The sequence below is a fragment of the Bifidobacterium santillanense genome (genome assembly GCF_018555385.1).
GTDB lineage: Bacteria > Actinomycetota > Actinomycetes > Actinomycetales > Bifidobacteriaceae > Bifidobacterium > Bifidobacterium santillanense.
Genome location: NZ_JAFEJS010000005.1, coordinates 57,672 through 115,342, shown reverse-complemented (window position 1 = coordinate 115,342; position 57,671 = coordinate 57,672). Strand labels below are relative to the sequence as shown.

49 protein-coding genes (2 of these 49 cut by a window edge) are annotated in these 57,671 nt (G+C 68.6%); 5 read left to right on the top strand and 44 right to left on the bottom strand.

All coding sequences use genetic code 11. The features are described 5' to 3' along the window. From mfd to JS528_RS06165, 4 genes are all read right to left on the bottom strand, one after another. A protein-coding gene (mfd, locus tag JS528_RS06180) for a transcription-repair coupling factor (protein WP_420838203.1) crosses the window boundary here: on the bottom strand, window positions 1-2,771 show its 5' portion. It extends 802 nt beyond the left edge of the window; only the first 2,771 of its 3,573 coding nucleotides appear in the window; it begins with the start codon at window positions 2,769-2,771; its stop codon lies beyond the left edge, outside the window. Between the two features lie 25 nt (window positions 2,772-2,796). Next, a complete protein-coding gene (gene pth / locus JS528_RS06175) occupies window positions 2,797-3,396 on the bottom strand; it encodes an aminoacyl-tRNA hydrolase (RefSeq protein ID WP_214358216.1) in 600 nt (199 codons plus the stop codon). A 66-nt stretch (window positions 3,397-3,462) separates the two neighbouring features. Further along, on the bottom strand, window positions 3,463-3,987 hold the full coding sequence (locus JS528_RS06170) for a GNAT family N-acetyltransferase (protein ID WP_214358215.1): 525 nt from the start codon (window positions 3,985-3,987) through the stop codon (window positions 3,463-3,465). A gap of 188 nt (window positions 3,988-4,175) precedes the next feature. Continuing rightward, window positions 4,176-7,463, bottom strand: a complete 3,288-nt coding sequence (locus tag JS528_RS06165; protein WP_214358214.1) for a UPF0182 family membrane protein — start codon at window positions 7,461-7,463, stop codon at window positions 4,176-4,178. A 179-nt stretch (window positions 7,464-7,642) separates the two neighbouring features. Here JS528_RS06165 and JS528_RS06160 point away from each other — a divergent pair, with 179 nt between their 5' ends. Beyond that, on the top strand, window positions 7,643-8,983 hold the full coding sequence (locus JS528_RS06160; RefSeq protein WP_214358213.1) for a glycoside hydrolase family 3 N-terminal domain-containing protein: 1,341 nt from the start codon (window positions 7,643-7,645) through the stop codon (window positions 8,981-8,983). A 244-nt stretch (window positions 8,984-9,227) separates the two neighbouring features. Here the strand turns inward: JS528_RS06160 and nadD are convergent, their stop codons facing one another. The 4 genes from nadD to glyA all read right to left on the bottom strand — a co-directional run bounded on the left by nadD (window position 9,228) and on the right by glyA (window position 13,341). Then, window positions 9,228-9,953, bottom strand: a complete 726-nt coding sequence (nadD, locus tag JS528_RS06155; protein WP_240541377.1) for a nicotinate-nucleotide adenylyltransferase — start codon at window positions 9,951-9,953, stop codon at window positions 9,228-9,230. Window positions 9,954-9,967: 14 nt separating this feature from the next. Further along, window positions 9,968-10,534, bottom strand: a complete 567-nt coding sequence (locus tag JS528_RS06150) for a phosphoribosylglycinamide synthetase (RefSeq protein ID WP_214358291.1) — start codon at window positions 10,532-10,534, stop codon at window positions 9,968-9,970. Between the two features lie 56 nt (window positions 10,535-10,590). Further along, a complete protein-coding gene (locus JS528_RS06145) occupies window positions 10,591-11,907 on the bottom strand; it encodes a glutamate-5-semialdehyde dehydrogenase (RefSeq protein ID WP_214358211.1) in 1,317 nt (438 codons plus the stop codon). A gap of 126 nt (window positions 11,908-12,033) precedes the next feature. After that, window positions 12,034-13,341, bottom strand: a complete 1,308-nt coding sequence (gene glyA / locus JS528_RS06140; RefSeq protein WP_214358210.1) for a serine hydroxymethyltransferase — start codon at window positions 13,339-13,341, stop codon at window positions 12,034-12,036. Between the two features lie 343 nt (window positions 13,342-13,684). On the opposite strand from glyA, the gene thrC reads away from it, so the two are divergent. Next, on the top strand, window positions 13,685-15,175 hold the full coding sequence (gene thrC, locus JS528_RS06135) for a threonine synthase (protein ID WP_214358209.1): 1,491 nt from the start codon (window positions 13,685-13,687) through the stop codon (window positions 15,173-15,175). 289 nt (window positions 15,176-15,464) lie between these two features. On the opposite strand, the gene JS528_RS06130 is transcribed toward thrC, so the two are convergent. The 5 genes from JS528_RS06130 to JS528_RS06110 all read right to left on the bottom strand — a co-directional run bounded on the left by JS528_RS06130 (window position 15,465) and on the right by JS528_RS06110 (window position 20,173). After that, window positions 15,465-16,598, bottom strand: coding sequence for a DUF1648 domain-containing protein (locus JS528_RS06130; RefSeq protein WP_214358208.1), 1,134 nt, complete (start codon window positions 16,596-16,598; stop codon window positions 15,465-15,467). 76 nt (window positions 16,599-16,674) lie between these two features. After that, the gene (locus JS528_RS06125) at window positions 16,675-17,214 is read right to left on the bottom strand and encodes a GntR family transcriptional regulator (RefSeq protein ID WP_240541363.1); all 540 of its coding nucleotides are present in this window, start codon (window positions 17,212-17,214) and stop codon (window positions 16,675-16,677) included. 600 nt (window positions 17,215-17,814) lie between these two features. Next, a complete protein-coding gene (locus JS528_RS06120) occupies window positions 17,815-18,609 on the bottom strand; it encodes an ABC-2 transporter permease (RefSeq protein WP_214358207.1) in 795 nt (264 codons plus the stop codon). Beyond that, window positions 18,606-19,643 (bottom strand): ABC transporter ATP-binding protein, encoded by a 1,038-nt coding sequence (locus tag JS528_RS06115; RefSeq protein WP_214358289.1) that lies wholly within the window; start codon window positions 19,641-19,643, stop codon window positions 18,606-18,608. Before JS528_RS06115 ends, JS528_RS06120 begins: the two co-directional genes overlap by 4 nt. A 152-nt stretch (window positions 19,644-19,795) precedes the next feature. Next, the gene (locus tag JS528_RS06110) at window positions 19,796-20,173 is read right to left on the bottom strand and encodes a GntR family transcriptional regulator (RefSeq protein ID WP_214358206.1); all 378 of its coding nucleotides are present in this window, start codon (window positions 20,171-20,173) and stop codon (window positions 19,796-19,798) included. 394 nt (window positions 20,174-20,567) lie between these two features. Between JS528_RS06110 and JS528_RS06105 the strand changes: the two genes are divergently transcribed. Further along, entirely contained in the window at window positions 20,568-21,188 is a 621-nt protein-coding gene (locus JS528_RS06105; RefSeq protein ID WP_214358205.1) for a GNAT family N-acetyltransferase, read from the top strand. 117 nt (window positions 21,189-21,305) lie between these two features. Here JS528_RS06105 and yidC read toward each other — a convergent pair whose 3' ends face one another. The 5 genes from yidC to JS528_RS06080 all read right to left on the bottom strand — a co-directional run bounded on the left by yidC (window position 21,306) and on the right by JS528_RS06080 (window position 26,573). Beyond that, window positions 21,306-22,391 (bottom strand): membrane protein insertase YidC, encoded by a 1,086-nt coding sequence (gene yidC, locus JS528_RS06100; RefSeq protein WP_240541362.1) that lies wholly within the window; start codon window positions 22,389-22,391, stop codon window positions 21,306-21,308. Window positions 22,392-22,631: 240 nt separating this feature from the next. After that, window positions 22,632-23,123: a hypothetical protein gene (locus JS528_RS06095; protein WP_214358203.1), complete on the bottom strand. Its 492-nt coding sequence runs from the start codon at window positions 23,121-23,123 to the stop codon at window positions 22,632-22,634. 101 nt (window positions 23,124-23,224) lie between these two features. Next, window positions 23,225-23,872, bottom strand: a complete 648-nt coding sequence (locus JS528_RS06090; RefSeq protein ID WP_214358202.1) for an HAD family hydrolase — start codon at window positions 23,870-23,872, stop codon at window positions 23,225-23,227. Beyond that, window positions 23,869-25,650 (bottom strand): DNA repair protein RecN, encoded by a 1,782-nt coding sequence (gene recN / locus JS528_RS06085; protein WP_214358201.1) that lies wholly within the window; start codon window positions 25,648-25,650, stop codon window positions 23,869-23,871. Before recN ends, JS528_RS06090 begins: the two co-directional genes overlap by 4 nt. Beyond that, window positions 25,650-26,573, bottom strand: a complete 924-nt coding sequence (locus JS528_RS06080; protein WP_214358200.1) for an NAD kinase — start codon at window positions 26,571-26,573, stop codon at window positions 25,650-25,652. The genes recN and JS528_RS06080 overlap by 1 nt, the downstream gene beginning before the upstream one ends. A gap of 192 nt (window positions 26,574-26,765) precedes the next feature. On the opposite strand from JS528_RS06080, the gene JS528_RS06075 reads away from it, so the two are divergent. Continuing rightward, entirely contained in the window at window positions 26,766-28,229 is a 1,464-nt protein-coding gene (locus tag JS528_RS06075; protein ID WP_214358199.1) for a TrkH family potassium uptake protein, read from the top strand. A 122-nt stretch (window positions 28,230-28,351) separates the two neighbouring features. Continuing rightward, a complete protein-coding gene (locus JS528_RS06070; protein WP_214358198.1) occupies window positions 28,352-29,011 on the top strand; it encodes a potassium channel family protein in 660 nt (219 codons plus the stop codon). A gap of 140 nt (window positions 29,012-29,151) precedes the next feature. On the opposite strand, the gene JS528_RS06065 is transcribed toward JS528_RS06070, so the two are convergent. The 26 genes from JS528_RS06065 to JS528_RS05940 form a co-directional block, all read right to left on the bottom strand. Next, window positions 29,152-29,940, bottom strand: coding sequence for a TlyA family RNA methyltransferase (locus tag JS528_RS06065; protein WP_420838199.1), 789 nt, complete (start codon window positions 29,938-29,940; stop codon window positions 29,152-29,154). 7 nt (window positions 29,941-29,947) lie between these two features. After that, window positions 29,948-30,100: a hypothetical protein gene (locus JS528_RS06060; RefSeq protein WP_214358302.1), complete on the bottom strand. Its 153-nt coding sequence runs from the start codon at window positions 30,098-30,100 to the stop codon at window positions 29,948-29,950. A 99-nt stretch (window positions 30,101-30,199) separates the two neighbouring features. Then, the gene (locus JS528_RS06055; protein ID WP_214358197.1) at window positions 30,200-31,240 is read right to left on the bottom strand and encodes an HAD-IIA family hydrolase; all 1,041 of its coding nucleotides are present in this window, start codon (window positions 31,238-31,240) and stop codon (window positions 30,200-30,202) included. Between the two features lie 8 nt (window positions 31,241-31,248). Further along, window positions 31,249-33,150, bottom strand: coding sequence for a helicase (locus tag JS528_RS06050; protein WP_214358196.1), 1,902 nt, complete (start codon window positions 33,148-33,150; stop codon window positions 31,249-31,251). 129 nt (window positions 33,151-33,279) lie between these two features. Then, complete coding sequence (tyrS, locus tag JS528_RS06045) at window positions 33,280-34,602, bottom strand: tyrosine--tRNA ligase (protein ID WP_214358195.1); 1,323 nt, start codon at window positions 34,600-34,602, stop codon at window positions 33,280-33,282. 70 nt (window positions 34,603-34,672) lie between these two features. Continuing rightward, window positions 34,673-35,569, bottom strand: coding sequence for a putative ABC transporter permease (locus JS528_RS06040; RefSeq protein WP_214358194.1), 897 nt, complete (start codon window positions 35,567-35,569; stop codon window positions 34,673-34,675). A 15-nt stretch (window positions 35,570-35,584) separates the two neighbouring features. Beyond that, window positions 35,585-36,109, bottom strand: a complete 525-nt coding sequence (locus JS528_RS06035) for an HD domain-containing protein (RefSeq protein ID WP_214358193.1) — start codon at window positions 36,107-36,109, stop codon at window positions 35,585-35,587. 105 nt (window positions 36,110-36,214) lie between these two features. Continuing rightward, window positions 36,215-36,589 carry a rhodanese-like domain-containing protein gene (locus tag JS528_RS06030; RefSeq protein ID WP_214358192.1) on the bottom strand — a complete coding sequence of 125 codons (375 nt, stop codon included), beginning with the start codon at window positions 36,587-36,589 and terminating at the stop codon, window positions 36,215-36,217. Between the two features lie 78 nt (window positions 36,590-36,667). Further along, window positions 36,668-37,480: a thiazole biosynthesis adenylyltransferase ThiF gene (thiF, locus tag JS528_RS06025; RefSeq protein ID WP_214358191.1), complete on the bottom strand. Its 813-nt coding sequence runs from the start codon at window positions 37,478-37,480 to the stop codon at window positions 36,668-36,670. Next, window positions 37,480-38,349 carry a thiazole synthase gene (locus JS528_RS06020; RefSeq protein WP_214358190.1) on the bottom strand — a complete coding sequence of 290 codons (870 nt, stop codon included), beginning with the start codon at window positions 38,347-38,349 and terminating at the stop codon, window positions 37,480-37,482. The genes thiF and JS528_RS06020 overlap by 1 nt, the downstream gene beginning before the upstream one ends. A 125-nt stretch (window positions 38,350-38,474) precedes the next feature. After that, window positions 38,475-38,669 (bottom strand): sulfur carrier protein ThiS, encoded by a 195-nt coding sequence (gene thiS, locus JS528_RS06015; protein WP_214358189.1) that lies wholly within the window; start codon window positions 38,667-38,669, stop codon window positions 38,475-38,477. A 487-nt stretch (window positions 38,670-39,156) separates the two neighbouring features. After that, window positions 39,157-40,629: an argininosuccinate lyase gene (argH, locus tag JS528_RS06010; protein ID WP_214358188.1), complete on the bottom strand. Its 1,473-nt coding sequence runs from the start codon at window positions 40,627-40,629 to the stop codon at window positions 39,157-39,159. A 204-nt stretch (window positions 40,630-40,833) separates the two neighbouring features. Further along, on the bottom strand, window positions 40,834-42,072 hold the full coding sequence (locus tag JS528_RS06005; RefSeq protein WP_214358187.1) for an argininosuccinate synthase: 1,239 nt from the start codon (window positions 42,070-42,072) through the stop codon (window positions 40,834-40,836). A gap of 108 nt (window positions 42,073-42,180) precedes the next feature. Next, window positions 42,181-42,687, bottom strand: a complete 507-nt coding sequence (gene argR, locus JS528_RS06000; RefSeq protein WP_214358186.1) for an arginine repressor — start codon at window positions 42,685-42,687, stop codon at window positions 42,181-42,183. After that, window positions 42,684-43,649 carry an ornithine carbamoyltransferase gene (gene argF / locus JS528_RS05995; protein WP_214358185.1) on the bottom strand — a complete coding sequence of 322 codons (966 nt, stop codon included), beginning with the start codon at window positions 43,647-43,649 and terminating at the stop codon, window positions 42,684-42,686. Before argF ends, argR begins: the two co-directional genes overlap by 4 nt. A 39-nt stretch (window positions 43,650-43,688) precedes the next feature. After that, entirely contained in the window at window positions 43,689-44,987 is a 1,299-nt protein-coding gene (locus tag JS528_RS05990; protein ID WP_214358184.1) for an acetylornithine transaminase, read from the bottom strand. Continuing rightward, window positions 44,977-45,933: an acetylglutamate kinase gene (argB, locus tag JS528_RS05985; protein ID WP_214358183.1), complete on the bottom strand. Its 957-nt coding sequence runs from the start codon at window positions 45,931-45,933 to the stop codon at window positions 44,977-44,979. Before argB ends, JS528_RS05990 begins: the two co-directional genes overlap by 11 nt. Window positions 45,934-45,942: 9 nt before the next feature. Further along, window positions 45,943-47,115 (bottom strand): bifunctional glutamate N-acetyltransferase/amino-acid acetyltransferase ArgJ, encoded by a 1,173-nt coding sequence (argJ, locus tag JS528_RS05980; protein ID WP_214358182.1) that lies wholly within the window; start codon window positions 47,113-47,115, stop codon window positions 45,943-45,945. Further along, window positions 47,112-48,206 (bottom strand): N-acetyl-gamma-glutamyl-phosphate reductase, encoded by a 1,095-nt coding sequence (argC, locus tag JS528_RS05975; RefSeq protein ID WP_214358181.1) that lies wholly within the window; start codon window positions 48,204-48,206, stop codon window positions 47,112-47,114. Before argC ends, argJ begins: the two co-directional genes overlap by 4 nt. Before the next feature lie 93 nt (window positions 48,207-48,299). Continuing rightward, window positions 48,300-48,944 (bottom strand): DUF4190 domain-containing protein, encoded by a 645-nt coding sequence (locus JS528_RS05970; protein WP_214358287.1) that lies wholly within the window; start codon window positions 48,942-48,944, stop codon window positions 48,300-48,302. 360 nt (window positions 48,945-49,304) lie between these two features. Next, on the bottom strand, window positions 49,305-51,914 hold the full coding sequence (gene pheT, locus JS528_RS05965; RefSeq protein ID WP_214358180.1) for a phenylalanine--tRNA ligase subunit beta: 2,610 nt from the start codon (window positions 51,912-51,914) through the stop codon (window positions 49,305-49,307). A 6-nt stretch (window positions 51,915-51,920) separates the two neighbouring features. Beyond that, the gene (gene pheS, locus JS528_RS05960; RefSeq protein WP_420838198.1) at window positions 51,921-52,985 is read right to left on the bottom strand and encodes a phenylalanine--tRNA ligase subunit alpha; all 1,065 of its coding nucleotides are present in this window, start codon (window positions 52,983-52,985) and stop codon (window positions 51,921-51,923) included. A gap of 204 nt (window positions 52,986-53,189) precedes the next feature. Next, window positions 53,190-54,068 carry a TrmH family RNA methyltransferase gene (locus JS528_RS05955; RefSeq protein WP_214358178.1) on the bottom strand — a complete coding sequence of 293 codons (879 nt, stop codon included), beginning with the start codon at window positions 54,066-54,068 and terminating at the stop codon, window positions 53,190-53,192. A 135-nt stretch (window positions 54,069-54,203) separates the two neighbouring features. Continuing rightward, window positions 54,204-55,238, bottom strand: coding sequence for a LacI family DNA-binding transcriptional regulator (locus tag JS528_RS05950; RefSeq protein WP_214358177.1), 1,035 nt, complete (start codon window positions 55,236-55,238; stop codon window positions 54,204-54,206). Between the two features lie 227 nt (window positions 55,239-55,465). Then, entirely contained in the window at window positions 55,466-56,779 is a 1,314-nt protein-coding gene (locus JS528_RS05945) for an ABC transporter substrate-binding protein (protein ID WP_214358176.1), read from the bottom strand. Between the two features lie 125 nt (window positions 56,780-56,904). Continuing rightward, window positions 56,905-57,671, bottom strand: the 3' end of a protein-coding gene (locus JS528_RS05940; protein ID WP_214358175.1) for an alpha-L-rhamnosidase. The gene runs 1,873 nt beyond the window's last position; 767 of the gene's 2,640 nt are visible here — the last part of the coding sequence; its start codon lies off the right edge, out of view — the gene reads right to left on this strand; it ends in the stop codon at window positions 56,905-56,907.

The window sequence follows — 57,671 nt, the reverse complement described above, 5'->3', positions numbered from 1 at the left end:
CGGTCGGCGTGGTCGACGATCAGCGTGTTCGCGTTGGAGATGTCGAGTCCGGTCTCGATGATCGTCGTGCACACGAGCACGTCGATGTCGCGGTGCCAGAAGTCGCGGATGATCTGGTCGAGCTGCTTCTCGCCCATCTTGCCGTGCGCGATGCCGACCTTCGCCTCCGGCACGAGCGTGTGGATTTTCTCGGCGACGCGCGCGATGTCCTCGACGCGGTTGTGCACGTAGAACACCTGTCCGCCGCGCAGCAGCTCGCGGCGCACGGCCGCGGTCACCTGCGCGTCCTCGTACGCGCCCACGTACGTCAGGACCGGCAGACGGTCCTCCGGGGGCGTGGCGAGCGTGGACATCTCGCGGATGCCGGTGACCGCCATCTCGAGCGTGCGCGGGATCGGCGTCGCGGACAGCGAGAGCACGTCGACGTTGGTGCGCAGGGCCTTGAGCGTCTCCTTGTGTTCGACGCCGAAGCGCTGCTCCTCGTCGATGATGACGAGGCCCAGATCCTTGAACTTGATCTTCGGGTTCAGAAGCTTGTGCGTGCCGATGACCACGTCGACGCCGCCGGATTCCAGGCCCTCGATGGTCTCCTTGATCTCCTTGGGCTTCTGGAAGCGGCTCATCGCCTTGACGGTGACGGGGAATCCCTCGTAGCGTTCGGTGAACGTCTCGTAGTGCTGCTGGACGAGCAGCGTGGTGGGCACGAGCACGGCCACCTGCTTGCCGTCCTGGATGGCCTTGAACGCGGCGCGCACCGCGATCTCGGTCTTGCCGAAGCCGACGTCGCCGCAGATGAGGCGGTCCATCGGGCGCGGCTGCTCCATGTCGTGCTTGACCTCGTCGATGGTGGTGAGCTGGTCGGGCGTCTCCTGGTACGGGAACGCGTCCTCCAGCTCCTTCTGCCACGGCGTGTCCGGGCTGAACGCGAAGCCGGGCGTGCGCTGGCGGGCCGAGTACAGCCTGACCAGGTCGTCGGCGATCTCCTTGACGTGCTTGCGCGCCTTCGCCTTGGTCGCGGCCCAGTCGGAGCCGCCGAGCTTGTTGAGCTTCGGGGCCTCGGCGCCGATGTACTTGCTGACCTGGTCGAGCTGGTCGGTGGGGATGAACAGCTTGTCCGGCGGGGCGCCGCGCTTGCTCGGCGCGTATTCGATGACGAGGTACTCGCGCGTCGTCCGGTTCGCGCCGGTGCCGATCGTGCGCTGGCGCATCTCGACGAACCGGCCGATGCCGTGCTGCTCGTGCACGACGTAGTCGCCGGCCTTGAGCTCCATCAGATCGATGGCCTTGCGCCGGCGCTTCGGCGTCTTGGCCACGCCGACGGCCGACGTGCGGCCGGTCAGGTCGCGTTCGGTGAGCAGGGCGACGTTCGCGGCCGTGTCGACGAAGCCGTCGACGGCCTGCGAGCGGATCGTCTCGAAGCGGGTGATGCCGGTCTCGTTGATGGCGCGCTTGAGCCTGGCGAGCGTGCCCTTCGCGCCGGCGGTGACGACGACCTCGAAGCCGGCGTCGATGAGCCCATCGATGCCGGCGGCGGCCTTCGACTCGTCGCCGCGGTACTCGGCCGGGTTCTGCGCGTGCGTCTGCACGTGGCCGGGGCGGGTGTCGTCGACGGTGAAGCTGGTCAGGTCGATGACGTCGTGGCCGGTCACGCCGAACGCGCGCACGGTCTCCTCGAAGTCGAGGAAGCTCGCCTGGTCGAAGCTGATCGGGGCGCCGGCGCCGTGGCCGGACGCGGCGACGTGCCAGCTGGCGGCGAGGAACTCGTTCGCGGTCTTCGTCAGGTCGTCGGCGGCGCGACGCAGCTTCTCCGGGTCGGACAGGAGGATGACGGCGCGCTTGTCGATCATCGAGGAGACCGGCTCCATGTCGTCGATCAGGGCCGGCATCAGCGATTCCATGCCCTCGACGGGGATGGCGTCGGCGATGGACTCGAGCATGTCCTCGGCGTTCGGGATCGAGCCGATGAGCGCCTTGGCGCGCTTGCGCACCTTGTCGGTCAGCTGCAGCTCGCGGCAGGGCGTGGCCCAGATGGTCCTCATGCCGTCGCCGTACGTGCGCTGGTCCGAGGCGTGGAACTCCTTGATCTGGTCGATCTCGTCGCCGAAGAACTCGATGCGCACCGGATGCGGCGCGGTCGGCGGGAACACGTCGAGGATGCCGCCGCGCACGGCGAACTCGCCGCGGTCCATGACGAGGTCGACGCGCGTGTACGCGTTCTCGATCAGACGCCTCGATGCCTGATCGAGCGGCAGCTCCTCACCTTGCGTGAAGACGAGCGGCTCGACGTCGGCGAGGCCGGCGACGACGGGCTGGATGAGCGAGCGCACCGGCATGACGAGGATGCGGACGGGCCCGAACATCGGGTCCGTCTCGCTCGGGTGCTTGAGGCGCCGGAAGACGGCCATGCGGCTGGCGACGGTGTCGGCGCGCGGGCTCAGTCGCTCGTGCGGCAGGGTCTCCCACGCCTCGAGCTGGGCGATGTCGTTCGGGTCGCCGTCGTACCAGGAGCGCAGGGCGCCGACGGTCTCCTCGGCCTCGCGTCCGGAGGCGACGACGAGGACGACCGGCTTGGGCGAGGCGCCGCCGAGGCCGCGCGCGATGGCGGCGGCGAGGGCGGGACGCAGGCCGGCGGGCGCGCCGACGACGATCGAGCCGTCGACGTCGTCGGTCTCCTCGATGCCGCCGGCGACGACCTCGGCGAAGACCGGGTCACGGCCGAGGGATTCGAGGACGCCGGCGAGCGCGCCGTCGATCGGCATGTTCCCGGTCATGGGCGTCTGGCCGGTGGTGCCGGACTCAGCGGCCATTGAACTTCTCCTGGGTCTTGGCGAGTCCGTGGAAGATGATCTCCTCGGCGGCGTCGGCGCCGTCGGCGAGGAATTCGGGCAGCTGCTTGCGCTGGTCGGGGCCGAAGCCGCCGAGCACCCAGTTGACGGTGTTGTCGTGCGCGTTGGCGCCGCGCCTGGCGTGGCCGACGCCCATGCGCACGCGCGCGTACTTCGGCGTGCCGAGGGAGCGGTCGATGGACTTGATGCCGTTGTGGCCTCCCGCGGAGCCGCCGGCCTTGACCTTGATGCGGCCGAACTCGAGGTCCATGTCGTCGTGGATGACGACGATGTGGTCGGGTTCGATCTGGTAGTAGGAGGCGATCGAGGAGACCGCGTTGCCGGACTCGTTCATGTAGGTCAGGGGCTTGGCGAGGAAGAACTTGACGGCGCGCCCGTCGAGGTTCATGACGGAGCGGCCGAGGAGCGCGAGCCCCTTGTGGTCGGCGAAGTTGACCGACCAGCGTTCGGCCAGCACGTCGGCGGTCATGAACCCCATGTTGTGGCGGGTGCCCTCATACTTCTTGCCGGGGTTGCCCAGTCCCGCGATCAGCCAGAAATCCGATGCCATGTCACTCCTTCGATTCGTTGAAAACCCTAAGGATTGTACCCGCACCGGCGGAACCGCCCCGTGGGCTCACAGGTCGAGGTACCAGTAGGACATGTCGAGCATGACGCCGGTCGCGTCCCTCGCGGCGGCGGGCAGCGTGCCGAAGCGGGTGAAGCCGAAGCGGCGCATCAGGGCGATGGATCCGGCGTTGTCGGCGAAGATGACGCCGATGGCCTTGCGCATGCCGCGTCCGCGGGCCTCGGTCAGCAGGTGGTCCAGCAGGAAGGCGCCCACTCCCCTGCGCCGCCATGCGGGGGCGATGTAGTAGGCGAGGTCGGTGACGCCGTCGTATCCGGCGCGGTCATAGAAGACCGACAAGGCGCCGAAGGCGACGACCTCGCCGCTCTCGTCGTCCTCGACGACGAAGACGCCGTACGGGGGCCTGTGGGATTCGACCCATGCGCGGCGCTGGTCCGCGGTGCGCGGGGTCAGGTCGGCGGTCGAGCCGCCCTCGACGACGGCCGCGTTGTAGATGTCGGTGATGGCCCGCAGGTCGGCCGGATCGGACGCGTCGGCCGGACGGAAACAGTAGGACGTGGATGGCGTGGTCATGGTCCATGACGATAGCATCGGCCGTCGGACCGGTATGCCCCGCGTCCCGCCCCGGATATGCGGATCCCCGCGTCGTATGCCTCGACGCGGGGATTCACGGGGATGGCGGGATATCCGTCGGGGGGGTCTCAGGCGCCGGTCGGTCCGTCGCGGATGACCGCGGGCCCGACGGCCGACGCCCGTCCACGTCACTGGTCCAGTTCGATGGCCTTGTTGAGGGCCTCCTCGAGGCGCTTCTGGGCCTCGCCGTAGGAGCTCCAGTCGCCGTCCTTCATGGCGGCCTGGCCGTCCTGCATCGCCTGGGCGGCGTCCTTGAGGGCCTGCTGGAGTTCGGGGCTGGAGGCGGCCGACGAGCCGGACGAGTCAGTCTTGCCGTCGCTCTTCGACTGATCATCGGACTGATCCGATTGGTCGGATTGGTCGCCGGGCTCCGTCGCGTCGGACTTGCCGGACGAGCCGGACGCGTTCTCGGCGTCGCCCGCGGACGCGCCGGAGTCGCCGCCGAAGACCTGATCGAGCGCGCCGTCGAGCGTGTCGTCGAAGCCGACCTGGTCGCCGAACGCGACGAGCACCTTCTTCAGCAGCGGGAACGACGTGGCGCCGGAGGACTTGACGTACACGGGCTGCACGTACACCAGACCGCCGCCGAGCGGCAGCGTGAGCAGGTTGCCGCGCACGACCTGGGTCGAGCCGGACTGCAGGAGGTTGAGCTCCTTGGACACGTCGGCGTCGGCGTTGAAGTTGTTCTGCGCCTGTCCGGGGCCGGGCACGTTGGAGTCCTTCGGCAGCTCCTGCAGTCTCAGCGTGCCGTAGTTGGGTCCGATCCTGCCCTTGGTCGAGCCGGCGTCGGAGTCGACCGACAGGAAGCCGGTGAGGATCTCGCGCGTGGACGTGCCGGCGGGGATGTACGAGGAGGTCAGCGAGAACACCGGCTCCTTGGTGCCTCCGGTCTGGAGGGTCAGGTAGTAGGGCGGCTGGAGGATGTCGCGGTCCTGCTGCGTCTGCGACTCGGTGGGGTCGACCGGCGTCTGCCAGAAGTCCTCGCCCGAGTAGTACTGGCTGGCGGAGGTGACGTGGTACTTGGAGAGCAACTCGCGCTGCACCTTGAACAGGTTCTCCGGGTAGCGCATGTGGCTCATGAGATCGCCGGAGATCTCGCTCAGCTGGTGGTACTGGCCGGGGAAGACCTGCTCCCACGCCTTGATGACCGGGTCGCTCGTGTCCCACACGTACAGGTCGACCGAGCCGTCGTACGCGTCGACGGTGGCCTTGACGGAGTTGCGGATGTAGTTGGCCTGCTGCGAGCCCAGTCCGGTGACCGTGTCCGAGGAGACGGTCGTGGAGTCCTGGGTGGCCGAGCCGAGGTCGGTCATCTGCGAGTACGGGTAGGCGTCGGACGTGGTGTAGCCGTCGACGATCCACTTGACGCGGCCGTCGACCACCGCCGGGTAGACGCGACCGTCGAGCGTGAGGTACGGGGCGACCTTGGCGACGCGCTCGCGCGGGGAGCGGTCGTAGAGGATCTGCGACGCGCTCGTTACGCGGTCGGAGAACAGGATCTGGTCGGAGCCGAAGCGGATCGCGTACAGGAGCCTCGAGAACAGGTTGCCGACGGACGGTCCGCCGTCGCCGGAGAACGTGTTGGTCGCGCCCTTGGATCCGGTCGGATAGTCGAACTCCCACGCGGCGGTGCCCTTCGGCGCGCCGACGATCGAGTACTCCTTCATGTTGGGTGAGAAGTAGATGCGCGGCTCGTACTTCTCGGATTCGGTGAGCTTGCCCTGGGTGGGGATGCCGGATTCGAAGAACTGCGGCTGGCCGTCGGCGGTCACCTTGTTGCCGTACGCGGCGACGACGCCATAGCCGTGCGTGTACACGGTGTGGTCGTTGACCCAGTTGCGGTTGTCGTTGCCGTCGAGGTCGAGCTCGCGCGCGGCGATGACCGTGTCCTGGCTCTTGCCGTCGATCTCGTACTTGTCGACGGCGAGCGTGTCGGCGAAGGTGTAGTACTGCTTGGACTGCTGCAGCTGCTTGAACGTCGGGGAGACGACCTGCGGGTCGAGCAGTCGGATCTGCGCGGTGGTCTCGCCCTCGGCGCTCAGCGCGCCGGACTCGCCCTTGGTGACGGCCTTGTAGTTCTCGGTCTTGAGCTTGTCGAGACCGTAGGCGGCGCGCGTGGCGTCGATGTTGCGCTGGATGTAGGTCGACTCCATCTCCTGCGCGTTCGGGTTGACGCGGAAGCGCTGCAGGAGGGCCGGCCAGACGACGGTCAGGGCCATCGAGACGACGACCACGACCGCGATGGCGACGAGCGGGGTGCGCCACGCCTTCAGGGCGGCGGAGGCGCGCACGCCGATCGGGGCGCTGCCCTCGAGCGCGTGCGAGCGCATCAGCCACACGCCGAGCACGACGCCGAGGATCGCCACGAGGGCGGCCATGACGAAGGTGACGGGGATGGTGGCGTGGACCGTGGTGTAGGTGGCGCCGGTGATGCGGCCGCCCTGCTCGGTCAGGCTGGAGAACACGCCGATGACCATCTGGGCGGCGAGGCCGAACATGTTGAGCATCAGCCAGATCGCGATCTGGCGGCGGGCGCGCCTGGTGATGGCGAACAGGCCGCGGCCCTTGACCGGCATGGTCAGACGGATGCCGCCCATCATCACGTGGGTGACGATCGAGAAGACGATGCCGATGAGCAGCAGCATCGACACGGCGGACATCACGAGCCTCAGACCCGGCAGCACGAACACGTAGAAGCCGTTGTCGAGGCCGAACTGCGGGTCCCTGACGCCGAAGCTCTGCGCGTTGAACATGAGCAGCACGTCGGCCCAGTTCGCGTTGAACTGCGCGCCGAACACGACGCCGACGATCGCGGAGACCGCGACGGCGATGCGGCGGGCGGTCTTCGAGCTGACCGTTTTGTTCACCTCGACGACGTCGCCGTCGATGCGCACGCTCATGCCGTCGGGGTCGTCCGGGCGAGCGCGGATCGCGAGCCAGGCCGACACGAAGCCGACGATCGCCATGACGAGGGCGTAGGCGGCCCACAGGCCGACCTTCACCCCCAGCTGCGTCCACACGACCGACTGGAAGCCGAGCTGGCCGTACCACATGAGATCGGTGATGAACTGCGACAGGCCGAAGAAGAGGCCCACGAGCACGGCGAGCGCGAGGACGACGCCGATGAGGATCTTGGTGCCGCGGTTCGCGCCGGGATTGCGCGAGCGATCGGGCCTGCGCGTCAGCCGCGGGAACTCGGGGCCGCGGGGCGGGCGTCCGCCGTTGCCGGTGTTGCCGCCGTTGCCGGCGCCGGAGGGACGCGCGTCGTCGCCGTCCGTCTCCACGTCGATGATGATGGGGTCGTCGTCGGCTCCGCCCGATCGGCCGGACCGTCCGTCACCGCGGCCGGCGCCGCCATGAGGCTTGCGAGGGTCGAAACCGGGGTCGAACATACCGAGGAAATCTGAGAAAGACATGAGTCCAGCCTACAAAGAGGTAGGGAATGTCAACTTTCCCGTTCGCTTCGGGATGAGCGCCGCCGGCTCCCGCCGGGCCCGGCTCACGCGGACGGTGGTCGGCCGTGATCGCGGAAGGTCCCGCGAGTATTGTCGTGTCCGAATGATCGGAGAGGCCGACGACACGGACGGGAGCGGATATGGCGGGATTCGGACGACGCGGCGACGGATACGACGATGGCCGGCCGGAGGCCCCGAACCGCGGCGGTGCGGCACCGGGTGACGGTGCGCCGCGACGCGCGGATCGGGGAGCCCTCGCCGCGACCGCGCTGACGATCGTCGCCGCCCTCGTCGCGGTCGCGTTGGTGTTCGCGTTCCTGTGCCTGCCGAACATCCGCCGCACGGCCGAACGCGCCGCGACGGCCACGTCGGGCGCGGACGCGGCCACGGACGGTGCGACGGACGGTGACGTGTCGCGCGGTGCGGCGCCCTCCCCCGTCGACCCGGCCCTGACGAAGGCTCGGCGTCTGGTCGCCGGCATGAGCCTCGAGGAGCGGGTCGGACAGCTGGTGATGGCGCCCCTGTTCGCCGGATCCAACGCCTCGGCGCTGAAGTCGGCGATCGCGGACCGTCACGTCGGTTCGGTGCTCGTCATCGGCAACTGGCGCACGGGCGTCGCGGGCGTGCGGAAGGTCACCGACGCGCTGCAGTCGTACGCGCCCGAGGGCAACCGGCTCATCGTGACCACCGACCAGGAGGGCGGTCAGGTCCAACACCTCAAGGGCGCCGGCTTCGACACGATGCCGAGCGCCGTCGAGCAGGGCCGGCTTTCGGCCGACGCGCTGCGACGCTCCGCCGCGACGTGGGGCGCGCAGCTCAAGGCCGCCGGCATCAACGTGGACCTCGCGCCGGTGCTCGGCACCGTGACCATCGACCGGGCGTCGAACGCCCCGATCGGCGCATTGGACCGTGATTTCGGCCTCGACGCGTCCGGCAACGCCGAGCACGGCACGGCGTTCGTCGAGGGACTGCGCGACGCGGGCGTCGCCTCGTCCGTCAAGCACTACCCGGGCCTCGGCGCCGTCCGGGGCAACACCGACTTCACCGCGGACGGCATCGTCGACTCGACGACGACCGCCGACGGCGATCAGATCGGCGCCTTCCACACGGTCATCGACGAGGCGAAGCCCGCGATGGTGATGATGTCGCTGGCCACCTACCAGCGGATCGACCCGGACAACCCGGCCGCGTTCTCGTCCGTCATCCTCGACGGTCTGCTGCGCGGCACGCACGGCTACGACGGCGTCGTCACGTCGGACTCGCTGTCCGCCGAGGCCGTCGCCCACGTCGCCACGGACCAGCTGGGCGTACGTTTCGTCGAGGCCGGCGGCGACCTCGCCTGCGTCGGTCAGGTCGCCGACATCGTCCCCATCCTCGACGGCCTCAACAAGAGGGCGAAGGAGGACGAGGCGTTCGCCCGGAAGGTCACGACCGCCGCCACAAGAGTCATACGACTCAAAGTCCAGATGGGACTGGCATGACGACTTCCCTCAGCAGAGGATGTACCCGAACCAAACGCAACAAACCAACGAAACGGAGCAGGGGCCGGCATATTCCTTGTTGAGACCGTAAAGACTCGGCCAGAGCGGCCCGGAGCGTGTCGCAATAAGGAATATGCCGGCCCCTGCGGTCACGTACGGACCCTACGGTCACGTACGGACCCTACGGTCACGTACGCAACCCGCACTCACGTACGAACCCCACGGCCACGTACGAAACCGAAATTCACGACCGATACAACCCGTGCTTGCCGATGTACTGGACGACGCCGTCGGGTACGAGGTACCACACCGGCTCGTCGTGCTCCGCGCGCCGACGCACGTCGGTGGAGCTGATCGCCAGCGCCGGGATCTCGAGCGTGTCGACCTTGCCCTCGGGCAGTTTCACACCCTCCGGCGACGAGTACCCCGGACGCGTGACCGCGACGAAGTGCGCGAGATCCCACATCTTCTCCGCGTCCTTCCACTGCATGATCTCCGCGACCGCGTCCGCGCCGGTGATGAAGAACAGGTCGGCGTCGGGGTGCTGCGCGCGGATGTCGCGCAGCGTGTCGATCGTGTAGGTCACGCCGGGGCGGTCGATGTCGACGCGGCTGACGGTGAACTTCGGGTTGGAGGCGGTGGCGATGACCGTCATCAGGTAGCGGTCCTCGGCGTTGGTGACGTGCTTGTCGAGCTTGAACACGGGCCGGCCGGTGGGCACGAAGATGACCTCGTCGAGGTCGTACACCCACGCCACCTCGGAGGCGGCGACCAGGTGCCCGTTGTGGATCGGGTCGAAGGTGCCGCCCATGATGCCGATGCGCGGGGTGGCGTGCCAGTTGCCGCGCGCGGAGCGGCGGCCGGCGTGCCCCTGCCCGATGCGTAGCGGTTCGGTGCCGCCGGTGCCGGGCACGCCGGCGTTGGACACGTTGGCGGAGGCGGACACGGAGTCGACGGACAGGTCGGCCATGCGTCGTTCGTCGCTCACGCGCGCTCCCCCTTGTCCTCGGCCGCGGCGTCGTCACGCTCCTCCCGCTCGGTGCGCTCGGTCTCCTGCTCGATCTGCTCGGCCGTGGGATCGTCGCCCTGCGGATCGATCTTGCCCATGTCCTCGTCCCACTCGTCCTGCACGACGCGGCGGATCTCCGCGAAGGTCGGCAGCGGGAAGTCGGGCTGGTAGAGGCGGCGCACCTCGGCGACGCGTTCGGTGACGCGGATGAGCGTGTCGGTCATGCCGTCGACGTCGCCGTCGCGTTCGAGCGCGGCGAAGCGGGAGATGTACTCCTCCATCATCGCCATGTGCGCGCGCACGGACTTCAGCTGCGCCTCGTCGAGGTCGACGACGTCGGGCGCGTGCTCGTCTGGCCAGCCGATGAGCACGGCGTCGGCGTATTCGAGCGACGCGCGCTGGGAGGCGGAGGCGATGCCGTCCTCGATCTGCACGAGGAAGACGTAGCGTACGATGCTCAGACGCTCGGCGGCGATCTTGAGCCCGCAGCGCGGATCGTCGAGGTCGAGGTCGGTGCGCAGCTCGGTGATCGGCACGCTCATGCCGTCGTTGACCTCGTCCGCGCCGTTCACGGTGTTGGTGTTCTCGTCGTTGCCGCTCATGCGCGCACCTGCCCCCTGCCGTAGCCGATCCATTTCGTGGTGGTCATCTCCTGCAATCCCATCGGCCCCCGCGCATGCATCTTCTGTGTGGAGATGCCGAGCTCGGCGCCGAAGCCGAAGACCCCGCCGTCGGTGAAGCGCGTGGATGCGTTGACCATGACGACGGCCGAGTCGATGCGCGCGGTGAACTCCTCGATGGCGGAGTAGTCCTCGGCGATGATCGATTCGGTGTGTCCGGTGGAGTGCGTGTTGATGTGTTCGATGGCCTCGTCGAGCGAGTCGACGACCCTGACGCCGATCCTGAGCGCGAGGTATTCGGTGTCCCAGTCCTCGTCGGTGGCGTGGACGAGCAGGTCGGGGTGCGCGGCGCCGGTCTCGGAGCCGGCGATGATCGCGTACGCGCGCTCGTCGGCGCGGATCTCGACGCCGTGCTCGAACAGCGCGGCTGCCGCGACCGGCAGGAGGAGATCGGCGACGTCGGCGTGGACGAGGAGCTTCTCGGCCGCGTTGCACACGCCGATGCGCTGCGTCTTGGCGTTGATGAGGATCGGGATGGCCTTGGCCGGGTCGCCGGAGGAGTCGACGTAGATGTGGACGTTGCCGGCGCCGGTCTCGATGACCGGGACCTTGGAGTTGGCGACGACGGCCTGGATGAGGCCCTTGCCGCCGCGCGGGACGAGCAGGTCGATGTGGCCGCGCGCCTCCATCATCGCGGTGGCGCCGTCGCGGCCGAAGTCGTCGACGGTGGCGACGAGCGCCGGGTCGAAGCCGCGCTCGCGCAGGGCGTCGCCGATGACGGCGAGCGTGGCGGCGTTGGTGCGTTCGGCCGCGTGACCGCCGCGCAGGATCGCGGCGTTGCCGGATTTGAGGCACAGCGACGCGACGTCGACGGTGACGTTGGGTCGGGCCTCGTAGATCATGCCGATGACGCCGATCGGCACACGGGTCTGGTTGAGGCGCAGTCCGTTGGGCAGGGTGTAGCCGCGCACGATCTCGCCGACCGGGTCGGGCAGCGTGGCAACGTGGCGCACGCCGTCGGCCGCGGCCCTGACGCGGGGCTCGTCGAATTTCAGACGGTCGAGCTTGCCCTCGTCCATGCCCGCCTCGCGCGACTCGGCCATGTCGAGCGCGTTGGCGGCGGCGATCTCTCCGGCGCGCGCGTCGAGGGCGTCGGCGATCGCGTTCAGGAGCGCGTTCTTGGCGTCGGTGTCGGATTGCGCGAGCGAGCGTTGGGCGCGGGCTGCGGCGTCGGCGCGGGCGCACACCGCGTCGAACACGGTCGATGAAACCACGGCTTCCTCACTATTGGTCATAGTCTCCCACCTTAGCGCACATCAGGGTCAGATTCGGGCGGAAACGGCCGCCCGAGACGGGAAAGGCTCCCCTCGTCGAAGGGGAGCCTGGATCTCTTGGCCTCCGGGATCTCCGGTTCCGGCCGATCAGTGGATCTGGTCGAGGTCCGGGTAGAGCGGGAAGTCCTCGACGAGCTTGTCGACGCGGGCCTTGAGGGCGTCCACGTCGGCGGACGGGCCGGCGGCGAGCGCGGTGCCGATGATGTCGGCGACCTCCTCGTACTCCTTCGGCCCGAAGCCGCGGGTGGCCAGCGCGGAGGCACCGATGCGCAGACCCGAGGCGACGGACGCCGGACGCGGGTCGAACGGCACGGTGTTGCGGTTGATGGTGATGCCGCAGGCGGCGAGGAGGTCCTCGCCCTGCTTGCCGTCCATCTCGGAGTTGCGCAGGTCGACCATCACGAGGTGGACGTCGGTGCCGCCGGTCAGCACGCTGATGCCGTTGGCCTTGACGTCGTCGGCGAGCAGGCGCTCGGCGATGATCTTGGCGCCGTCGAGGGTGCGCTGCATGCGGTCCTTGAACTCCGGGGTGCCGGCGACCTTGAAGCTGACGGCCTTGCCGGCGATGACGTGCATGAGCGGGCCGCCCTGCTGGCCGGGGAAGACGGAGGAGTTGAGCTTCTTGGCGTACTCCTGCTTGGCGAGGATGAAGCCGGAGCGCGGGCCGCCGAGGGTCTTGTGCGCGGTGGAGGAGACGACGTCGGCGTACGGCACCGGGCTCGGGTGCAGGCCCGCGGCGACGAGGCCGGCGAAGTGGGCCATATCGACCCAGAACTTGGCGCCGACCTCGTCGGCGATCTCCTTGATGGCCTTGAAGTCCTCGATGCGCGGGTAGGCGGACCAGCCGCCGATGATCATGGCCGGGTGGGTCTCGAGGGCGCGCTGGCGGATGATCTCCGGGTCGATGCGGAAGGTCTCCGGGTTCACGCCGTAGGCCTCGGCATGGTAGAACTTGCCGGAGAAGTTGATCTTCATGCCGTGGGTGAGGTGGCCGCCGTGGTCGAGGGCGAGGCCGAGGACGGTGTCGCCGGGCTTGACGAGCGCCTGGTAGACGGCGGCGTTGGCCTGGGCGCCGGAGTGCGGCTGGACGTTGACGTATTCGGCGCCGAAGAGCTTCTTGGCGCGTTCGCGGGCGATGGTCTCGATCTGGTCGACGTACTCGCAGCCGCCGTAGTAGCGGCGTCCCGGGTAGCCTTCGGCGTACTTGTTGGTGAGCACGGAGCCCTGGCACTGCAGCACGGCGCGCGGCACGAAGTTCTCGGAGGCGATCATCTCGAGGCCGCCCTGCTGGCGGCGCAGTTCGGAGTCGAGCAGCTCGGCGATCTCGGGATCGGCGGCGCTGATGGGCGCGTTGAAGGCGTCGGTGGCTTTTTGTGCGAGGGGTGAAGCGGTCATCTTGTGCTCCTTGGTGGTGCGGTTCACGGCTGGTTTGCCGTTTGGGCGATGAGTGTACGGTCCGTTTGTGGCCGCCCTGTTTCCTGTGCGGACGCGCTGCGGTCCGACGCGGCGGCCTGCGACGCGCTCCGGGGCCGGGGAACGCCGGTTTCGCGCCGTTTCCCGCGCACGGCGACCGCCGCGCCACGCCGTCTCATCATGCGGACACGCGCCGTCGAGGGGTTGACAGGCGAGACGCCGCGCCCCTTAGCCCACGCCGCACGGTAGACTGGTGAGGATTCGTTCCGGCCGCGATCGCCCGACCGACGCGGCCCATCAAGATTCGAGATCGAAGGACCAAATCGTGACCACCACCTTCCATTCCACACGCTCCACCACCGACGCGCTGACCGCCAAGCAGGCGATCCGCAAGGGCATCGCCGACGACGGCGGCCTGTTCGTCACGGACGATCTGGGCAAGACCAAGGTGGACGTCGCCTCCCTGCCCGGCAAGTCGTACCAGGAGATCGCCTTCGAGGTGCTCGGCGCCCTGCTGCCGGACTTCGGCGAGGACGAGCTCAAGGCCTGCATCGACGCCGCGTACGGCGAGCAGTGGTCCGATCCGCGCATCACCCCGCTGAAGCCGCTCGGCGACGACTACATCCTCGAGCTGTTCAACGGCCCGACCTCCGCGTTCAAGGACGTCGCCCTGCAGATCCTGCCGCGCTTCATGGCGCGCACCACGCCGGCCGACGGCGACAAGGACGAGAGGATCATGATCCTGACGGCCACGTCGGGCGACACCGGCAAGGCCGCGCTGGCGGGCTTCGCGGACGCCCCGGGCACCGCGATCACCGTCTTCTACCCGCAGGGCAAGGTCAGCCAGGTCCAGGAACTGCAGATGACCACGCAGACCGGCTCGAACGTGAACGTCGCCGCGGTCGAGGGCAACTTCGACGACGCGCAGTCGGCCGTCAAGCGCATCTTCGGCGACCGCGAGCTGGCGGAGCGTCTCGCGGAGGACTCGCACGTCGTGCTCTCCTCGGCGAACTCGATCAACGTGGGCCGTCTCGTGCCGCAGGTCGTCTACTACTTCTCCGCGTACGCGCAGCTGCTTGCCGATCAGGTCATCAACGTGGGCGACGAGGTCGAGTTCGTGGTCCCGACCGGCAACTTCGGCGACATCCTCGCCGGCTACTACGCCAAGCTCCTCGGCCTGCCGGTCAAGCACCTCGTGGTCGCGAGCGACAAGAACAACGTGCTGTTCGACTTCCTGACGACCGGCACGTACAACCGTCAGCGCCCGTTCTACCAGACGATTTCGCCGTCGATGGACATCCTCATCTCCTCCAACCTCGAGCGCATGCTCTACTACCTGTCCGAGGGCGACACCCGCCTGATCTCGATGCTGATGAACGACCTCAAGAACTGGGGCACGTACGAGATCCCGGAGGACCTGCTCGCCAAGATCCGCAGGTTCTTCGGCTGCGGCTGGGCCGACGAGGATCAGGTGCGCGAGATGATCGCCGACTGCTGGGCCAAGAACCGCTACGTCATCGACTCGCACACCGCGTGCGCGTACTTCGTGGCGCAGCAGATGCCGCGCGACCCGCTCACCCCGCGCGTGATCCTCGCCACCGCGAGCCCGTACAAGTTCCCGCGCGTGGTCAACGAGTCGCTCGGCTTCGATGCGACCGGCACCGACTTCGAGTGCATGGACGTGCTGGCCCGCGAGACGGGCACGACCGCCCCGACCGCGCTGCGCGGCCTCGAGAGCGCGGCTGTGCGCTTCGACACCGTCGTGCCGATCGACGGCATGGAGTCCTTCGTCGAGCAGGCCGCCAAGGCTCTGTGACGTCGGAGACGTCGAATCACGGGATTCCGGCGTGACGCCGGCCTCATTTTCGCGCGAAACCCCCGCACGACGGCGGGGGTTTCTCCGTATTCGAGACCCATACGAGGCCGTGCAGCACGGCATGGAACGACACGGAGGTTTCGACGGTCTCATACCTGCGTGTCGTTCCATTTCCCCGACCGGATATGAAACGACACGCAGACCTCCGACGTTCGAAACCTCCGTATCGTTCCGTCGGGCCCACGCCGATCGATCAACATCGACATCGACATCGGCCCATCCGGTCGGTCTACATCAGCGGCAGCGTGATGCCCGCCACAGAGAGGACGATGAGCGCGACGATGCCGACCCACACGCTCGGCCGGGCGAGGTTGACGGTCCAGCCGACGCCGAAGCGCTTGGGGACCCAGACGGCCGGGTCGTCGCGGTTGACGTAGAGCACTCCCCAGCACCAGTAGCGGTCATCGTCATAGGACATCGCGTCGTCGTCCGCATCGGACCCATCCATCTCACCGGCCGCCGATCCGTCCCGTTCGACGAGCCGTGATCCGTTCTGGCCGTAGAACAGGGCGACCACAAGACAGCCGACCAGTGCGAGCACGGCGACGAGCATGCCGATGAGGCCGACGGCACCCAACGGGACCAGCCCGAGCACGCCGAGCTGGACGGCCATGCCGATGCCCAACGTCACGACGACGCCGACGATGAGCGTGTAGACGCTCCATGCGCGCATCATCACGGCGTATCCCCACGCCGAGTCCATGGGCCGGCGCGGATCGATCGGCCGTTTCGCGTTGAGGATGGCGATGTGGGCAATCGTCATCACGATGGCGAGGACGAGCTCATAGGCCGGCGCGAACCAGATCACGAGAGGGCTCTTGTCGGCCCAGCCGTCGACGACGCCGGCCATGTCCGTGTGCATCGGCACGCGCTGCGGCATGCCGTCGTAGCCCAGATATCCGACGGCGACCGTCGCCGCGATGATCGCGACGTAGACGAGATCCCACCACGGCGAGAGCGGTTTCGGCAACGACCCGTCGATCACGGCGATGCAGCGGGAGCCGGCGTCCGCCCGCCATCCGCGTTCGGCCTTGATCGCGAGCACCTCGCGCCGGCACCGTTGCAGCCGGACGAATCCGATCACCGTGATCAGAACCGAGGCGAGCGACACGACCCAGAGCGCCGCGGTCAGGCCGAACCCCCGCCATACGCCGAGACTCGCCAGCACGAACATGCCGCCGAGGCATCCGACGGACGCCGCATAGTTCCTGCGCAGCCCGAGGATGCGTTCGTCGGCGAACGCGGACGGCGGCACGGTCACGCCGAACACCTCGCGCCGGTCAGTCACCCACGGCGCGACCGCCACGGAGACCGTGACCAGCACCGGCAGCAGCACCCACATCACCATCGTCCAGATGGTCATCGCATTATTCATCATTTTCTCCCACTCGCTTCGCTGTCGGATTCGGTCGATTCACGGGAGCCACCGGGCCTTTGTGTCATGGCCGTCCCTCCTTCTGCGGGGTAACGGTCCGCTGGAACTCATCGGCGGTATCGGTCATGATCGTTCCCCCTGCGCGGGCGATGGCCGTTCCGCCGGTCCGCCCTTCATACACCCGTTCGCACTGCGACCGCGCCATGTCGAGGAACGACGCCGCGTCGCCGCCCAGGGCCTTGTGCTCGAGGATGAGACGATGCAGCTCCCCCGTCAGACGCTCCGCGACGTGACCGCTCGGGCCGCCGTCGGATGCATCGAGCGTCCCGGTCCGCCGCGCGCCGGCCGTCGTCGACATGACGGGTGCGGCGACCGCCGCGCCGGACCCGCGACGCATGGTGATGTAGCCGTCGTCGCGCAGCATCGCGTACGCCTTGTTGACGGTGTGCAGGTTGATGCCGAGGTCTACGGCCAGCGACCGCACGCTCGGCAGCCGGTCACCGGGCGCGAGGCCGCCGTTGGCGATCGCCGCGACGATCTGGCGTCGCAGCTGCTCGTAGAGCGGTGCACCATCACTTTGGTCGATTTCGATAATCATCGGCATGCCGCCTCCCCTCCTTTCCGATCATTCGAATTGTTACATATCAACTATAACACATTGCCGGCCATAGTCGACCAAATGCCATCCCGCGAACCCGGAATGCCACCCTTCCGAGAGAAAACCGCCACGCCGCGGCGAAGACCGTCCGCTCAGGGAGCCCTTAGCGAGAGACAGGCGCCTGCCGGCGGCAACAACCGCTCACTCAGCAGCCCCCTAGAGAGAGATAAGTGCCACCCGGTGGTGACAACCACTCGCCCAGCGGCCCCCAGCGAGAGATAAGTGCCACTCGGCGGCGGCGACCACTCGCCTAGCGACCCCGGAGAGACATAAGAGCCACCCGGTGGCATCGACCGCTCGCCCGGCGGTCCTCTAGCGAGACATAAGTGCCACCCGGTGGCATCGACCGCTCGCCCGGCGGACCCCAGCGAGAGATAGGCACCACCCAGCGGCAACAACCTCTCTCCGGCGGTCCACTGGAGAGACATAAATGCCGCTCAGTGGCGACAATGTTCCGCCGAGAGCCCCGAACGCGAAAGGCTCCCCGTCCGATCGGACGGGGAGCCTTGTCATGGAACATATGGCGAATGCCGGGGCCCGGTCGCGCTACAGCTCCTTGTCCTGGTAGATGCGCAGGGAGAGACGGTACGAGACGGCGAGCGCGATCGCGGCGGTGACGACGCCAAACGCGGCGAGGAGCATCGGACGGGCCGTCAGCGTGTTGCCGAACGAACCGATTGCGCCGAGCACGCCATCGACCACGTCGGAGGGAATCACCGCCGATGCCGAGATGAAGGTGGCAACCGCCGTGAAGAGGACCGCCAGGGCGACGACCATGACCCAGACGAACGCCTTCTGAATCGGGAAGCGGTACAGCAACGGACAGAGCACGGACTCGAGAATCAGATACCCCCACATGAACCCGAGGGCGTTCGGGATGGCATCGGCGGCGCCCGTCAACCCGATTGCGGTCATTCCCGCCCATGTAAGCAGGTAGGAGGACACCATCAGCACGACCGAGACGAACATCATCAGATACCGGGCGACCACTTGATGCGCGCGGTCGACGGGTATGACGCCGTTCATCGCCTCGCCATGCCCCTGCTGCTCGTACATGAACGGGTAGGTCATGACGAAGATGTACACGTACGAGATCGAGCCGTAGATGCCCGAGAGCGAACCATCCCAGCCGACCCACGCGATGCCCACAGCCAGCGCCGGCATGCCGATCACCAGCAGCGGGATCCACGCCCACCCCTGGGAGGTGAGCTTGTGCCAGTCCATGAGGAACGCCTTGCGGACGGTATGCACTGCGTCGTGTCTCCCCGTGTCCGTTTCTCCACGCGTGGCCACGCCGGCCGTACCGGCCGTTCCGATCGCATTATCGGTCATGCTGCTCATCGCCCCGTCTCCTTTCCGTTTGCGACGGCCGTAACGCCCACAGCATCCATACCGGAAACCGCCGCGCCGCTCGCGATGTCCGTAACGCCCGCGGCATCCACGCCGGATGCCGCCGCGTCGCCCGCAGGCCCGAATCCGTCGCCGGCGGCGTGCGTGTTGGTGAGTCTGATGATGTCGTCGATGGACGCCGGCTCGACGACGAGTCCGGATCGTCCGGAACCGTCGACCCCGGCCCGCTCCCCGGCACCGCCCATGAACCGCGCGACGTCCTCGGCGCGGACCAGCGCGTCGAATCCCGTCCCGTAGCGGTGGACGCCGACGGACGCGGACGCGACGGCGCCGTCGAAGTCGTCGGGACCGCCCTTGACGATGCGGAACGAGTCCTCGAACTCGTCCTTCGGACCGGTGTAGTAGAGCCTCCCGCCGGTGATGTAGGTGATGAGGTCGGCCGCGCGTTCGAGGTCGTCGGTGATGTGCGTGGAGAACAGAACGCTGCGCTCGCCGTCGGCGACATAGTCGCGCAGGATGTCCATGAGCCCGTCTCGGGCGAGCACGTCGAGGCCGGCGGTCGGCTCGTCGAGGATGAGCAGACGCGCGTCGTGGCTCAGGGCGACGGCGAGCATGAGCTTCATCCGCATGCCGCGGGAGAGCTCCCTGACTCTCTTCCTCGGGTCGAGGCCGAAGCGGACGAGATAGCCGTCAAACGCCCGCTGGTTCCACGCGTCGTACATGTCGGCCATCGCGCGGCCGACCTTCGACACGCGCCAGTATTCGATGAGGTACGACGAGTCGAAGACGACGCCGAGCCGTTCCTTGGCCCATTCCTCGTCGGCGATGTTGTCGCGTCCGAGGATGCGGATCTCGCCGCGGTCGCGCCGGACCGTGTTGAGGATGAGCCTGATGAGGGTCGATTTGCCGGCGCCGTTGGGGCCGACGAGCCCCATGATGTAGCCCTTCGGCAGGTCGAAGGTCACGTCGTCGAGCGTGAACCCGGAATCGTAGTGCTTGCCCACGCCGGTGACGGACAGGGCCATGTCTGCCGCCGCGCGGATGCGGGCCGTCGTATCGGATGCGATGACTGACTGCTTGCCGGACATCGCCATCTCCTTTCATATGCCGTCCGTTCCGTGGGACGTCCGACCGTCATCGACCGACGGGCCGGCCGGCTGCGGGACGAACGGGCCGATCATTGCGTCTTGTCGTACTCCTCCGCGAGCATCTCCCCCAGACGTTCGAGCGGGATGCCGGCCGCCTTGGCCGCTTTCGCCGCCTCGGCGAGGCTCCCGCGGACCTGGGTCTCGAGCTGACGCATCATCAGCTCGTTGCCCTTGTCCATGACGAACGTGCCCTTGCCCTGGATGTTGCGCACGACGCCCTCGTCGGCCAGTTCGTTGTACGCCCTGGTGACGGTGAGGACGGAGATGCGCAGCTCCTTGGCGAGCTTCCTCAGGGAGGGAAGCCCCTCCCCTGCCTTGAGCTCGCCGTTCAGGACCGCGTCGCGTATCTGGGTCTTGATCTGCTCGTAGATGGGTTCGCCGGACACGGATGAGATGATCAGCTTCATTCATGCCCCTTTCCCTGTGATGCGGTGATGGTCGTGCCGCATATCGCCGCGGCGTCCCAGCTGTTTAGCTGTTATACATAACAGTATAACGATTTGCGGCAACTGTCAAGGTCGGGAGCATAACAGTTAGAGGGTCGCCGCCCATCCCCCGCGCAGAGAATCGTTCTCGATAACGAACGTGCGCACCATACGCACAAAGCCGCACAATCGCACATGCGCGACAATCACCGGAAAATGGCCGATCCCGATACGGCGATGTGCGTTTGGCGGAAGGGCGGGGCTCACACGTCTCTTATTGAGAACCGTTCTCTGCGCGCCGTGACGTGTGAATTGCCGGTTAACACCGCCGGTCGCACCCCGCGCCGGACCTAGAATGGCCGCGAAGGGAGTCATCATGACAGACAACGCCGTTACCTTGCGCAAGACCGAACCATCCGACTATCCGCTGCTCGAGCAATGGTGGAACGACCACGCCATCGCCGACGGGTGCCGCACCAGCGTCGACGCCCTGCCCGCCGCCACCGTGGACGAGCAGTTCCACGCCTGGAGCGACATCGACGACGACCATCGCTTCGGCCGCACCATCCTCGATCCCGCCGGCAGCCCGATCGGACACATCGCCGCCTGGGGATGCGAGGATCCGGACCGTGACCCCGTGATGGGCATCCTCGTCGGCCCGTACTTCCAGGGCCGCGGCTACGGCAGCCAGGCGATGAAGCTCGGCATCCGTCTCGCCGCCGAACAGCTCATGGCGAAGAGCATCACCGTCAAGGTGTGGTCGTTCAACCTGCGCGCACGCCATATGTACGAATCGCTCGGCTTCAGGGAGGTCGACCGCGAGGCCAACGCCGTCGAACGCAACGACCGTTGGTTCGACGAGGTGATCTACCGGGCGCCGATCAAGACGCTCATGGACCGCATCGCCGCCGAGATCGTCGAACGCGAGGAGGGCGAGGAGCTGGAGCGCCGACGCTACGCCGCCGAACGCCCGTCCGACCTGCTGCCGGTGCGGTAGGGGGACGGTAAAGGCGCGTACCTCGTGGCTCCCCTCCCCTAGTCCGCCTCGGCGAGGGGAGCCACTCACGAGTCGGTGTGACCGCGACGGCCCGGCGAGACGCCCGGGACGAAGGAACTAGCGGCGGCGGGGTTTAGCCGTCACGCGACGCCGGGTGATACGGCGCGTCGCGGTCCCGCGGTTCGGCTGCGCATCGCGGCGCAGGCCGGAATCGCGGTCCGGCGTCGTGTCGTGGCGGGCGGCGGCATCATGCGGCGCCGCGGTACGGGCCGGACGGCGAGCCTCCCTGTCGCGTCGCGCCTGGGCGACGGCGCGCGCCGCTGCGGCCCGCTCCTCCTCGATCGACGGGAGTCCGGCGGCCACGCGACGCGCGTTCTCACGCGCATGGTCGCGCGCGGACTTGCGTTCGCCGGCGACGGAGCCGGGCGTCGGGAACAGGCGCAGCTGCACGAGCGTCTGGGCGAGGTTCCACAGGTTGTTCGTCATCCAGTAGAGCAGCACGCCGAACGGCAACGTCGCACCGGAGACCACGTAGATGGCCGGGAAGACGAACGCGGTCATCTTCTGCGTGCGGAACTGGGGCGAGTCCATCGCGTCCTTCGGCGTGTTGCGGTGGATGAGGATCCACTGCATCGAGAACAGGGTGACGCACATCAGCGCGACGACCGCGCCGATGACGATGCGGGACGCGGGATCGCCGGCCGTGCCGAACGAGTCGGACAGCGCGACGCCAAGGATCGACGACGATTCGACGTCGCCGGCGAGCGCACGGCCCATGCCGCCCAACGGTTCGGCCGCGCCGGAGGCGATGGCGGGCAGGGACTGCAGCACGTAGTACAGGGAGCACAGGATCGGCGCCTGGATCATCGCGGGCACGCACGAGCCGAGCGGGTTGGCGCCGTGCTCGCGCTGCAGGGCCATCATCTCGCGCTGCATCGCCTCGCGCGAGCGCGGATCGGTGCGCGAGGCGTATTTGCGTTGGATGCGCTGCATCTCGGGTCCGATGGCCTGCATCGCGCGCATGCCGCGCATCTGCCAGACGAACAGCGGGATCAGGCACACGCGGATGACGACGACCAGGCACATGACGGCGAGGCACCAGGCGAGGCCCGGTCCGTCGGGCATGCCGAGCGCGACGAACTGCGCGTGGATGAGGGTGAGGAGTTGGGCGATGACCCATTCGACGGGTCGGAGCAATGACATGAGGAAGTTCATGGGGTTCATGGGAACGCTTTCCGATTGACGACGGCACGGTGCCGCATCGGAGCGACGCGGGGGCATCAGCGCGACGCGCGAGGGCACGTCGCGGCACGATCGACGCCTCGGTCGATGAGGGCACGACCGTCATGAATGACGAATCTGGGGTATGGGAGACGACGGTCCCGTCACGCGGATGCGGGCGCATCGGCATGGACGGACGTCAGGAAGAAAGAAGGAACGATCTCAGATCCGGGAATCGGGAAGCGTGTAACGGGCCCAGCGCGGCACCCACTGCGGGCGGGCCCATGAACGGACCTCATCGCAGACGGCCGTATCGAAGCGGAAGTCGCGGGGCAGCGGATTGCGCCCGGCGAGCGCATGGGCGAGCGCGACGCGGCATACGGCGACGACGATGACGGTCGCGACGACAATGACGGCGCAGGAGACGGCCAGCATGGCGACGAACGCGACGCCGGACCGGGAATCCGCACCGGCGGCGGCGTCGAGCGGCAGTCCGCCCGCCATGCCGACGGCGAACGTCACGACGGTCAGGGTCAGCAGGGAGGCGAACGAGATCGGCCGAGCGACGACGCGACCGTGTGATGAGACGGACGCGAGGGATGCGGCGATGCGCTGCGCGGCCGTCCGGCAGACGACGAGCGGCAGGAGCAGCGGCAGCAACATCAGCAGGAACGCGGCGTATCCCAGCCGTGTGCCCATCCTGATGCCGTCCATGTCGTCCATCCGTTCGTCGAATCCGTCGTTTCGTGACCACCATACCGTCGAAACGTCACGAAACGCCGCGACGCTCCCGCACGACGGACGCCGTTCGATCGCTACAGGTCGCGCGGGGCGTTGTGGAAGTCGAAGAGGACGCCGTCGGCGAGCTCGCAGATCGCGGGCCAGTCGGCGTCGGACGAATCGTCGTGCATGGCCCACACGCGCATGCCGACGGATTTGGCGGAGCGGATGGCGACGAGCAGGTCCTCGAAGACGGTGCAGTCGGCGGGCGCGACGCCGAGGCGGGAGGCGGCCAGCAGGTAGATGTCGGGCCTGTCCTTGCCGACGTCGTTCGCGTCGTCGACGGAGACGATGTCGTCGAACAGGTCGAGCATGCCGACGTGGTCGAGCGCCGGTTCGCGCAGACGCGGCGGCAGGGAGGTCGCCACGCCGAGACGCACGCCCCGAGCCCTGAGGTCCTTGAGGTAGTCGAGTGCGCCGGGTTTGGCCTCGACGGTGGTGGCGTAGGCGACGCGCGCCATCTCGTCCCACTCGTCCATGAGCTCCTCGGGCGTGTCCGTGAGGCCGAAGCGCGCGATCGTGTATTCGGCGATCTGGCGGAACTGCATGGGGGCGACGGTGGTCATGTAGTCGTCGGGCACGGCGATGCCGCGACGCGCGAGGAAGTCGATGTCGACCTGGTCCCACACGCCCATCGAGTCGAGGAGCGTGCCGTCGAGGTCGAAGATGGCGGCCTTGGTCATAGCGTGGAATCCTCCAGAAGCTCGCGGGCGTGGTCGAGGGACGCCTCGGATTCGGAGCCGGAGAGCATGCGCGCGACCTCGCGCACGCGGGCCTCGTCGCGCACCTCGGCGACGGTGGTGACCACGCCGACCGCGTCGTCGTCCGCGTCCGGCGGCTCCTTGGTGACGACGAACTGCGCGTCAGCCCACGAGGCGACCTGCGCGAGGTGGGTGACGACGATGACCTGCGAGGTCGCGGCGAGGCGGGCGAGGCGGCGGCCGAGTTCGACGGCGGTCTTGCCGCCGACGCCGGCGTCGACCTCGTCGAAGATGAACGTCATGTCGGCCGTGGCGCCGCCGTCGTGCTCCGCCCGCATGTCCGCGGCGGACAGCTCCAGCGCGAGCATGAGGCGGCTCAGCTCGCCGCCGGACGCGCTTTTGCCCATCGGGCGCTCGGGCGCGCCCTCGTAGGCGGTGAACAGGAACTCGATGTCGTCGCCGCCGTTGGCGTCGAGCGGAGCGTCCCCCTCGCGCGGCGTGACGCGGATCGCGAGCGCGGCGCCGTCCATCGCGAGCGAGGCGAGCTCGCCGGTGACGCGCTCAGCCAGTTCGCCCGCCGCCGCCGTGCGCGCGGCGGACAGCGCGCCGGCGGCGTCGAGCGCCGCGCGGTACAGGGACGCACGCTCGGCCTCGAGTTCGGCGAGCTTCTCCGGCGAGGCGTCGAGGTCCTCGATGTCGAAGACGGCCTTGTCGCGCCAGGCGACGACGTCCTCGACGGTGGGGCCCCAGCGGCGCGTGAGCTCGTCGAGATCGTGGATGCGGGCGTTGAGCGAGTCGAGGTCGGTCTCGCCGAAGTCCTCGCCCAATTGGCCCGTCAGGTCGAACAGGATGTCGCCGAGGTCGTCGTTGAGCGATTCGAGGCGGTCGGCGAGCGCGCCGAAGTCGCCGGCGGCGTGGATGGATCGCAGCGCCTGCGCCGCCTCGAGGATCAGGTCGGACGCGCCGGGGGCGTCGGAGCCGGAGTCCGATTCCAGCTGCGAGGGGTCGAGCGCGCCGATCGCGTGGGAGACGCCCTCGGCGATGGCGGCGGCGTTCTCGATGCGGTCGCGCTTCGCCTTGAGTTCCTCGATCTCGCCGGGATGCGGGTCGACCTCGTTGATGCGGTCGATGGATTCGCGCAGGTAGTCGGCCCGCTGGCGGGCGGAGGACTCCTGCGAGCGCAGCCGGGCCAGCCGCTCGTCCATGTCCGCGAGGGCCCGGTGGGCCGCGCGGTACGCCTCGAGCTCGGTCTCGTCGCCGGCGACGCGGTCGAGGAACTCGCGCTGGCGCGCCGACGAGGCGATGCGCAACTGCTCGGCCTGGCCGTGGATGGTGACGAGTCTGGCGGCGACCTTCGCCAGCACGGATCGCGGCACGGTCTTGCCGCCGAGCACGGCGCGGGATCGGCCGGAGACGGGCACGGTGCGCGCGAGGAACAGTTCGTCGTCCTCCGGTTCGACGCCGGCGGCCCGGGCGATCGCCGCGGCGTCGAGCGCGTCCTCGGCGTCCGCGCCGTCGCGGTCAGACCCGTCGTCGGCGTGCGTGTCGGACAGTGCGAAGATGCCCTGCGCCCAGGCCTTGTCGGCGCCGGGCGAGACGCGTTTGGCGTCGGCCGGGCCGCCGGAGATCAGCGACAGGGCGGACAGCAGCATCGACTTGCCCGCGCCGGTCTCGCCGGTGATGGCGGTCATGCCGGCCGCCGGGGCGATGATCGCGGAGCGGATGGGCCCGAGCGAACGGATGGAGAGTTCCTCGAGCATCAGCGGCCGCTCCCGTGGTCGCCGTGCCCGTTGCGCGATCCGTGCGCGGCCTGCTCGCGCCAGCCGACGACGGGCAGGTCGAACTTGGTGACGAGACGGTCGGTGAACGGGGCGCCGGACAGGCGCGCGAGCTTGAGCGTGCCGTGGGAGGCGCGCACGTCGACGCGCGTGCCCTTGGGCAGGGCGCGCTGGCGGCGGCCGTCGCAGCAGATCCACCCGTCGGACATCGAGTCGTCGAGGATGTCCATCGTGAACGTGGAGTCGGCGCCGATGACCAAGGGGCGGGCGAACAGGGCGTGGGCGGCGAGCGGGATGAGCTGCAGGGCCTTGACGTTCGGCCACATGATCGGGCCGCCCGCGGAGAACGCGTACGCGGTGGAGCCGGTGGGGGTCGACACGATGACGCCGTCGGCGCCGAACGAGCTCATCTCCACGCCGTCGACGCTGATGGACAGCTCGACCATCTTGCCGCGGTCGGCGCGCTCGAGCGTGATGTCGTTGAGCGCCCAGTTCTCGATCGGCTTGTCGGCGCCGGGCAGCCACACGTCCACGTGGGCGATCATGCGCTCGTCGATCGAGTAGTCGCGTTCGGCGATGCGGCGGATCGCCTCGTCCATCTGGAAGCTCTCGAACTCGGCGAGGAAGCCGACATGCCCCATGTTCACGCCGAGGATCGGCGTGGGGGTGCAGCGCACGAGCTCGGCGGCGCGCAGGATCGTGCCGTCGCCGCCGAGCACGACGACGATCTCGGTGTCGTCGCACACGACGGGCGGCTGCACGTCGAACGCGGGCGGTTCGAGGTTGTCGACGACCTCGACCTCGAACCCGGCGTCGCGCAGCCGGCCGACGGTATCCGCGACCACCGTGCCGCTTTGACGCAACCTGGTGTGGGTCACCACCACCGCATGACGGGCACCGACCATCGTCTTCCCCTCCTCGCGAGATTAGGACAAATGTTTCAACGGACCCATCCTAACCGACGCGAGCGAACGACGGAAGGCGCGGTCCGAGGGGCGCCGACGGGGGCATCGCGCCGCCCGTGGACTAGGACAGGGCATAGAATGCCGTGTACGTAAGAGTTCTGTAAGGAAAACGACCGTTCATGGAGACGCACGATGGCGAATCTCGTCTTTGACGAATCCTCCTCGAACCGTGAATCCTCTCACGGCTACGCCTGGTGGTTCTCCGGCAACGCCTTCGCGAAGGCGGCCGACGAGGACATGAGGCCGGCCGCCCATACCTTCGTGCAGCGCATGGTCACCCGCCCCGGGCGACTGACCGTCCTGTACTTCCTCGTGCTGGTGGTCGTGGCGACCACCCTGCTCATGCTGCCGCCGTCCACCCCGCCCGACGAGACCACGACGTTCTCGACGGCCCTGTTCACGGCCGTGTCGGCCCTGTCGACCTGCGGCATCTCGATCGTCAACTCGACGACGCACTGGACGCTGTTCGGCCAGGCGGTGCTGCTCGTCTCGGTCCAGATGGGCGGCCTCGGCGTGATGACGTTCGCCTCGCTGATCACGCTGGCCATCAACCACCACATGAAGGCGGCCCAGCGTCTGCTGACGGCCACCGAGCTCGGCACCACGAAGCTCAGCGAGATCAAGGGCGTGCTGGGCGTGGTCCTCACCGTCTCGTTCATGATCGAGGCGATCACGTTCGTGGCGCTGTTCCCAGGACTGCTCAAGGTCAATTCGGGCGACTGGCGCAAATCCCTGTGGGAGTCGCTGTTCTTCGCCGTCATGTCGTACAACAACGCCGGATTCACGCCGGACAACGCGGGCCTGCACGTCAACAGCTGGGGCGTGGGCCTGCCGATCATGATGTCCGCGTTCTGCGGCACGCTCGGCTTCCCGGTGCTGCTCAACCTGATCCGCTGCGGGCGCGCGCACCAGCCGCCGCGCCGGTGGAGCCTGCACACGAAGATCACGCTGATGGGCACGTTCCTCATCGTCGCGCTCTCGCTCGCGTGGTTCCTGATCGTCGAATGGGACAATCCGTTCCTGTTCAAGAAGGCCGACGTCAACACGCGCATGCGCTACGCGATGGTCGCGGCGGTCATGCCCCGCTCCTCCGGCTTCGACCTGACGTGGGTGCCGCAGGTGAGCGAGCCGACGAAGGTGTTCATGAGCGCGATCATGTTCATCGGCGGCGGCAGCACGTCCACCGCGGGCGGCATCCGCGTGACCACGTTCGCGATCATCCTGCTCGTGTGCCGCGCGTCGTTCACCGGGCACGCGGACATCAACGCGTTCCACCGCCGCATCCACACGCAGGTCGCGATGGCCGCGGTGAGCATCACCAGCACGTGCCTGCTGCTCGTGTTCATCTCGTCGCTGTCCCTGATGCTGGCCTCCGGCGCGACCCTGACGAACGCGCTGTTCGACTCCTGCTCGGCGTTCGGCCTGGGCGGCTACACGGTGGGCGTGGCGCGCGAGGACAATCCCGCGGCGCTGGCGATCCTCGCGGTCACGATGATCATCGGCCGCCTCGGTCCGATGACGATCGCCTATTCGATCAGCCGGCCGCGTTCGCTCGAGGCGGTGCGATACCCGAGCGAGACGGTGGTGGTCGGATGAACGGCATCGCGGACATCATCAGGGGCATCGTCGGCACGCCGGCCGATGCGAACGCGGCGCCGGGCGCGAAGCCGGCGGCGCGGACGACAACGAAGACAACGAAAAGGAAAGGACCTGTACCGATGGCGAAGAAGGGCAAGAGCGTTCTGGTCGTGGGACTGGGCCGATTCGGCAGCGCGGTGGCCACCACGCTCGACGCGCTGGGGCAGGACGTGCTCGCCGTCGACAAGGATCCGGCGCTGGTGTCGCGCTGGTCGGCGCACATCCCCGTCGTCGAGGCCGACATGACCGACGTCGTGGCGATCGAGCAGATCGACGCCTCCCAGTTCGACACGGCCGTCGTCGCGATCGGCGACAGCGTCGAGGCGTCGGTCATCACGACCGGCAACCTGCTCGACGCGGGGGTGACCGACCTGTGGGCGAAGTCCGTGTCGATCCAGCACGCGCGCATCCTGCAGCGCATCGGCGCGCGCCACATCATCAACGCGGAGACCGACGCCGGCAAGCGCGTGGGCCACCTGGTCTCCGGCAACTATCTGGACTACATCGAGATCGAGGGCGCACACACCGTCGTCAAGATCCACACGCCCTCGCACGTGGTGGGGCACTCGATCGAGGACGCGCAGGTGCACGAACGCTACGGCATCACCGTGGTCGGCATCAAGTCACCGGGCAAGGAGTTCCAGTACGGCTCCAAGGAGCTCGTGATGCGCCGCAACGACGAACTCGTCATCATGGGCAAGGAGGACCAGATCGACAAGTTCATCCATGCCGAGCGGTAAAGCAAACGGCCCGGTGGGCCGTTTGTACGCTCGGCCGAGCGGCGACAGCCGTGAGGTAGGTCGAGTCTCGCCGAAGGCGAGTCGATAATTGCGGATCGAGCGGTACGTACGCTCGGCCGAGTCTCGCCGAAGGCGAGTCCCTACTTGCCGACGGTGGCGTACAGCAGCCATTCGGCGTTGCCGTGCGTGCCCTCGATGGGGCTCGGCGCGGTCGCCACGACCTTCAGGCCGTGTTCGCGCGCGCAGGCGACGACGTCGGCGAGCGCCCGCTCGCGCAGCGCCTCGCTCGCGACGATGCCGTGGCGGTCGAGTCCCTCTCGGCCGACCTCGAACTGCGGCTTGACGAGCAGCACGATCGCGGCCCCCGGCGCGGCGATGCGCGCGACGACCGGGATCACGTACGTCAGGGAGATGAACGACACGTCGGAGACGATCATCGCCGGTCGGTAGGGCAAGTCTTCTGCCTCGACGTCGCGGATGTTGACGCCGCTCATCTCGATGACGCGCGGGTCGTCCGCGACGCGCGGGTCGAGCTGGCCGTGGCCGACGTCGAGCGCGACGACGCGTGCGGCGCCGCGCCGCAGCAGCACCTGCGTGAAGCCGCCGGTGGAGGCGCCGATGTCGAGGCAGTCAAGACCCTCGGGGTCGGCCAGGCCGTCGGCGGCGAACCGGTCGAATGCGCCGACGAGCTTGTACGCGCCGCGTGAGACGTAGTCGTCGCCCTTGTCGACGACGATGCGCGTGTGCGCCGCGTCGCCGATCGCGAACGCGGGCTTGGTGACGACACGGCCGTTGACGGTGACCTTGCCGCCCTTGATGAGGCGCTGCGCCTTGGAGCGCGAATCGACCACTCCCCCGGCGACGAGCCACAGATCGAGCCGGTCGGGCATGTCGATCGTCTCGTCGTCGCAATCGATGATGTCGCTCATGCCGTCCTCACTTGCCGATCTCGTCGAGTTCGCGGCGCAGCGCGTCGAGCGCGCCGCCGAGCGCCTCGATGCGCTGTTCGTCGCTCATCGCGTCGAGCTGCGCGAGGGCGGGGAAACGCTCCTCGAGCGGCGTGCGGTTCGTCTCGTGCTCCACGTCCACGGCGGACTCCTTTACGGGATGATCGGGGGATGAATGCATAGTGATCGGCCCCCGTCGGGATGGCGGGGGCCGGATCGGCGCGGACGCCGCGTCACGGCGTCACAGCGTGAATTCGGGCAGGGCGACGGCGCTCATGTCCACGCCGGAGTCGGCGGCCTGCCATGCGGCGCACACGGCGGCGCGCATCGCGTTCACCGACGCGGCGTCGTCGACGGCCAGCGTGCCGGAGGCCGCGTCGAACGTGGCGGTCGCCCCGGCGCAGGACCAGCGGCCCCCGCCCAGATCGACGGGCTCGGGCATGGTCTCGGCCAGCGCGCGCAGGTCCGGCGCGATGTAGGTCGGTCGCAGGTGCGCGGGCGCGAGCATGAGCTCGTGCGGGTTCGTGACGCCCGTGAGGACCGCGAGCGAATCGTAGCCGCCGCGGTTGCCGGCCTCGATGTCGGTGTCGAGACGGTCGCCGATGGCGATCGACTCGTCCTTGGGCACGAGGTCCTGGCCCGCGGACGCGTTCAGCTCGCGCGCCTCGTCGTACATGTACGCCTCGGGCTTGCCGGCGGAGGCCACCGGTTCGACGCCGGTGGCGGCGATCACGGCGCGGATCATCGAACCGCATCCGGGCGCGATGCCGAGCTCGCGCGGGATGGTCAGGTCGCGGTTGGTCACGAAGTACGTGGCGCCGGCCTCGACAGCGAACGCGGCGTTGGCCATCATCTGCCACGTCATCTCGGGGAACCATCCCTGGATGACGGCGGCCGGGCGCGCCTCGGGGTCGTCGGTGACGACGAGTCCGGCGCGGGTGACCTCCTCGCGCAGGTGCTCGGCGCCGACGACCAGCACGGTCGAGCCGGCGGGCACGGCCTTGGCGACCATGCGCGCGGCCACGACCGACGAGGTGATGACCTGCCAGGGCTCGACGTCGAGGTCGAAGCCCTTGAGCTGGTCGGCCACGACCTGCTGGAAGCGCGACGAGTTGTTCGTCGTGTATTCGATGGTCATGCCGGCCCGTTCGGCCGCGCGGATGGAGTCGGCGGCGTGCTCGACCGGGTTCTTGCCGCGGTACACCACGCCGTCGAGGTCCAGCAGCGCGAGACGGTAGGCCTCGGCGAGCGGCTTCGAGGTGCCTTTGAGGAATCGCGTCATGCCGTGGCTCACGCCTCGGTCTCGGCGGACTCGGACTGCTCGCCCTCGGACGGTTCGGCGGACTCGGCCGGAGTCTCCTCGGATCCGGACTCGCCATCGTCTTCGCCCGGGGTCTCGCCCTCGGCCTCGGCGTGCTCCTCGACGGCCTCGGTCTCCTCGCTCTCCGGCTCGGCGTCGGACTCGGCGCCGTCGGCGGCCTCCTCGGCCGGGGCCTGGGTCTCGTCCTCGTCTGCCGGTTCGCCGTCGGCGGACTCGTCGTCATCGGACTCCTGCGGCGCATACTGCGCGTCGTCGTCGGTGATGCCGAGCTTCTCGAGGATCTCCGGATCCTCCAGCTGCTCGAGATCGTGGTCGATGACCACGTCGTCGCTCTCCTCGTCCTCGTCGAAGTCCGCGTACTGGTCCTCGAGCTTCTCGATCACCTGATCGAGATCGATGGCCTCGTCGTTGCGACCGGCCTCCTCGAGGAACAGCTGCTCGGCCTGCAGCGCACGCATGCGGTAGGCGCCGGGCAGACCCTTGGAGCGGCCGAGCGTGTGCACGATCTCGATGGCCTTGTCCCACAGCTCCAGATCGGCCAGCGCGCCGGCGTAGACGAGGAACATCTCGGCCTTGGACTCGCCGCGCAGCTGCTTGGCGTCGTCCGAGGCGGCGATTTCCACGGCCTTCTTCGGGTTGCCCAGACCGCGCTCGCAGTCGGCGATGAACGGCAGGTAGTCGGCGAAGCGGTTCATGCGGAACGCGGTGCGGAACTCGCGCAGGGCGAGCTTGTAGTCGCCCTTGCGGTAGGCGATGAAGGCCAGCGTCTCACGCGCGAAGTCGATGCGGGAGGCCTGCTTGGCGGCCCACTTGGCGTGCTCGAGCGCGGCGTCCGGATCCTCCTCGATGAGCGTGTAGGCGGCCAGGATGTGCAGGCCGATGTTCTCGGCGTGCTCCTTGGACAGGCCGCGCAGACGCTCGCGCTCGTCCTTGGACAGCATGGCCCACACGAGGCCCTTCGGCATCTTCGGCTCGTTCGGACGACGGTCGGTGTACGGGTTCTGCGAGGGGAAGCTCATCGTGCCGTCGGAGTTGCGGCGCGGACGGCTCATGTACTCGCTGCGCTTGTGCTCGCGGTACTCGCGCTTCTCCTCGTCGGTGAAGGAGCGGCGCTCGGTGTTGCGGTCCTCGCGGCGGTCGTCGCGCTGGTAGCGCGGGTTGCCGTTGCGCTCGCCGCGGAAGCCGCCGCGCTCGCCGCCCTGACGCGGACCCTTGTGGAAGTCGCGCCTCTCCTCGCCGTCCTTGTGGAAGTCCTTGCGGAAACCGCCCTTGCCGCCCTCGCGACGGTCACCGTCACGACGGTCGTCACGACGGAAGCCGCCGCGCTCGCCACCCTGACGCGGACCCTTGTGGAAGTCCTTGCGGAAGCCGCCGTCCTGACGCGGACCGCGGTGGAACTCGCGACGCTCCTCGCCCTCGCCGGCGCCCTCGCGACGGAAGTCGCGACGATCCTCGCCGTCCCTGTGGAAGTCCTTGCGGAAACCACCCTTGCCGCCGTCGCGACGGAAACCGCCGGAGGACTTGCCGTAGCCGCCGCGGCCGTTGCCGCGGAAGCCGCCGTCCTGACGCGGACCGCGGTGGAACTCGCGACGCTCGCCGCCCTCGCCGGCGCCCTCGCGACGGAAGTCGCGACGATCCTCGCCGTCCCTGTGGAAGTCCTTGCGGAAACCACCGTCCTTATGGAAGCCGCCCTTGCCGCCGGACTTGCCGTAGCCACCGCGCGAACCGCCGAACGACTTGCCGCCGTTGCCGCGCGGCTTGAATCCCTTGCCGCCGCGGCCGGACGGACGGCCCGAACCGGAGCCTCCGTGGCCGTAGCCGCCCTTGCGCCCGCCGAACGACTTGCCGGAACGCTCGTTGCCTTCTGCCATGTGTCATGCCTTTCTGATGAAGAACCTGAAAAAAGAATCGATGCGGTCCGGTGCCGTCGGTCGTGGCCCGGACCGCCTGTATGGATGCGCCATGCATGCGCCCGATCGGCGCGATGCCCGCCTGGCCGCTCAGTGCTTTTCGACGGCGCCGAGAGCCTTCTTGCCGCGACGGATCAACGCGAAGCGGCCCTGGAGGAAGTCGCCCTCGCCGAGCGTGGCCTCCTCGTCCTCGACGCGCTCGTTGTTGAGGTACACGCCGCCGGACTTGATCGCACGGCGCGCCTCGGACGCGGACTTGAACAGGCCGGCGGCCTGGGCCGCGTCGATCACTCGGTCGCCCTGGGCGACGGCCGGGAACACGTGCTCGCCGTTCTCGCCGACGACCTTGAAGCCGTCGAGCACGGACTCGAGCGTGGCCTCGTCGATCGCGTTCAGGTCGCCGCCGCGGCCGAACAGCGCGGCGGAGGCGTCGATCGCGGCCTGCGTCGCGGCCTCGCCGTGCACGAAGCTGGTGACCTCCCACGCGAGCGCCTTCTGCGCCTCGCGCCTGCCCGGATTGGTCTTCGACTCCTCGACCAGACGCTCGATCTCGGTCTTCGGCAGGAAGGTGAACGCCTTCAGGAGGCTTTCCATCTCCACGTCCGGGCGGTTGATCCAGAACTGGTAGAACTTGTACGGCGAGAGCATCGTCGGGTCGAGCCAGACGGCGTTGCCCTCCGACTTGCCGAACTTCTTGCCGCTCGCGTCGGTGATGATCGGGCTGGTGAAGACGTTGACGTCCACGCCGCGCACCTTGTGGATGAGGTCCAGGCCGGAGGTGAGGTTGCCCCACTGGTCGGAGCCGCCCAGCTCGAGCGTGCAGTGGTACTCGTCGTACAGATGGAGGAAGTCGTTGCCCTGCAGCACCTGGTAGCTGAACTCGGTGAAGGAGATGCCCTCCTCCGAGTTGAGGCGGCGGGCCACGGTGTCCTTGGCGAGCATCGTGCCGAGTCGGAAGTTCTTGCCGACGTCGCGCAGGAAGTCGATGACGCTCATCTGCGCGGTCCAGTCGTAGTTGGACACGAAGCGCACCGGGTTGTCGCCGTCCGTGACGAGGATGCCGCCGATCTGCTTCTTGAGGCGTTCGGCCCAGCCGGCCACGACGTCCTTCGGGTTGAGCGTGCGCTCGCCCGACTGGCGCGGGTCGCCGATCAGACCGGTGGCGCCGCCGACCAGGGCGATCGGGTGGTGGCCCGCCGCCTGCAGGTGGCGCATGTTGATGAGCTGGACGAGGTTGCCGATGTGCAGGGAGGCGGCCGTCGGGTCGAAACCGCAATAATAGGCGATCGGCTCTCCGTTCAATGCCTTCGCGAGTCGATCCCGGTCCGTGGACTGGGAAATCAACCCGCGCCATTCCAGTTCATCGAGCAGGGTGTCGAATCCCGCTTCTTTGAAATCGATGACGTGAGCCATAGCCGTTGTTTCTCCCTATCGAATTGTGGGCATAATGCGCCTTTCAGTTTCGCAGAGACGGCCGACAGTGCTAGCCGCGGCGGCGCAGCTGCTCGAACGCCTCGCGCAGCTGCTCGAGCGACTCGTTGTTGCGGCTGGCGCGCAGCCTCGGGAACGAGGCGATCATACGGCGCTGCTGGCGGCTGAACACGCTGCCGGCGGCCTCGCGCAGACGCATCATGAGCTCGGTCGACATCTCCCGACCGGAGCTGAGGCCGGAATGCAGGGATTCGCCGACCTTCTCGCCCACCCTGCCAGGCACGCCGCCGAACGCGTCGGAGGCGGCCGACGCGACGCCGGCGACGCCGGTCGCGACGCCTCCGGCGAGTCCGGTTGCGCCGTCCACCACGTCGCCGACCCGCTCGCGCATCGCGTCGCCGTACTTCGCGGCGATCGCGCGGAACTGCTCGAGGCTCTCCTCGAAGTGCACGATGCCGACCACGGTGACGATCGTGTCGACGACGGTCGCGGCGAACAGCGTCACGAACAGCCAGTGGACCGCGACGAGCGGGATCATGGCGGTGACGCGGGCGACCTCGGGCTGGACGACGTCGACGATCACGACGCCGCCGACGCCGAAGACCAGCGCGCCGAGCAGGCAGATGCGGCCGTTGAGGTTGAAGCGGAAGTGGGAGTAGTCCCACCAGCGCGCGTGGAACAGCCGCTCCATCGCCCACGAGGTGAAGTATTCGAGGACGCACGCGCCCACCGCGGAGACGAGGAACAGGACGAGCGGGTTGGAGATCCCGCCCAGCAGGACGACGGCCATCACCGCGCCGGTGCCGTAGATCGGGCACAGCGGCCCGTTGAGGAAACCGCGGTTGACCGGGCGCCGCTGCTGGACGGAGACGAGGATCGACTCGTACACCCAGCCGCAGAAGCTGTAGAACAGGAACCACAGGAACAGGTATTCGACGATGATCGGCATGACGGCGCCCCTCCCCTATCGTCGATCCGCGGCCGCGGCGTCGAGCGGCACCTCGCCCTTGCGGAAGCGGTCCGGCGAGAACGTCTCGCGCGTGGCGGACAGCTTGTCGGCGGCGGTGACGAGCCAGCCCTCGATGTAGCGCGGCGGCGTGGTGGTCATCGGGAACATGTGGTTGGCGATCGAGTCGCGTTCGATCGCGTTGAGGCGGAAGTCGGCGAGGGCGTTGCGCAGCGCGGCGCCGCCGTGGGTGAAGCCGTGCAGGCGGTGCACGCCGTCGTCCCAGTCGTGCCAGTCGTACAGGAAGTAGTCGTGCAGCAGCGCGGCGCGGATCAGCGACTTGAGGTCGACGCGCCGCCACAGGTGGGCGCGGTCGGCGAGCCATACCGCGAGACACGCCACGCGGATGGAGTGAGCGAACGTGGAGACGTTGCCGTGCTGGTAGCAGCGCCGTTCGATCTGCATGTGCTCGTGTTCGATGACCTCGCGGCCGTGCGTGGCGACCAGTTGCTGGATCTGCGTGCGTGTGAGCAGACGTGACACGATGTTTTCGTCCTTAGGGTTTCCGCGGATATGTGGGATTCGTCGGAATCGATGGTAGGACGCGCACGTTTCCCGCGTCATCATCCGCGGGGACGATTCACCGAATCATGACGTCCGGCCGGAGCCCCGCCGCTCCAGATAGGCGCGGTAGGCGCGGAAGCCGCCCTCGAGGCTCGCCACGTCGTAGCCGCGGTCGGCGAGGATCTCGGCGACCTCCTCGCTCCACCACCCCTCGGTGCAGTAGACGACGACGCGTCGGCTCGTCGGCACGGTCCTCAGGACCCGGGCCAGCGGGTCGAGCGGCGCGTTGACGGCGCCATCGATCGGATGCGCGGCCACGTCGGCCGGCTCGCGCAGGTCGAGCAGCGTGACCTCGCTGCGGTCGAGTGCGTCGAATTCGGCCGGGGTGATGCGCCGGAACGTCGGTTCGGCGCCGGTTCCGGGCGCGTCGAGCCCCTGGATGTCGAGTGCGATCGGCATGTCTGATTCCCCCTTCGTTCGGTTCGGGGCCCCGCGCGTCTCCCGTCGGGGTACCGGAATGTGTTCGGGCTCCGCGCGTCAGATCGCGCAGGCCGGCTGGATGTAGCGGTCCGGGTCGAGCGTGGTGATCGTCGGCGTCTCGCCGCACACCGGGCAGTCCGGCACGCGGGTCGGCAGCGGCACGCGGCGCACGTTCATGGTCAGCGCGTCGACGGTGAGCATGCGCGCGACGAGCGGTTCGCCGACGCCGATGATGAGCTTGAGCGCCTCGGTCGCCTCGAGGCTGCCGATCACGCCGACGACCGCGCCGAGCACGCCCGCCTCGCGGCACGTCGGCACCTCGCCGGCGGCCGGCATGTCGCGGAAGACGCAGCGGTAGCAGGGCCCCTCGCCCGGCACGACGGTCATCACCTGTCCGGCGAACCCGACGACGCCCGCGTGGACGAACGGCTTGCCGGCGAGTACGCAGGCGTCGTTGATGAGGAACTTGGCGGCGAAGTTGTCGGTCGCGTCGATCACCAGGTCGTATCGCGCGATGAGGTCCGCGATGTCGCCGGCGTCGACCGGCCCGTCGTGGGTCTCGACCTCGACGTCCGGGTTCAGGGCGCGGATCGACGCGGCCGCCGATTCGGCCTTCGGCCTCCCGACGTCCGCCGTGGCGTGGATGATCTGGCGCTGCAGGTTGCTCGGGTCCACGACGTCGCCGTCGACGACGCCGATGCGCCCCACGCCGGCGGCGGCCAGGTACAGCGCCGCCGGCGAGCCGAGGCCGCCCGCGCCGATGATGAGCACGCTCGAGGCGAGCAGGCGCTTCTGCCCCCTGACACCGACGCCGCGCAGGATCAGATGGCGGGAGTACCGTTCGAGCTGTTCGTCGGTGAGGGCCGTCATCAGTGCAGGTACCCCGTGGTCGGGCTGGAGGGCACGGCGTGCCCCTCGGTCACCTTGCCGAGCCCGGACAGGTAGGCGGCGCGGCCGGCGTCGATCGCGTGCCTGAACGCCTCGGCCATGAGCGGGATGTTACCGGCGGAGGCGACGGCCGTGTACGCCATGACCGCGTCGGCGCCCATCTCCATCGCGTCACACGCCTGGCTGGGCCGGCCGATGCCGGCGTCGATGATGACCGGCACGTTGGCGTTGGCGATGATGATCTCGATGAAGTCGCGCATCCTCAGGCCCATGTTGGAGCCGATCAGCGAGCCGAGCGGCATGACGGCGGCCGCGCCGGCCTCCTCGAGCTGACGCGCGGCGATCGGGTCGGGGAACATGTACGGCATGACGACGAACCCCTCCCCGGCGAGCATCTCGGTGGCGCGGATGGTCTCGGCGTTGTCCGGCAGGAGGTACTTGGTCTCGTGCTCGATCTCGACCTTGACGAAGTCGGTGTGGCACACCTCGCGGGCGAGCCGGGCGATGCGCACGGCCTCCTCGGCGTTGCGCGCGCCGGACGTGTTCGGCAGCAGGGTGATGCCCTCGGGGATGTAGTCGAGCACGCTGTTCTCGGTGGTGGTCGCGCGGCGCAGCGCCATCGTAACGATCTCGGTGCCGGCGTGCTCGACGGTGGCCTTGATGAGGTTCAGGTCATAGCGGCCGGATCCGAGAATGAAGCGCGAGTGGAACTCGTGGCCGCCGAGGTTGAGAGGCTTGTCCTCGACCGGCAGGATCGGCGCGGCGGTGCCGACCGGGTTGACGACCGCCGGCTGGGGCGGCAGCGGGGTGGCGTCGACGGACGCCTCGGTGACCGGGGTGATGGTGCTCATGATGGGTTCCCTTCCCTAGGGTGTGCGAATGTGGTGGTATGCGCGTGTGCGGATGATGGTGCGGCGTGTCGCCGCGGGTGCGTGGCGTGCACGCGGTGCGGGTGCGGCGCGTTCCGACCGCGCGGTCAGCCGCCCTGCACGAACTGGACGATCTCCAGCACGGCCTGGTCGTCGAGCATCGCCTCGGCGCGGGCGGCGCGCGGCACGATCTCGCCGTTGAGCTCGATGGCGACGCGCTCGGCCCGGTAGCCGTGCGTCTCCAGATAGTCGGCGACGCTGACCGGCGCCTCCAACGTGACGTGTTCGCCGTTGACCTGCATGGGCGGTTCTCCCTTCCTGACGAAAAAGGGCACACGAATGCAAGCCGTACCCTAAGTGGTGCGCCCATTCATGTGCCCTGACATGCGACCATCGCGTTTCCCCGCCGTGCGGTCGGACGAGTAACGGCCGTACCACGGATGCCTGCGATGGCTGAATTATCCATACGGAACGGTACCGGTCGACTCCCGGACGACTTGGAAAGGAAATCCCAAAACGACAACGATTCCTTACGGCGGCATGACCCGCGTCAAGTTCCCCGGTCGAAGCTCTCGCTTCCTCTCAGCCTTGCGGCTCCCGTTCGTTATGAGGCCCAGCGTACGCCATCGTGGTGACATGGGGCGGACACGGACCGATGCGGCGGGAAGGCGAGTCGGCCGGATAGTCGGCCGGATACGGGAACGGCCCCTCCCGCGCATCGCGGAAGGGGCCGTCATGAGTATCCAAGGGCGGAAGACGCGGAGACCCGGGGTCCCACGCGCCGAACCGTCAGAACGTGCCGGGCGCCTTGTAGGCGGAGCCGTCGGAGGTGGAGTCGGCGAAGACCTTGAGCTCCTCGAGCTCGCGCTTGGCGTCGGCGATCTGCTCGCGCACGCGGCCGTAGGCGGTGCCGCCCTTGCCGTTGCGGGAGTCGACCGAGCCGTGGCTGGAGAGCACCTCGCGCACGCCCGGGGCCTTGTCGGCCGGCAGGAACGCGGCGAACGTGGAGACGAAGTCCTCGTCCGTGAGGTCCCACAGCTCCTGGCCGCGGCCCTCGGCGAGCTTGACGCACGCGCCGGAGAGCTCGTGGGCGTGGCGGAACGGCACGCCGTTCTTGACGAGCCATTCGGCGATGTCGGTGGCGAGGGCGAAGCCGGTCGGGGCCTCGGCCTCGAGGCGGTCGGCGTCGAAGCGCATGGTCTCGACCATGCCGATGAAGGCGGGCAGCAGCACCTCGAGCGTGTCGACCTGGTCGAACACGGCCTCCTTGTCCTCCTGCAGGTCGCGCGCGTACGCGGTCGGCAGGCCCTTGAGGGTGGCGAGGAGCCCTGTGAGATCGCCGATGAGGCGGCCGGACTTGCCGCGCGCCAGCTCGGCGATGTCCGGGTTCTTCTTCTGCGGCATGATCGAGGAGCCGGTGGAGTAGGCGTCGTCGAGCTTGACGAACGCGAACTCCTGCGTGTTCCAGATGATGATCTCCTCGCTCAGGCGGGAGATGTCGACGCCGGTCATCGCGGCGACGAACGCGAACTCGGCGACGAGGTCGCGCGAGGCGGTGCCGTCGATGGAGTTGTCGGTCACGCGGGCGAAGCCGAGCTCGCGGGCGACGGCCTCCGGGTCGAGGCCGAGCGTGTTGCCGGCGAGCGCGCCGGAGCCGTACGGGGAGGCGTTGATGCGCTTGTCCCAGTCGACGAGGCGTTCGACGTCGCGCAGCAGCGGCCAGGCGTGGGCCATGAGCTGGTGGGCGAGCAGGACGGGCTGGGCGTGCTGCATGTGGGTGCGGCCCGGCATGACGGTGCGGCCGGCCTTCTCGCTCTGGGCGATGAGGGCGTTCACGAGCTCGAGCAGGAGCTTGGCGATGACACGGGAGTGGCGGCGCAGCCACATGCGGATGAGGCATGCGATCTGGTCGTTGCGGGAGCGGCCGGCCCTGAGCTTGCCGCCGAGCTCGTCGCCGGCGATGTCGATCAGTCCGCGCTCGAGGGCGGTGGCCTCGTCCTCGTCGTCCTCGATCGGGGCGAAGGAGCCGTCGTCGACGTGGCGCTGCAGGGTGTCGAGCGCGTCCTCCATGCGCTTGAGCTCGTCGGCGGTGAGGAGTCCGGCGCGGCCCAGGGCGCGCGCGTGGGCGCGGGAGCCGGCGATGTCGTCGTCGGCGAGACGCCAGTCGAACTGGGTGGACTTGGACAGACGGGCGAGCGCCGCGGACGGGCCGGAGGTGAAGCGGCCGCCCCACAGGGCGAGATGTTCGGTGTTCTCAGCCATTCGTTTCTCCTTGGAGTGTGTTGAAACCCTTGGGAATGGTGGGCTTGCATGCGATTTCAGACCGTATGCCAGCCTATCAGCGTTGGGCTACATCGTCGGGGGCGATGTCGGGCCGGAGGCCTCCCCCGAATATGACGAAGCCCCTCTCCGAACGGGAAAGGGGCTTGGGTCGGTATGGACCTATCGGTGGCTACCGGGGCCGGATCACTCGACGGTGTTGCTCGGGACCTCGATGCCGTTGCCGAACTTGACGTCGCGGGCGGCGGCGACGCGGCTCGGCAGGCCGTAGATGTCGATGAAGCCGTTGGAGGACTTCGAATCGAAGCTGTCGCCGGAGTCGTAGGTGGCGAGGCTGTAGTCGTACAGCGAGCTGTCGGAGCGACGGCCGGTGACGACCGCGCGGCCGCCGTGCAGGATCATGCGGATCTCGCCGGAGACGTACTTCTGGGTGTCCTCGATGAAGGCGTTGAGGGACTGGGTGGCCGGGGAGAACCACTGCGCATCGTAGACCAGCTCGCCCCAGCGCTTGTCGATGTCGCGCTTGATGCGGTGCTGCTCGCGCTCGAGGCAGCAGTTCTCGAGCTCCTGGTGCGCGGTGATGAGGGCCACGGCGCCCGGGGCCTCGTACAGCTCGCGGGACTTGATGCCGACCAGACGGTCCTCGATGAGGTCGATGCGGCCGATGCCCTGGGCGCCGGCGCGGCGGTTCATCTCCTCGATGGCCTGCAGCGGGGTGACGTCGCGGCCGTCGATCTTGACCGGGATGCCCTGCTTGAACTCGATGACGACCTCGTCCTCGACCGGCGGGAACGCCGGGTCGTCGGTGTAGGAGTAGCAGTCCTTGGTCGGGCCGTTCCACGGATCCTCGAGGAAGCCGGTCTCGATGGCGCGGCCCCACACGTTCTGGTCGATGGAGTACGGGGACTTCTCGGTCTGGGTGATCGGCAGCTTGTGCTCCTTGGCGAACGCGATCTCGACGTCGCGGGTCAGGGCCAGGTCGCGGATCGGGCTGATGGCCTTGAGGGTCGGGTCGATGGAGGCGATGGACACCTCGAAGCGGACCTGGTCGTTGCCCTTGCCGGTGCAGCCGTGGGAGATCGTGTAGGCGCCGAACTGGTGGGCGGCACGCACGAGGTGCTTGGAGATCAGCGGACGGGAGATGGCGGAGACGAGCGGGTAGACGCCCTCGTACATCGCGTTGGCCTTGAGGGCCTTCATGCAGTACTCGTTGGCGAACTCGTCGCGCGCGTCGACGACATAGGACTCGACGGCGCCGCAGGCGAGGGCGCGCTGCTTGATGGTCTCGAGGCTCTCGCCGCCCTGACCGACGTCGAGGGAGACGGCGACGACGTCCTTGCCGGTGCGCTCCTTGAGGTACGAGATCGCGACGGAGGTGTCGAGGCCACCGGAGTAGGCCAGAACGATACGGTTGTTGTCTGCCATGGAATGCCTTTCTTCAAAAACAAACTGACGCAAGTATATACAGAAGTCCGTATATTTATGCATCGCCGGCGCGGCGCGTCTTGCGATGCGGTCGGCCGGGCCGCGACCTCACTTCGAGGCCAGCGCGAGCAGCCAGTCGGCGCGCCTCGCGGCGGCATCGTCGTCGGGGCAGATCACCATCACGGTGTCGTCGCCGGCGATGGTGCCGAGGATGCCCTCGACCGGCTGCTTGTCGATGACGGAGGCCACGTACTGCGCGGCGCCGGACGGCGTGTGCACGACGATGAGGTTCCTCGCGGCGGCCACGGACGTGACCAGACCGGAGAGCACGCGGGACATCTGCGACTCGACCTTGGTGGAGTCGGGCTGCTCGTCGAGCGCGCCGCGCCCGACGGCGTAGGCCATCGTGCCGTCGGGCAGACGCTTCTTGAACGCGTTCATCTCGTCGAGATCACGGCTCAGCGTCGCCTGCGTGACGGCGATGCCCTGGTCGGCGAGGATCGCCGAGAGCTGCGACTGCGAGGTGACGGTGTGGTTGGTCAGTGCCTCCTCGATGGCGCTCAGCCGTGCCGCGCGGGTCGCCGGACGCTGCAGGGAGGCCCTGGAATCGCTCATGCCAGCAGGCTTTCGTCGCCGCGGGCCTTGCCGGTCAGCCAGGTCAGCAGCGCCTTCTGCGCATGCAGACGGTTCTCGGCCTCGTCCCACACGACCGACTGCGGGCCGTCGATCACCTCGGAGGTGACCTCCTTGCCGCGGTAGGCGGGCAGGCAGTGCTGGAACAGCGCGTCGGGCTTGGCGAGGGCCATGAGCTCGGCGTTGACCTGGTAGTGCCAGAACGGCTTGGAGCGGATCGCGTACTCGGCCTCCTCGCCCATCGACACCCACGTGTCGGTGAACACGCAGTCGGCGTCCTTGACGGCCTCCCTCGCGTCGGTGGTCACGAGGATCGAGCCGCCGTTCTCGGCCGCGATCGCCTCCGCGTCCGCGACGATGTCCGGGCGCGGCAGGTATCCCTGCGGGCCGGCGACGCGCACGTTCATGCCGGCGACGGCGCCGCCGAGCAGGTACGAGTTGGACATGTTGTTGGCCGCGTCGCCCACGTAGGCGATGGTCTGGTTCTTCAGGTTGTCGACGCCGCCGCGGTGCTCGGAGATCGTCTGGAAGTCGGCGAGGATCTGGCAGGGGTGGAAGTCGTCGGTCAGCGCGTTGACCACCGGGTGGGTGGAGTAGCGGGCCATCTCCTCGACGCGGTCCTGGCCGAAGGTGCGCCACACCACGCCGTAGGCCATGCGGTCGAGCACGCGGGCGGTGTCGGCGACCGGCTCGCCGCGGCCCAGCTGGGAGCCGGACTTGTCGATGACCAGCGGGTAGCCGCCGAGCTCGGCGACGCCGATGGAGAAGCTGGAGCGGGTGCGGGTCGACGGCTTGTCGAACAGCACGGCGACGGCCTGCGGGCCGGCGAACGGCTGCTTGTAGAAGCGGTCCTTGTGGAACTTGATGGCGAGCTCGAGGACCTGCTTCTGCTCCTCGTGGTTCAGGTCGTCGTCGCGCAGCATGTGGCGCAGTTCGGGGGTCATGGTTGTGTCCTTCTTTTCTTCCGGTTCTGCCGGGATGGATCAGTCGTTGGGAAGGTCCGCCGGGACGGCCTTGAGGATGGCGAGCGCGTCGTCGACGTCCTGTTCGGAGACGATCAGCGGCGGCGCGAAGCGCAGGGCGTCGGCGCGCACGGCGTTGACGATGAGGCCGTGCTCGAGGCACCAGTTCATCACGGCGTGGGCGCACGGGTGGGACAGCTCGACCGCGTCGAGCAGGCCGCGACCGCGCACGGAGACGTACAGCGGGTTGCCCGTGGCCATGAGCCCATCGCGCAGCTGGCGGCCGCGCTCCTCGGCGTTGGCGACCAGCCCGTCCTGCTCGATCACGTCGAGCGTGGCGAGGGCGGCGGCCGCGCCGAGCGGGTTGCCGGCGAAGGTCGAGCCGTGGGAGCCCGGGGTGAACAGCGCGGAGAGCTTCGAGCCGAAGGCGATCATGCCGCCCATCGGGAAGCCGCCGGCCACGCCCTTGGCGAAGGTGACCATATCCGGCGTGATGCCGCCGGAGAGGTCCTCGCGCTGGAACGCGAACCACGATCCGGTGCGGCCGATGCCGGTCTGCACCTCGTCGATGATGAGCAGCGCGTGGTTGATGTCGCACATCTGGCGCACCTGGCGCACGTAGTCGGCGCCCAGCGGCCTGACGCCGGCCTCGCCCTGGATGAGCTCCATGATGACGGCGGCGACCGGGCCCTTGCCGTAGTGGCCGACGCCGGTCTCGCTGAACGCCTCGTACAGGGCGACCGGGTCGCCGGCCTTGACGAACTGGATGTTCGGCACGAGCGGGTCGAACGGCTTGCGGATGGCCGGCTTCCACGTGGCGGACAGCGCGCCGAGCGTGCGGCCGTGGAAGCCGTTGGTCATGGCGATGATGCGCGCGGGCTTGCCGCCGATCGACGGCGAGGCGCCCGGCAGCGTGCGGCCGTAGAGCTTGGCGAGCTTCAGGGCGGCCTCGTTGCCTTCGGCGCCGGAGTTGCCGAAGTACACGTGGGAGCCCTCGGGGGCGCCGGCGAGCCTGACGAGCCTGGAGGCGAGCTCGATCTGCGGCTCGGTGGCGAAGTAGTTGCTCGTGTGGGCGACCTTCGCGGCCTGGTCGGCGACGGCCTTGACCCACCTGGGGTGGGCGTAGCCGAGCGAGTTGACGGCGATGCCGGCGAGGAAGTCGAGGTATTCGTTGCCGTCGACGTCCCAGATGCGGGTGCCCTGGCCGTGGTCCATCACGCGCAGCGGCGTGCCGAACACGTTCATGTGGACCTGGGAGTACTCCCCCAGCCACTTCGAGTCCTCGGGGCCGAGCGTTTCCTTGGTGGTCTCAGTAGACATAGGAGCTCCTCATCTCGATGCCGTCCTCGGGCACGACCATGGTGCCGATGCCGGCGGAAGTGAATATCTCGTTCAGGATGGAGTGCGGCTTGCGGCCGTCGATGATGTGCGCCTGGGGCACGCCGCCGTCGATGGCGCGCACGCACGCCTCCATCTTCGGGCGCATGCCGGATTCGAGGTCGGGCAGCATGTCGCGCAGGTTCTCGACGCCGATGCGGCCGATCAGCGAGTTGCGGTCGGGCCAGTCGGCGTACAGGCCGTCGACGTCGGTGAGGATCACGAGCTTGTGCGCGCCGACGGCGGCGGCGAGCGCGGCCGCGGCGGAGTCGGCGTTCACGTTGAGCACCTCGGTGGCGTCGTCCTCGTTCGGTGCGACGGACGAGACGACCGGGATGCGCCCGGCGTTGACGAGGTCCTCGACGGCGGACGCGTCGACGGACACCACGTCGCCGACCAAGCCGATGTCGGTGGCCTTGCCGTCGATGACGGGCTTGCGCTGCATGGCGGAGAACAGGCCGCCGTCCTCGCCGGAGAGTCCCACGGCGAGCGGGCCGTGCGCGTTGATCAGGCCGACGAGCTCGCGCGAGACCTTGCCGGTGAGGACCATGCGCACGACGTCCATCGCCTCGGGCGTGGTGACGCGCAGGCCGCCCTTGAACTCGGACTTGATGCCGAGGGCCTTGAGCATCTGCGAGATCTGCGGGCCGCCGCCGTGCACGACGATCGGGTGCAGTCCCACCTGGCGCAGGAACACCATGTCCTCCGCGAAGCACTGCTTGAGATGCTCGTCGATCATCGCGTTGCCGCCGTACTTGACGACGATGCGCTGCCCGGCGAACTCCTCGAGCCACGGCAGGGCCTCGATGAGCACCTCCGCCTTCTGGTCGGCGCGCAGGTCCGTATGCACGTCGAAATGGAATCCGGGTCCCTTCAGTTCAGTAGCCATACGCTTCTTTCAGCTTTCGTAGTCCGCGTTGATGTGGACGTATTCGTGGGTGAGGTCGTCGGTCCAGACGGTCGCCTCGGCGTCGCCGGCGTTGAGGTCGATGTCGATGTGGACCTCGCGCGGGGTCATGTCGACCTCCGAGCGGTCGCGTCCGGCGCCGCCGTGCTCGCAGATGCGCACGCCGTTGACGTCGACGGTCACCTTGTTCGGGTCGTACGGGGCGACCTCGGGCGGCACGGTGCCGAGCGAGGAGACGATGCGGCCCCAGTTCGGGTCGTTGCCGGAGATCGCGCACTTGAGCAGGTTCGACGCGGCGACGGCGCGCCCGCAGGCGAGCGCGGCGTCCTCGGTGGTGGCGCCGGTGACGGCGATGCGGATGTCATGGCTCGCGCCCTCGCCGTCGCCGATGATCTGGCGCGCGAGCGAGGCGCAGGCGTCCTTGACCAGTGCGTTGAACTCGTCCTTGTCGGGTTCGACGCCGCTGGCGCCGGAGGCGAGCAGCAGGACGGTGTCGTTGGTGGACATGCAGCCGTCCACGTCGATGCGGTTGAACGAGTGCTCGGCGGCGTTGGTCAGGGCGGCCTGCATCTGGCCGGGGGTGACGACCGCGTCGGTGGTGATGACGCACAGCATGGTGGCCAGCTGCGGGGCGATCATGCCCGAGCCCTTGACCATGCCGCCGATGCGCCAGCCGGCCTTGCTTTCGAGCGTGACGGTCTTCGGCTTGGTGTCGGTGGTCATGATGGCGTGCGACGCGTCGGCGCCGGCCTCGGGGGTGGCGGCGAGCGCGTCGTGGGCGGCCTGCGCGCCGGAGAGCACGTTGTCGAGCGGCAGCAGCTCGCCGATGAGTCCGGTGGAGCACACGGCGATGTCCTCGCTCTTGGCGCCGACGAGTTCGGCGACCTTCTCGGCGGTGGCCTTGGACTGCGCGTAGCCGGCCTCGCCGGTGCACGCGTTGGCGCCGCCGGAGTTGAGGATCACGGCCTTGATGTGGCCGTCGGCGACCTGCGCGCGCGACCACTGCACGGGCGCGGCGCAGAAGCGGTTCGAGGTGAGCACGCCCGCGGCCGCGTCGAGCGGTCCGTTGTTGACGACGAGTGCGAGGTCCTTCTTGCCTTCGACGGCGGAAATGCCCGCCGCGACTCCGGCGGCGGAGAACCCTTGTGCGAATGTGACGCTCACGGTGCGACTCCGATCTTGGTGAGGCCCTGGTCCTCGGGCAGACCCAGGGCGATGTTCAGTGACTGGACGGCCTGGCCGGCGGTGCCGCGGTTGAGGTTGTCGATGGCGGCGAACGCGATGATGCGGCCCGCGCGGCGGTCGGTGACGACCTGGATGTGCGCGGCGTTCGAGCCGATGATGTTGCCGGTGGCGGGCAGGGTGCCCTCGGGCAGCAGGACCATGAAGTCCTGGTCCTCGTAGGCCCTGGTCCACACCGCGCGGATCTCCTCGTCGCTCATCGCGGCGGCCTTGTCGGTCATCCTCGCGGAGACGGTGGCGAGGATGCCGCGCGACATCGGGGCGAGGACTGGGGTGAAGCCGAGCGTGAACTCGGAGGCGGCCGAGGCCGGTTCGCCCGCGGCGTGCGCGAGGTTCTGCAGGATCTCGGGGATGTGGCGGTGCGTGCCGCCGACGCCGTACGGCAGGGCGCTTCCGAGCGCCTCGGCGGCGAGCAGGTTCGTGCGCTTCAAGTTCTTGCCGGCGCCGGAGTAGCCGACGACGAGGTCGGCGACGAGGTCCGTGCGCTCGACGAGCCCCTCGGCGACGGCGGGCTGGATGGCCAGCGTGGTCGCGGTCACGTTGCAGCCGGGGCCGGCGATGCGCTTGACGCCGGGCAGGGCCGCGCGCTGGCGCGTGTAGTCGCCGTGGGCGTCCTTGCCGGTGATGAGCTCGGGCATGCCGTAGGTCCAGTGCTCGTAGAAGTCACCGCCGTAGAAGTCGTCCCACGCGCTTTTCTCCTCGAGCCTGTGGTCGGCGCCCAGGTCGACGACGACCGCGTCCGGGTCGAGCTGCGCGGCGAGCCTGCCGGAGGCGCCGTGGGGCAGGGCCAGGATGATCACGTCATGACCGTTGAGGACCTCGGGGGTGGTGTCCTCGACGGTCAGGTCGGCCAGCTGCGGGATGTGCGGCATGTGCTTGCCGAGCCTGTCACCCACCGAGGAATGCCCGGCGACGCACGTCACCTCGAAATCCGGGTGGGCCGCCAGAATGCGCAGCGCCTCACCACCTGCATAGCCCGTGGCACCCGCCACGGCCACCGTATACTTCGCCATATCACGTCCTTATCAAACAAGACAACAAGCACGAGTATACGCACCTATGCAGACTCCTGCATAATTATGCAGTCGCGTGTTTCACAGTGTGGCTCACGCCGACATCGAGTCGCCGGAGGAGCTTCCGGAGCCGCCGCCCATGCCGTACATGTTGAGCAGGTCGGTATAGAGGTCGGAGACGGACATGCCGTTGAGCCACATCCAGATCTGCACGCCGGTGGTGATCACGTTGATGACGATGGCGGCGATGGCCAGCCCCTTGCCCTTCATATGGAAGACGCTCGTGCGCCACAGGGACGCGGCGCCCATGATCGCGGGCAGCACCGGCACGGAGAAGATCAGCGCGAAGACGAACGAGATGATCGCGTAGGAGTCCCATCGCCCGTAGAGCGGGTTCTGGTTGGGGTCGTTGACGTCGATGCCGTAGATGTAGCGCGGCACGTGGCCGTCGGGCCGGTTCGCGTTCGTGCCGTTGCCGTACGGCTGGTTCGACTGCGCGTACGGGTTGTACGGGCCGGCGTTGGGATTGGCACCGGGCTGGCCGTACGGCTGCCCCTGCATGCCCGGGTATCCGCCCGGATTGTACTGGTTGTATCCGCCGTAGGAGTTGGCTGGGTTGACGGGCGTCCCCTGAGGCGCGCCGGCCTGGGGTTGCCCGCCGTTCGCCGTCGTCTTCGGATCGGGGTCGGGCGCACCGTAGAGGTACGGGTTGTAGTTCGGCCCGAACTGGCTGCGCATCGCGCCGTAGTCGAGGTTCGCGTACTGGCCGTACGCCGGCTGGGACTGCGGCTGGGATTCGGACGCCGTGCCGCCGGCAGCGGCGGCCGACGGTCCGGCAGGGGCCGGGGTGGACGCGGCCGGCGCGGGACCCGACGCGCCCGGCCCAGCCGTGTTGCCCCCGTTCGGCTCGACGGGGCTATTCGGCTGCTGTTCGGGTGCGGTCATCGGGTTCCTTTCGTACGACGTGCGGGTTGACGCTTTCCATCCCCAGCTTACGCGTAGGGGGACGTCTTTCGACGTCCCCCATCTCATATCACGCTCAGCGCTGATCGTCCGCCCGGAACCGGTCGGGCGGACGCGACCATGCGCTCACGCGGTTCACGCGCGCAGCTGGGCTCCCAGCTCGGCGGCCTTGTCGATGATGGCCTTGCGGATCGCCTCGCTGTCCTCGGCGGACAGCGTCTTGTCGGGCGAGCGGAAGACCACGGCGAACGCGAGGGACTTCTTGCCCTCGCCGAGCGCCTCGCCGGTGAACACGTCGAACAGCTCGATCGACTCGAGGTTCGCGCCGGCGGCCTCACGCACCACGGCCTCGAGCTGGGCGGCGGTCACCGTGTCGTTCACGGTGAAGGCGAGGTCCTGCTTGACCGGCGGGAACGTGGAGATCGGCTTGGCCTGCACCGGCTTGCCGTCCAGCGTGGAGAACAGCGCGGTGAGGTTGAGCTCGAACGCGGCGGAGTGCTCGGGGAAGCCGAGCGCCTCGTTGACGTGCGGGTGCAGCTCGCCGATGAGGCCGACGAACAGGTCTCCGACCTTGACGTTCGCGAAGCGGCCCGGATGCCACTGGGCGGGCACGTCGGCGGCGGACGGCTGCTCGAGCGAGATCTTGGCGCCGAGACGCTCGGCGATGCGGCGCACGGCCTCGACGGCGTCGGACCAGTCGACCGGACGCTTGTCGCCCATCCAGCCGGAGTCCACGGCCAGACCGGTCAGGATGCCGGCGACGTGGTCGGGCTGGTCCGGCAGGCCGGCGTCGAGCGCGGCGAGCTGCTCGTCGGTCGGCTTGACGCCGCCGGGCAGGGCCGGGATGGCGGGCGCGTCCGGGTTCCACAGGTAGACGTGGCCCAGCTCGTACAGGCTCACGTTCTCGATGCCGCGGCGGATGTTGCGCTGCACGGTCGTGGCGAGCGTCGGCAGGATGTGGCGGCGCAGGAACGGACGGTCGCCGTAGAGCGGGTTGGCGATCTCGACGCTGACCTTCTTGGTGGCCTCCGCGTCGTAGCCGAACGCCTTGTAGTCGGCGTCGCCCACGAACGGGTAGCTCAGCGCCTCCACCATGCCGTACTCGGCCAGCTCGTCGGCCACACGGCGGCGGCGCAGCTGGTCCGGGGTCAGGCCCACGAGGCCCTCGACCGGGGCCGGCGGGACGGTCACCGGGATCTCGTCGTAGCCGACGAGACGGGCGACCTCCTCGACCAGGTCGCACGGCTCGTTCAGGTCCGGGCGCCAGGTCGGTGGGGTGACGGAGAACTCGCCGTTGCCGCCGCCGGCGACCTTGCAGCCGATGTCGGTGAGGATGTCGGAGATCTGGTTGATCGGGGTGTCGAGGCCCGCGACGCGCTTGACCTCGGCGGCCTTGAAGTGGATGGCCTTGCGGCGCGTGGTGTTGTTCACGTCGGTCGGACGGTCGCTCGGTTCGCCGTCGCCGTACTTGACCAGCAGGTCGGCGGCCATCTGCGCGGCGGCCGGCTGCAGCTGGTAGTCGACGCCGCGCTCGAAGCGACGGGACGCCTCGGACGGGGTCTTGTGGCGGCGGGCGGAGCGGGCGATCGACACCTGGTCGAAGTGCGCGGCCTCGAGCAGGATGTTCTTCGTCTCGGAGGTGACCTCGCCGTACAGGCCGCCCATCACGCCGGCCAGACCGATGATGCGCGAGGAGCGCTCGCCGTTCGGCGAATCGGTGATGAGCAGGTCCTCGACGCTCAGATCGTGCTCCTTGCCGTCGAGGGTGGTGAGCTTCTCGCCCTCGTGGGCGCGGCGCACGACGATCGGCGGCTCGAGCTTGTCGAGGTCGTAGGCGTGCATCGGCTGGCCGAGGTCGAGCATCACGTAGTTGGTGACGTCCACCGCCAGGGAGATGGAGCGCACGCCGGCGCGGATGAGGCGACGACGCATCCAGTTCGGCGTGTGGGCGTTCGGGTTGAAGTCGCGGATGACGCGCGCGTAGTAGCGGTCGCAGCCGGGCACGCCGTGGATCGGGTTGTCGTCCTCGATCTCGACCTCGACGTCCGGGACGGTGCCGGAGGCCTCGCCGGCCGGCGTCGGGACCTTGGCGTCGAGCTCCTTGACCGGGTCGACGTAGGGGGCGCCGGTGGAGTGGTGGTACTCGCGGGCCACGCCGCGGTAGGACAGCGTGTAGCCGCGGTCCGGGGTGATGTTGATCTCCAGCAGCGGCTGGTCGAGGTGCAGCAGGTGCATCGCGTCGTCGCCGGGCTTGAGGGCCTCGTACTCCTCGGTGGAGAAGCCGTAGTGGCGCAGCAGGATGATGCCGTTGTGGTCGTCGCCCAGTCCCAGCTCGCGCTCGGAGGCGCACATACCGTTGGAGATGTGGCCGTAGGTCTTGCGCGGCTCGATGCGGAAGTCGCCCGGCAGGACGGCGCCCGGGAGCGTGACGACGACCTTCTCGCCGGCGGCCATGTTCGGCGCGCCGCAGATGATGCCGCGCGGCACCTTGTTGCCGTTCTCGTCGACCTCGTTGTACTTGTCGCCGACGTCGACATGGCACCAGTTGATGACCTTGCCGTTCTTCTGCGGCTCCGGCGTGGCGTCGACGACGTAGCCGACGACGATCGGGCCGGTGACCTGGGAGGCGTGGATCTCCTCCTCCTCGAGGCCGACCTTGACCAGATCCTTGGCCAGCTGCTCGTAGGTGAGGTCGGACGGAACCTCGACGTGCTCCTTGAGCCAATCGATATCAACCATAGGCATTGGCGATCACTCCCCCATCACAAACTGTTCGGCGAAACGCACGTCGCCCTCGACGAGGTCGTGCATGTCGTTGATGTCGGAACGCAGCAGCAGCGTGCGCTCCATGCCCACGCCGAACGCGAATCCGGTGTACTCGTTCGGGTCGATGCCCGCAGACTTCAGCACGTTCGGGTTGACCATGCCGCAGCCGCCCCATTCGAGCCAGCCCGGGCCGCCCTTCTTGTCGGGGAACCACAGGTCGAGCTCGGCGGAGGGCTCGGTGAACGGGAAGTAGCTCGGGCGCAGACGGGTCTTGGCCTCGGGGCCGAACATGGCGACGGCGAGCTTGTCCAGCACGCCCTTGAGGTCGGCCATGGTCAGGTGCTTGTCGACGGCGAGCGCCTCGCACTGGTGGAACACCGGGGTGTGGGTGGCGTCGAGCTCGTCAGTGCGGAACACGCGGCCCGGGGAGGCGATGTACAGCGGCACGCCGCGGCCGATGAGGGCGCGGACCTGATCGGAGGAGGTCTGCGTACGCACGACCATGTTGGAGCCGACGAAGCCGGCGGCGTCCTTGGCCTGGTTGCCCTTGACGTAGAAGGTGTCCTGCATCTGGCGGGCCGGATGGTCCGGACCGAAGTTCAGGGCGTCGAAGTTGTACCATTCGGCCTCAACCTCGGGGCCGGCGGAGATCTGCCAGCCCATGGAGATGAAGAAGTCCTCGACGTCCTCCATCAGCTTGGCGAGCGGGTGGCGCGCGCCCAGGGGCTTGCGGTTGACGGGCAGCGTCATGTCGACGGTCTCGGCGGCCAGCGCGGCGGCCTCTGCGGCCTCCTTGAGCTCCTGCTCCTTCGGGCCGTAGGCGCGGCCGAAATCGGCGCGCAGCTTGCCCATGAGCTTGCCGGCGTCCTTCTTCTGATCCTTGGGCAGCGATCCGATCGCCTTGCTGGCGAGGGTCATCGCCGACTCGGCTCCGGCGTATTCGGTCTTGATGGCTTTCAGTTCCTCCAGCGTGGAGGCGTTCTGGATTTTGGCGATGCCTTCGGCGACCGCATCGGTCACCGCTTGCGCATCGAATAGCGCTTCTGCCACGAGCACCCTTTCCTTGTTTGCTTCATTGACGTGAAAACACGTGGGAAAACGCGCGAAAACACGCGTTTCCCCAAGCTTTGTCCAACATCACATTGTCACCATACGACTCGACATGGGGCGTATGGCTCATCAGGCGGTCGGCCGGAGGTCGACCCGCGGACGGACCGGTGCGGTCGACGGGCCGTCCGTGCTCCCGGGCCCCGCTCAGCGGTCCGCCATCGCGAGACTCATCAGCATGACGGCGGCGGAGGTGCCGAGGTTGAGCGATTCGGCCTTGCCATAGAGCGGGATCGACACGATCCGGTCCATACGGGCGAGGATCTCCGGCGGAAGCCCGCGGGCCTCGTTGCCGAAGAGCACGGCCTCGCCGGTGCGCGCGGGCGCGTCGTCGGCGCGCTCGGCGAGCAGGGTCGGCAGGGATTCGGGCTGGCGCTCCGGGGTGCCGTACACGTCCGCGGCGATGGTCGTGAGATCGTGCTCGGCGCAGTACGCGAGGAAGCCCTCGACGTCCATCTCGAGGACGGGGATGTGGAACAGCGACCCGGCGGTGGAGCGCACGACCTTCGGGTTCAGGGGATCGACGCAGTCGTCGACGAGGATGACCGCGTCGCATCCGGCGGCGTCGGCCGCGCGGATCACGGTGCCGGCGTTGCCCGGGTCGCGCACCTGCCAGAACGCGGCGACGCGCGGACGTCCGCCCTCTCCCCCGGTCAGGTCGACGGATTCGGGCTCGGCGTGCATCGCGCGCATGTTGCCCACGGCGACGATGCCCTGTGCGTCCTTGCTGATCCGCTCGATCACCTCGCGCGTGGCGCGGTGCACGTAGATGGTGGCGTCCTGCGAGGTCTCGACGATCCTCGCGAGCGTATCCGAGGCGTAGCGGACGTGGCCGAGGGCGTCGTCGACGGCGACGTAGAGGTCCTGGACCACGTCGGGCCGCCACGCGACGGCCTCGCGCACGGACTGCGGACCCTCGATGAGGAACCTGCCGGAGCGTTCGCGCCCCTTGGCGCGCGCCAGATCGGCGACGCGGCGCACGCGGTCGGACTTCGGGTTATCGAGTAAGGCTTGGTTGATCGGCATGCCCCTCATCCTACCCAAGCATCCCGCCCAAGAACGTCGCCTGCGTCCCGAACCGTTCCATCGGATGCCGATCGGTCACGGTCAATCCGCCGAACCGGCGATGGAACGCCGAATGCAGGAAGCGTCCGGTCGAAATCAGGCCAGACCCATCGCTTTGAGCCCGGCGGTACGGCCCACCGTGCTCTCCCGGACGAGCAGACGCGAGTCGACGACCTTCGCGCGGTGCCTGTGGCCGGCGTCGCGCAGCTCGCCGAGCAGCAGCTCGGCCGCGGCCGCCCCCATGCCGTCCCACTGCGGGGCGACGGTGGTCAGCGGCATCGGCCCGTCCCAGGTCAGCGGATTGCCCTCGCAGCCCATGACCGCCACCTGTCCCGGCACGTCGACGCCGGCGGCCAGCAGTCCCTCGATGACGCCCACCGCGGTGGCGTCGGTGATGGCGATCACGGCGTCCGGGCGGCGCTCCGGATCGCGACGGGCGATTACGCCGCCCACGGCCACGCCGTCGGATTCGGCGTTGCAGTCGGCGACCTGCGTCCATTCCACCCGCACCCGCGGGTCCTCCCCGGTGACCTCGCGGATGCCCAGGCACCGCTCATGGGCGGATTGGATGTCCTCGGCGGGCGCGACCACCATGATGCGCCGGCGGCCGGATTCGATCATGTGACGTGCCGCGAGCCGTCCGATCTTGCGGTTGTCGGCCGCCACGCTGCACAGCCGTGAGCCGTCGCCCAGATAGTCCACGACGACCGTGGGGATGGACAGCCGGTAGTGCGGCGTCCACGTGGAGCTCGGATACGGCACGATCAGCATGCCGACCATCTGACTGCCCTGGAAGTAGTCGAGGTAGCGGTCGGTGAGCACGCCGTCGTTGTCCGTGCCGGCGACGAACAGGTCGAGGTCGTTCGCGCGCGCCACGCGCTGCGCCCCCGCCGCGATGCCGGTGGTGCTCGCATGGCCGTAGCCGGTCACGACGAGGCCTATGGCCGAGTTCGCCCCGCCCGCTAGGATGCTGGCGTTGCGGTTGGGCACGAACCCCAGCTGCGCGACGGCCGCCGCTATGGCCTCGCGCTTCGCCGCCGAGAGCTTCTCCGGGTGGTTGAGGTAGTTCGATACCGTGCCCCGCGATACGCCGGCCCGGTGGGCGACGTCCATGATGGTCACACGTCCCATGTCATCCGCCTCTCAATCAATCACATGACGGCCGCGGACATCGACGTCCCCGTCCGCCGCTGCCACATCACTATACCCATATCCGAACGGGAGCGAGGGCCCTTTCCTTGCGGGAAGGGCCCTCGGGTTGTGGTTGTTGTGGTGCGCGGCGCATCCGGAGGAGTGTGGACGCGCCGCGCACGATCGTTGCGGTGCACGGCCGTGAGGAGCGGTTCCGCGCGCCGACGCTATTTCACGGTGAAGCCCTGCTCCTTGCCGTACGCGACGAGCTTGTCCTGCCACTGGGAGAAGCCCTGCTCGAGCGTCGTGCCGCCGGCGTAGGCCTTGCCGACGGTGTCGGAGTAGACCTTGTTGGCGTATGCCTGGTACGGCAGGAACGGGAATCCGGCGGTCACCGACTTCTCGGCCTCGGCGAGCACCTCGTTGATCTTCTGTCCGCCGAAGTAGTCGTCGGTCTTGCCGAGCCAGTCGGGGTCGTCGAGGGTGCTGAGCACCGCGGGGAAGGCGCCCATGTCGACCTGGATCTTATGGCCGCCGCCGTATCCGATGTACTGGAGGAACCTGTAGGCCAGCTTCGCGTTGCGCGAGCCCTTGACGATCGAGTATCCGCCGCCGCCGGATTCGGAGTTCGTGGACGATCCGTCGCCCTTGGGGGCGAGTGCGACGCGGAACTTGCCGGACGCCGAGCCGACGCTGCTCTTGAGCGTGATCGGCATCCACCCGCCGGCGAGCACCGCGGCGTTCTTGCCGTCGGCGAGCGCGCGGTACCATTCGTCGGTCCACCACGAGGTCTTGGTGTCGATCAGGTGCTCGTCGATCATCTTCTGCCAGAAGCCGATGTAGCGCTGCGTGCCCTTGTCGCCGGTCAGGTCGATCTTCACGGAGGACTCCCCGACGCCGAAGGGCTGGGCTCCGGCGGACCACATCATGCTCATCGCGTTGCCGGCCTCGGAGCCGCTGTCGGCGGTGATGTAGTAGTCGTCGCCGAGGGCGTGGATCTTCTTGGCGGCCTCGTAGAACTCGTCCCAGGTCTTCGGCGGCTCGGTCACGCCGGCCTTGTCGAAGATCTCCTTGTTGTAGAACATGGCCAGCGGGCCCATGCCGCCGGGCATCGAGTAGACCTTGCCGTTGACCGTCACGCCGGCCTTGGCGCTGTCCGTGAACTTGTTCATGATCGAGGCCGCGCCGAACTGGTCGAGGTCCTCGAGCGCGTCGGAGAGCACGAACTGGGTGATGGCGTCGTAGTTGAGCTGCACGATGTCCGGGGTGCCGGAGCCCGCGGCCAGCGCGTTGTTCAGCGCCGAGTACTCCTCGTCGGACGAGCCGGCGTTGACGACTTTGACCGTGACGCCCGGGTTCTCCTTCTCGAAGCCCTTGGCCATCTTCTTGACCGCGGATTCCCACGACCACACCAGGATCTCGCCCTGGTCGTCGTTTCCGGCCGAGGACTGCGAGTTCCCGCATGCCGCGAGCGGCGCCGCCGCCATCACCGCGGCCGCCGCCGCGGCCACGAGGCGGACTCCCTGTCGTGTGCTGATCATCTCAATACTCCTTTGTATCTCGTGTCTTGTGTTCATTGTCGTGCGCATCGACATGTGCGCACGCCGTATGTCGTTCGCCGCGCCGGACCTCCCGGAGGGGACATCCGACGCGTGGCGTGCGGGTCTCAGACGGTGATGTCGTATCGTCCGGGCCCGACCCAGTCGTTCCGTCCGCCCGCGTTCACCAGGGCTCTGGAGCCCGTGGGGACGTTGAAGGACATGTGCAACCTCCCTTCGCGTAGGTCCCATCGAAGATCGATCCGCCCGTGGGGGCCCTCGTGCGCGACGTGCGCCCCGGTGACGCCACCGCCGGGATGCGGGTCCACGGCGAACGCGTTCCACCCGGGCTCCAAGGGTTTCAGGCCGCCGAGCTCGTCGTGCATCCATTCGGCGACGACGCCCAGCCAGTAGTGGTTGAACGAGGTCATGCCGCCGGGGTTGATGCTGCCGTCGGGGCGGATGGAGTCCCACCGCTCCCATGTGGTGGTGGCGCCCATGGCCACCTGGTAGAGCCATGAGGGGCAGGTGCGGCAGGTGAGCACGCGGAACGCGGTGTCGCGGTGGCCGCAGTCGGCGAGCGCCCGCAGCAGGTACGGCGTGCCGGCGAATCCGGTGCCGACGTGGCATCCGCCTTGCTCCACGAGCCGTGCGAGGCGGTCGCCTGCCGTGGCCGTCCATGCGGGGTCGTCGCGGCGCAGGCCGAAGACGACGGCCAGCGTGTAGGCGCATTCCGTGTCGGAGGTCATGACGCCGTCGCCGCGGGTGAACGCCGCGGCGAATCCTTTGCGGATACGGTCCGCCAGCGCCGCGTACGCCGTCGCGTCGTCGTCGCGGCCGAGGATGCGGGCCATGCGCGCGACCAGTTCGGCCGAGTGCGCGGCGAACGCGGTCG

Coding starts and splice junctions, on each gene's coding strand:
- pth (WP_214358216.1), bottom strand. CDS start 3,396: ATGGCATCGGATTTCTGGCTGATCGCGGGACTGGGCAACCCCGGCAAG.
- JS528_RS06170 (WP_214358215.1), bottom strand. CDS start 3,987: ATGACCACGCCATCCACGTCCTACTGTTTCCGTCCGGCCGACGCGTCC.
- JS528_RS06165 (WP_214358214.1), bottom strand. CDS start 7,463: ATGTCTTTCTCAGATTTCCTCGGTATGTTCGACCCCGGTTTCGACCCT.
- JS528_RS06160 (WP_214358213.1), top strand. CDS start 7,643: ATGGCGGGATTCGGACGACGCGGCGACGGATACGACGATGGCCGGCCG.
- nadD (WP_240541377.1), bottom strand. CDS start 9,953: ATGGCCGACCTGTCCGTCGACTCCGTGTCCGCCTCCGCCAACGTGTCC.
- JS528_RS06150 (WP_214358291.1), bottom strand. CDS start 10,534: ATGAGCGTGCCGATCACCGAGCTGCGCACCGACCTCGACCTCGACGAT.
- JS528_RS06145 (WP_214358211.1), bottom strand. CDS start 11,907: ATGACCAATAGTGAGGAAGCCGTGGTTTCATCGACCGTGTTCGACGCG.
- glyA (WP_214358210.1), bottom strand. CDS start 13,341: ATGACCGCTTCACCCCTCGCACAAAAAGCCACCGACGCCTTCAACGCG.
- JS528_RS06130 (WP_214358208.1), bottom strand. CDS start 16,598: ATGACCATCTGGACGATGGTGATGTGGGTGCTGCTGCCGGTGCTGGTC.
- JS528_RS06125 (WP_240541363.1), bottom strand. CDS start 17,214: ATGCCGATGATTATCGAAATCGACCAAAGTGATGGTGCACCGCTCTAC.
- JS528_RS06120 (WP_214358207.1), bottom strand. CDS start 18,609: ATGAGCAGCATGACCGATAATGCGATCGGAACGGCCGGTACGGCCGGC.
- JS528_RS06115 (WP_214358289.1), bottom strand. CDS start 19,643: ATGGCCCTGTCCGTCACCGGCGTGGGCAAGCACTACGATTCCGGGTTC.
- JS528_RS06110 (WP_214358206.1), bottom strand. CDS start 20,173: ATGAAGCTGATCATCTCATCCGTGTCCGGCGAACCCATCTACGAGCAG.
- JS528_RS06105 (WP_214358205.1), top strand. CDS start 20,568: ATGACAGACAACGCCGTTACCTTGCGCAAGACCGAACCATCCGACTAT.
- yidC (WP_240541362.1), bottom strand. CDS start 22,391: ATGTCATTGCTCCGACCCGTCGAATGGGTCATCGCCCAACTCCTCACC.
- JS528_RS06095 (WP_214358203.1), bottom strand. CDS start 23,123: ATGGACGGCATCAGGATGGGCACACGGCTGGGATACGCCGCGTTCCTG.
- JS528_RS06090 (WP_214358202.1), bottom strand. CDS start 23,872: ATGACCAAGGCCGCCATCTTCGACCTCGACGGCACGCTCCTCGACTCG.
- recN (WP_214358201.1), bottom strand. CDS start 25,650: ATGCTCGAGGAACTCTCCATCCGTTCGCTCGGGCCCATCCGCTCCGCG.
- JS528_RS06080 (WP_214358200.1), bottom strand. CDS start 26,573: ATGGTCGGTGCCCGTCATGCGGTGGTGGTGACCCACACCAGGTTGCGT.
- JS528_RS06075 (WP_214358199.1), top strand. CDS start 26,766: ATGGCGAATCTCGTCTTTGACGAATCCTCCTCGAACCGTGAATCCTCT.
- JS528_RS06070 (WP_214358198.1), top strand. CDS start 28,352: ATGGCGAAGAAGGGCAAGAGCGTTCTGGTCGTGGGACTGGGCCGATTC.
- JS528_RS06065 (WP_420838199.1), bottom strand. CDS start 29,940: ATGAGCGACATCATCGATTGCGACGACGAGACGATCGACATGCCCGAC.
- JS528_RS06055 (WP_214358197.1), bottom strand. CDS start 31,240: ATGACGCGATTCCTCAAAGGCACCTCGAAGCCGCTCGCCGAGGCCTAC.
- JS528_RS06050 (WP_214358196.1), bottom strand. CDS start 33,150: ATGGCAGAAGGCAACGAGCGTTCCGGCAAGTCGTTCGGCGGGCGCAAG.
- tyrS (WP_214358195.1), bottom strand. CDS start 34,602: ATGGCTCACGTCATCGATTTCAAAGAAGCGGGATTCGACACCCTGCTC.
- JS528_RS06040 (WP_214358194.1), bottom strand. CDS start 35,569: ATGCCGATCATCGTCGAATACCTGTTCCTGTGGTTCCTGTTCTACAGC.
- JS528_RS06030 (WP_214358192.1), bottom strand. CDS start 36,589: ATGCCGATCGCACTCGACATCCAGGGGCTCGACGCGCCCGGAACCGGC.
- thiF (WP_214358191.1), bottom strand. CDS start 37,480: ATGACGGCCCTCACCGACGAACAGCTCGAACGGTACTCCCGCCATCTG.
- JS528_RS06020 (WP_214358190.1), bottom strand. CDS start 38,349: ATGAGCACCATCACCCCGGTCACCGAGGCGTCCGTCGACGCCACCCCG.
- thiS (WP_214358189.1), bottom strand. CDS start 38,669: ATGCAGGTCAACGGCGAACACGTCACGTTGGAGGCGCCGGTCAGCGTC.
- argH (WP_214358188.1), bottom strand. CDS start 40,629: ATGGCTGAGAACACCGAACATCTCGCCCTGTGGGGCGGCCGCTTCACC.
- JS528_RS06005 (WP_214358187.1), bottom strand. CDS start 42,072: ATGGCAGACAACAACCGTATCGTTCTGGCCTACTCCGGTGGCCTCGAC.
- argR (WP_214358186.1), bottom strand. CDS start 42,687: ATGAGCGATTCCAGGGCCTCCCTGCAGCGTCCGGCGACCCGCGCGGCA.
- argF (WP_214358185.1), bottom strand. CDS start 43,649: ATGACCCCCGAACTGCGCCACATGCTGCGCGACGACGACCTGAACCAC.
- JS528_RS05990 (WP_214358184.1), bottom strand. CDS start 44,987: ATGTCTACTGAGACCACCAAGGAAACGCTCGGCCCCGAGGACTCGAAG.
- argB (WP_214358183.1), bottom strand. CDS start 45,933: ATGGCTACTGAACTGAAGGGACCCGGATTCCATTTCGACGTGCATACG.
- argC (WP_214358181.1), bottom strand. CDS start 48,206: ATGGCGAAGTATACGGTGGCCGTGGCGGGTGCCACGGGCTATGCAGGT.
- JS528_RS05970 (WP_214358287.1), bottom strand. CDS start 48,944: ATGCGCAGCCAGTTCGGGCCGAACTACAACCCGTACCTCTACGGTGCG.
- pheT (WP_214358180.1), bottom strand. CDS start 51,914: ATGCCTATGGTTGATATCGATTGGCTCAAGGAGCACGTCGAGGTTCCG.
- JS528_RS05955 (WP_214358178.1), bottom strand. CDS start 54,068: ATGCCGATCAACCAAGCCTTACTCGATAACCCGAAGTCCGACCGCGTG.
- JS528_RS05950 (WP_214358177.1), bottom strand. CDS start 55,238: ATGGGACGTGTGACCATCATGGACGTCGCCCACCGGGCCGGCGTATCG.
- JS528_RS05945 (WP_214358176.1), bottom strand. CDS start 56,779: ATGATCAGCACACGACAGGGAGTCCGCCTCGTGGCCGCGGCGGCGGCC.